At 67.3% G+C, this 57671-nt stretch carries 46 protein-coding genes (1 of these 46 running past the window's edge); 17 read left to right on the top strand and 29 right to left on the bottom strand.

Annotated elements, in window-relative coordinates; translation table 11 throughout:
* The 11 genes from ACFUTU_RS11240 to ACFUTU_RS11190 all read right to left on the bottom strand — a co-directional run.
* Positions 1-718, bottom strand: the 5' portion of a protein-coding gene (locus tag ACFUTU_RS11240; protein WP_377964190.1) for an energy-coupling factor transporter transmembrane component T family protein. 56 nt of this gene lie to the left of the window's left edge; the window shows 718 of its 774 coding nt (coding positions 1-718); the start codon lies at positions 716-718; the stop codon falls past the left edge of the window.
* Positions 719-737: 19 nt separating this feature from the next.
* On the bottom strand, positions 738-1559 hold the full coding sequence (locus tag ACFUTU_RS11235) for an ECF transporter S component (RefSeq protein ID WP_377964188.1): 822 nt from the start codon (positions 1557-1559) through the stop codon (positions 738-740).
* Between the two features lie 106 nt (positions 1560-1665).
* Complete coding sequence (locus tag ACFUTU_RS11230; protein ID WP_377964186.1) at positions 1666-2697, bottom strand: nucleoside hydrolase; 1032 nt, start codon at positions 2695-2697, stop codon at positions 1666-1668.
* Complete coding sequence (locus ACFUTU_RS11225; RefSeq protein WP_377964184.1) at positions 2697-3674, bottom strand: aldo/keto reductase; 978 nt, start codon at positions 3672-3674, stop codon at positions 2697-2699. Before ACFUTU_RS11225 ends, ACFUTU_RS11230 begins: the two co-directional genes overlap by 1 nt.
* A gap of 72 nt (positions 3675-3746) precedes the next feature.
* Positions 3747-3965: a hypothetical protein gene (locus ACFUTU_RS11220; protein WP_377964182.1), complete on the bottom strand. Its 219-nt coding sequence runs from the start codon at positions 3963-3965 to the stop codon at positions 3747-3749.
* A 64-nt stretch (positions 3966-4029) separates the two neighbouring features.
* Positions 4030-4590: a hypothetical protein gene (locus ACFUTU_RS11215; RefSeq protein ID WP_377964180.1), complete on the bottom strand. Its 561-nt coding sequence runs from the start codon at positions 4588-4590 to the stop codon at positions 4030-4032.
* Positions 4587-5147 (bottom strand): DUF402 domain-containing protein, encoded by a 561-nt coding sequence (locus ACFUTU_RS11210; RefSeq protein ID WP_377964178.1) that lies wholly within the window; start codon positions 5145-5147, stop codon positions 4587-4589. The genes ACFUTU_RS11215 and ACFUTU_RS11210 overlap by 4 nt, the downstream gene beginning before the upstream one ends.
* The gene (dxs, locus tag ACFUTU_RS11205; RefSeq protein WP_377964176.1) at positions 5144-7117 is read right to left on the bottom strand and encodes a 1-deoxy-D-xylulose-5-phosphate synthase; all 1974 of its coding nucleotides are present in this window, start codon (positions 7115-7117) and stop codon (positions 5144-5146) included. The genes ACFUTU_RS11210 and dxs overlap by 4 nt, the downstream gene beginning before the upstream one ends.
* Positions 7118-7287: 170 nt before the next feature.
* Positions 7288-10113: an aconitate hydratase gene (locus ACFUTU_RS11200; RefSeq protein ID WP_377964174.1), complete on the bottom strand. Its 2826-nt coding sequence runs from the start codon at positions 10111-10113 to the stop codon at positions 7288-7290.
* Positions 10114-10262: 149 nt separating this feature from the next.
* Positions 10263-11657, bottom strand: coding sequence for a class I SAM-dependent RNA methyltransferase (locus ACFUTU_RS11195; protein WP_377964172.1), 1395 nt, complete (start codon positions 11655-11657; stop codon positions 10263-10265).
* Complete coding sequence (locus ACFUTU_RS11190) at positions 11654-13630, bottom strand: APC family permease (protein ID WP_377964170.1); 1977 nt, start codon at positions 13628-13630, stop codon at positions 11654-11656. The genes ACFUTU_RS11195 and ACFUTU_RS11190 overlap by 4 nt, the downstream gene beginning before the upstream one ends.
* Before the next feature lie 94 nt (positions 13631-13724).
* Here ACFUTU_RS11190 and ACFUTU_RS11185 point away from each other — a divergent pair, with 94 nt between their 5' ends.
* Both ACFUTU_RS11185 and ACFUTU_RS11180 read left to right on the top strand, forming a co-directional pair.
* Entirely contained in the window at positions 13725-14396 is a 672-nt protein-coding gene (locus ACFUTU_RS11185; protein WP_377964168.1) for a potassium channel family protein, read from the top strand.
* A complete protein-coding gene (locus tag ACFUTU_RS11180) occupies positions 14397-15146 on the top strand; it encodes a potassium channel family protein (RefSeq protein ID WP_377964166.1) in 750 nt (249 codons plus the stop codon). It abuts the gene before it with no gap.
* Here ACFUTU_RS11180 and ACFUTU_RS11175 read toward each other — a convergent pair.
* The 4 genes from ACFUTU_RS11175 to dut form a co-directional block, all read right to left on the bottom strand.
* The gene (locus tag ACFUTU_RS11175; RefSeq protein WP_377964164.1) at positions 15116-15871 is read right to left on the bottom strand and encodes a DUF3159 domain-containing protein; all 756 of its coding nucleotides are present in this window, start codon (positions 15869-15871) and stop codon (positions 15116-15118) included. The two genes, ACFUTU_RS11180 and ACFUTU_RS11175, sit on opposite strands and share 31 nt — an antisense overlap.
* Positions 15868-16197: a hypothetical protein gene (locus ACFUTU_RS11170; RefSeq protein ID WP_377964162.1), complete on the bottom strand. Its 330-nt coding sequence runs from the start codon at positions 16195-16197 to the stop codon at positions 15868-15870. The genes ACFUTU_RS11175 and ACFUTU_RS11170 overlap by 4 nt, the downstream gene beginning before the upstream one ends.
* The gene (locus ACFUTU_RS11165; RefSeq protein WP_377964160.1) at positions 16190-16903 is read right to left on the bottom strand and encodes a DUF3710 domain-containing protein; all 714 of its coding nucleotides are present in this window, start codon (positions 16901-16903) and stop codon (positions 16190-16192) included. Before ACFUTU_RS11165 ends, ACFUTU_RS11170 begins: the two co-directional genes overlap by 8 nt.
* 98 nt (positions 16904-17001) lie before the next feature.
* The gene (gene dut / locus ACFUTU_RS11160) at positions 17002-17550 is read right to left on the bottom strand and encodes a dUTP diphosphatase (protein WP_377964158.1); all 549 of its coding nucleotides are present in this window, start codon (positions 17548-17550) and stop codon (positions 17002-17004) included.
* A 69-nt stretch (positions 17551-17619) separates the two neighbouring features.
* Between dut and ACFUTU_RS11155 the strand changes: the two genes are divergently transcribed.
* A complete protein-coding gene (locus tag ACFUTU_RS11155) occupies positions 17620-18111 on the top strand; it encodes a DUF3093 domain-containing protein (protein ID WP_377964156.1) in 492 nt (163 codons plus the stop codon).
* 22 nt (positions 18112-18133) lie between these two features.
* On the opposite strand, the gene ACFUTU_RS11150 is transcribed toward ACFUTU_RS11155, so the two are convergent.
* The gene (locus tag ACFUTU_RS11150; protein WP_306922384.1) at positions 18134-18433 is read right to left on the bottom strand and encodes a DUF4193 domain-containing protein; all 300 of its coding nucleotides are present in this window, start codon (positions 18431-18433) and stop codon (positions 18134-18136) included.
* A gap of 270 nt (positions 18434-18703) precedes the next feature.
* On the opposite strand from ACFUTU_RS11150, the gene sepH reads away from it, so the two are divergent.
* Positions 18704-20251, top strand: coding sequence for a septation protein SepH (sepH, locus tag ACFUTU_RS11145; protein ID WP_377964154.1), 1548 nt, complete (start codon positions 18704-18706; stop codon positions 20249-20251).
* Positions 20252-20255: 4 nt separating this feature from the next.
* On the opposite strand, the gene ACFUTU_RS11140 is transcribed toward sepH, so the two are convergent.
* From ACFUTU_RS11140 to ACFUTU_RS11125, 4 genes are read right to left on the bottom strand one after another with little or no spacing between them, the layout of a single operon-like run.
* Positions 20256-20975: a thymidine kinase gene (locus ACFUTU_RS11140; protein WP_377964152.1), complete on the bottom strand. Its 720-nt coding sequence runs from the start codon at positions 20973-20975 to the stop codon at positions 20256-20258.
* A complete protein-coding gene (locus tag ACFUTU_RS11135) occupies positions 20968-22251 on the bottom strand; it encodes an alkaline phosphatase family protein (protein ID WP_377964150.1) in 1284 nt (427 codons plus the stop codon). The genes ACFUTU_RS11140 and ACFUTU_RS11135 overlap by 8 nt, the downstream gene beginning before the upstream one ends.
* A 1-nt stretch (position 22252) precedes the next feature.
* Positions 22253-22993 (bottom strand): DUF5998 family protein, encoded by a 741-nt coding sequence (locus tag ACFUTU_RS11130; RefSeq protein ID WP_377964148.1) that lies wholly within the window; start codon positions 22991-22993, stop codon positions 22253-22255.
* 44 nt (positions 22994-23037) lie between these two features.
* On the bottom strand, positions 23038-25728 hold the full coding sequence (locus ACFUTU_RS11125) for a GNAT family N-acetyltransferase (RefSeq protein WP_377964146.1): 2691 nt from the start codon (positions 25726-25728) through the stop codon (positions 23038-23040).
* Between the two features lie 56 nt (positions 25729-25784).
* Here ACFUTU_RS11125 and ACFUTU_RS11120 point away from each other — a divergent pair, with 56 nt between their 5' ends.
* Both ACFUTU_RS11120 and ACFUTU_RS11115 read left to right on the top strand, forming a co-directional pair.
* Positions 25785-28298, top strand: a complete 2514-nt coding sequence (locus ACFUTU_RS11120) for a DNA topoisomerase (ATP-hydrolyzing) subunit A (RefSeq protein ID WP_377964144.1) — start codon at positions 25785-25787, stop codon at positions 28296-28298.
* 9 nt (positions 28299-28307) lie between these two features.
* On the top strand, positions 28308-28826 hold the full coding sequence (locus ACFUTU_RS11115) for a DinB family protein (RefSeq protein WP_377964142.1): 519 nt from the start codon (positions 28308-28310) through the stop codon (positions 28824-28826).
* Positions 28827-28861: 35 nt separating this feature from the next.
* Here the strand turns inward: ACFUTU_RS11115 and ACFUTU_RS11110 are convergent, their stop codons facing one another.
* Positions 28862-29890 carry a GNAT family N-acetyltransferase gene (locus ACFUTU_RS11110; RefSeq protein ID WP_377964140.1) on the bottom strand — a complete coding sequence of 343 codons (1029 nt, stop codon included), beginning with the start codon at positions 29888-29890 and terminating at the stop codon, positions 28862-28864.
* An 88-nt stretch (positions 29891-29978) separates the two neighbouring features.
* On the opposite strand from ACFUTU_RS11110, the gene ACFUTU_RS11105 reads away from it, so the two are divergent.
* Positions 29979-30209, top strand: coding sequence for a zinc-ribbon domain-containing protein (locus ACFUTU_RS11105; RefSeq protein WP_377964138.1), 231 nt, complete (start codon positions 29979-29981; stop codon positions 30207-30209).
* 96 nt (positions 30210-30305) lie between these two features.
* Complete coding sequence (katG, locus tag ACFUTU_RS11100) at positions 30306-32600, top strand: catalase/peroxidase HPI (RefSeq protein ID WP_377964136.1); 2295 nt, start codon at positions 30306-30308, stop codon at positions 32598-32600.
* Between the two features lie 50 nt (positions 32601-32650).
* Here the strand turns inward: katG and cydD are convergent, their stop codons facing one another.
* From cydD to ACFUTU_RS11085, 3 genes are read right to left on the bottom strand one after another with little or no spacing between them, the layout of a single operon-like run.
* A complete protein-coding gene (gene cydD, locus ACFUTU_RS11095) occupies positions 32651-36337 on the bottom strand; it encodes a thiol reductant ABC exporter subunit CydD (RefSeq protein WP_377964134.1) in 3687 nt (1228 codons plus the stop codon).
* A gap of 6 nt (positions 36338-36343) precedes the next feature.
* Entirely contained in the window at positions 36344-37393 is a 1050-nt protein-coding gene (cydB, locus tag ACFUTU_RS11090) for a cytochrome d ubiquinol oxidase subunit II (protein WP_377964132.1), read from the bottom strand.
* Positions 37394-37426: 33 nt separating this feature from the next.
* Positions 37427-39028: a cytochrome ubiquinol oxidase subunit I gene (locus ACFUTU_RS11085; protein ID WP_377964130.1), complete on the bottom strand. Its 1602-nt coding sequence runs from the start codon at positions 39026-39028 to the stop codon at positions 37427-37429.
* Between the two features lie 272 nt (positions 39029-39300).
* Here ACFUTU_RS11085 and ACFUTU_RS11080 point away from each other — a divergent pair, with 272 nt between their 5' ends.
* A complete protein-coding gene (locus ACFUTU_RS11080) occupies positions 39301-39687 on the top strand; it encodes a BlaI/MecI/CopY family transcriptional regulator (RefSeq protein ID WP_076797977.1) in 387 nt (128 codons plus the stop codon).
* A 6-nt stretch (positions 39688-39693) separates the two neighbouring features.
* Positions 39694-40698: a M56 family metallopeptidase gene (locus tag ACFUTU_RS11075; protein ID WP_377964128.1), complete on the top strand. Its 1005-nt coding sequence runs from the start codon at positions 39694-39696 to the stop codon at positions 40696-40698.
* A 52-nt stretch (positions 40699-40750) separates the two neighbouring features.
* Here ACFUTU_RS11075 and ACFUTU_RS11070 read toward each other — a convergent pair whose 3' ends face one another.
* Positions 40751-42856, bottom strand: a complete 2106-nt coding sequence (locus tag ACFUTU_RS11070) for a type IIA DNA topoisomerase subunit B (RefSeq protein WP_377964126.1) — start codon at positions 42854-42856, stop codon at positions 40751-40753.
* 226 nt (positions 42857-43082) lie between these two features.
* Between ACFUTU_RS11070 and ACFUTU_RS11065 the strand changes: the two genes are divergently transcribed.
* A complete protein-coding gene (locus tag ACFUTU_RS11065) occupies positions 43083-43304 on the top strand; it encodes a hypothetical protein (protein ID WP_111903465.1) in 222 nt (73 codons plus the stop codon).
* A gap of 429 nt (positions 43305-43733) precedes the next feature.
* A complete protein-coding gene (locus tag ACFUTU_RS11060) occupies positions 43734-45320 on the top strand; it encodes an HNH endonuclease (protein WP_377964123.1) in 1587 nt (528 codons plus the stop codon).
* A 320-nt stretch (positions 45321-45640) separates the two neighbouring features.
* Here the strand turns inward: ACFUTU_RS11060 and ACFUTU_RS11055 are convergent, their stop codons facing one another.
* From ACFUTU_RS11055 to ACFUTU_RS11040, 4 genes are all read right to left on the bottom strand, one after another.
* Positions 45641-46918, bottom strand: a complete 1278-nt coding sequence (locus ACFUTU_RS11055; RefSeq protein WP_377964121.1) for an RNA polymerase sigma factor — start codon at positions 46916-46918, stop codon at positions 45641-45643.
* A gap of 266 nt (positions 46919-47184) precedes the next feature.
* Complete coding sequence (locus ACFUTU_RS11050) at positions 47185-48750, bottom strand: DUF4192 family protein (protein ID WP_377964119.1); 1566 nt, start codon at positions 48748-48750, stop codon at positions 47185-47187.
* 83 nt (positions 48751-48833) lie between these two features.
* A complete protein-coding gene (locus tag ACFUTU_RS11045; protein WP_377964117.1) occupies positions 48834-50174 on the bottom strand; it encodes a nitrate/nitrite transporter in 1341 nt (446 codons plus the stop codon).
* Between the two features lie 93 nt (positions 50175-50267).
* A complete protein-coding gene (locus ACFUTU_RS11040; protein WP_377964115.1) occupies positions 50268-51206 on the bottom strand; it encodes a proteasome assembly chaperone family protein in 939 nt (312 codons plus the stop codon).
* 266 nt (positions 51207-51472) lie between these two features.
* On the opposite strand from ACFUTU_RS11040, the gene ACFUTU_RS11035 reads away from it, so the two are divergent.
* The 5 genes from ACFUTU_RS11035 (at position 51473) to ACFUTU_RS11015 (ending at position 57615) form a co-directional block, all read left to right on the top strand.
* Positions 51473-52990, top strand: coding sequence for a leucyl aminopeptidase (locus ACFUTU_RS11035; RefSeq protein WP_377964113.1), 1518 nt, complete (start codon positions 51473-51475; stop codon positions 52988-52990).
* Between the two features lie 260 nt (positions 52991-53250).
* Complete coding sequence (gene lpdA / locus ACFUTU_RS11030) at positions 53251-54633, top strand: dihydrolipoyl dehydrogenase (protein ID WP_377964111.1); 1383 nt, start codon at positions 53251-53253, stop codon at positions 54631-54633.
* A gap of 120 nt (positions 54634-54753) precedes the next feature.
* Complete coding sequence (sucB, locus tag ACFUTU_RS11025) at positions 54754-56514, top strand: 2-oxoglutarate dehydrogenase, E2 component, dihydrolipoamide succinyltransferase (RefSeq protein WP_377964109.1); 1761 nt, start codon at positions 54754-54756, stop codon at positions 56512-56514.
* A 131-nt stretch (positions 56515-56645) separates the two neighbouring features.
* Positions 56646-56996, top strand: a complete 351-nt coding sequence (locus ACFUTU_RS11020; RefSeq protein WP_377964107.1) for a hypothetical protein — start codon at positions 56646-56648, stop codon at positions 56994-56996.
* A gap of 190 nt (positions 56997-57186) precedes the next feature.
* The gene (locus tag ACFUTU_RS11015) at positions 57187-57615 is read left to right on the top strand and encodes an OsmC family protein (protein WP_076797990.1); all 429 of its coding nucleotides are present in this window, start codon (positions 57187-57189) and stop codon (positions 57613-57615) included.
* Positions 57616-57671 lie beyond the last annotated feature (56 nt).

The raw sequence follows: 57671 nt of genomic DNA, 5'->3' as shown, positions 1-57671 counted from the left end.
AGCCCACGGCCGCCAGGGCAAGCAGGATGGCCACCCAGCGGAAGGCCGCCTGGCCGGCCGAATCGCGGACCTCCGTGTAGCTGGTCCTCGGTCCCGGGCTCCGGAACCCCCTGGCATCAAGGGCCTGCGCCCTGCTGCCGGCATCGTGGACCAGACCGAGTACCAGCGGAACCATCTGCAGCCGGATGGCTGCGGCCCTGCTGCCAGGTCTCCGTCCCACCACAAGTCCCCGCGATTCCTGCGCCTGCCGCACCTTGTCCAGCCGCGCGGCGACCAGCGGGGCAAGCAGCAGTGTGGACGCCAGCACATACCCCACCTGCGGCGGTACACGGCGGGCAGTCAGGGCGGCCACCAGCTCGGGGACCCGGACGCTGAAGGAAAACAGCATCAGCACCAGGACGAAGGCGGCGGTGCGGAGACCCATCTCCAGCGCGAGGGCCAGCCCCTCGGCAGTGACCCGCACCGGACCCCAGCCGGCCAATACGGTGCGTCCCTCAGGAAAGAAGAAGCCATGAATGAGCAGCAGTGAAAGCCAGAAAGGCAGGACGACGGCGGCAGCCGCCACGAGGACCCGCCGCGCCGTCCCGGCAGCGCCGGCAAGCAGCACTGCCCCGGCAGCCACGGTGAGTGATACCACCCAGTTGGCGGCCGCCGTCGTCATCACCAGGACGGCGGCTGCCGCGGTGAGCGTGGTCAGCGGATTGAGGCGTGCGGCCACCTGGAGGGGGATTCCGGCGTCAGGAATTGCGCGCTGCCGGCTCCTTGCCGGCCAGGACGCGGAAGCGGCGGACGAACGGGAACTGGAACGTGGTGCGCCGGGGCAGGGCGTAGACCAGCATGGCAGCGATGGCGAAAACGATGGCCTTGTCCATGGGGTCGGAAATCAGGGCCTGCTTGGTGATCGCGGCCAGCAGGGTGTCTCCCATGGCGCGGAAGGCGCTGACGATCGCACCGGTGCCGGCGCCGGACGTGCCGCCGAAGACGAACGCGGCGATCGGTGCGGACACCACGCCGGCGATGATGCCGGTGACGAAGCCTGCCACGGGGGCCAGATAGAACCGGCGGAACAGCCCGTAGCGTGCGGCCACCCCGGCCAGGAAGCCGATCAGCGCGGCACCGGCAGCGAAGGGCAGGACTGTGGGGTTGAAGAACGACCACACAATGCTGCTCAGTGCTCCGGTGGCGGCGCCGGCGGCGGGGCCGGCGAGGACCGCGATGAGCACGGTGCCGATGGAGTCGAGGTAGAAGGGCAGCCCGCTGGTGCCCATGAGCTGTCCCAGCACGATGTTCAGGACGAGGGCCACCGGGATGAGCACCACGGTGGAGGTGGGCAGCGTGGGAAGCACGCCCACGATCAGCAGGAGGGCGCCCAGGAGGAAGCCGCCCAGCGCGACGAGCGAGGAAACGCTGCCGAGTCCGCCCGCAATGTCTGCAGGCTGGGTGAGGACCAGGAAAATGAACGTTGCGGCGATGGAGGCCGCACCGAGCAGTTCGAGGAGCCTGCGCCGGCGGGCGGTCTTCCGGTCGGCCGGAGGAAGTGTCAGGGACGGCTGTGACATGGTGGATCCTTAAGCTGAAAACGGCGGGTCCCGCACCCGTGGCGTGATGTTCCGCGTGTGCGGAAGGGGGCGCCTATGTCACCTTGGCGCGGCTACCATCCTACCGCTACGAACGTTTCCCCACCTCGGCGGCCAGCGCGCCCACCGAGGAAATCAGCTCGTCGAAGCACTGGGCGGGATTGTTGGACGTGACGATCCGGGCATTGGGCGGCTCTTTCCAGATGCCGCGGAAGTCGGCGACGGTGGTCCCCACGAGGCGGGGCGACTCCGTTTCCACGTGCACCGTGGCCGGCCGGGCGCCGTACGGGGTCCGGCCGATGGCCGCAGCGGCGGCGAAGGCATCGTGCATGTGCGCGATGTAGCCCTGGTCGTAGAGCCGGTGGAACTCCATGTAGAAGCGGATGGAATCGGACAGGCATGCCACCAGGGGGTTGTCCGAACTGCTGCGCTGCCCTTCCGGGTCTTCGGGCAGCACAAGTTCCGGTTTTGCTCCGGCCGCCTCGGCGAGCCGCCGCAGGTGCTCGGGGCGCAGCTCAATGCGTTCGGTGGTCTCAAGGGCGCACACAAGCGGAAGGTTCTCCTCCGGAAGCCCGCTGTAGGCGGCGAAGACTTCCGCGGTCGCGTGCGGGTCCACGGAAACGTTCCACTCCGCCGTCGGTGTTGTGTTGCCCTGGTAGTTGAAGCAGCCGCCCATGATGACCAGCCCCTTGAGCAGCCTGGGAAGCTCCGGCTCCGCCCGGAGCGCCAGCGCGAAGTTGGTCAGCGGCCCGGTGACAAGCCCGGTGATCTCCCCGGGATGTGCCCGGGCGGTTTCCACCCATACGTCCACCGCATGCCGGGGTGAGATCTCCTGCTCCGGCGGCGGGAGCTCGGCATAGCCGATCCCCTGTGGGCCGTGGGTTTCCTCGGTGGTCACCAGCGGAATCTGCAGCGGCACCTCCGCGCCCACCGCAACTTCGATGCCTGCCCGGCCGCAGAGTTCCAGCAGGGCGAGGTTGTTCAGAGCCACCTGGCGGGCGCCCACGTTTCCCGCGGTACAGGTGATGGCCCCGATCCGGACCTCCGGCCGGGACAGCAGATAGACCAGGGCGAGGGCGTCGTCGATCCCCGTGTCCACATCCATCAGGATGGACGGCATCAGAACAGGGCCACCTTGGGGGTCTGCGGGAAAATGGCATCCAGTTCATCGAGTTCGGCCTGGCCCGGTACCCAGGCAACCGCCCCGGCGTTCTGCCGGACCTGCTCCGGACGGGTGGCGCCTGCGATCACGCTGCTGACGGAGGGCTGGGCCGCAAGCCAGGAAAAGGCCACCTGCACTTCGGTCAGGTCGCGCGCGGCGGCGAAGGCACTGAAGGCCTTCAGCTGCTGCCAGTCGGCGTCGTGCACCAGGTTGGTGCGCGTGTGGCTGAGGCGGGACCCTTCGGGGGCCTGGTCCGGAGCGTACTTGCCGGTCAGGAGGCCGTTCGCCAGCGGGAAGTAGGGCAGCACGCCCAGCCCGTACGCCTCGGCAGCGGGGGTCACCTCCTGCTCGGCGCGGCGGTCCAGGAGGTTGTAGTGGTTCTGCGCGGAGACAAACCGCGCTCCTCCGCGGGCCCGGGCCACGAATTCGGCCTCCGCGATCTGCCAGCCGGCCCGGTTGGAATGGCCGATGTAGCGCACCTTGCCGCTGGTGACGAGATCATTCAGCGCGTCGAGGGTCTCCTCGATCGGCGTCAGGGGGTCGGGCGTGTGGAACTGGTACAGGTCGATGTAGTCGGTGCCGAGCCGGCGCAGGGAAGCTTCCGCGGCCCGGACAATGTAACGGCGAGAACCGCGGGCGCCGAAGTCCTCACCGTTGGCTCCACGCATGTCCATGCCGAACTTGGTGGCCACCACGACGTCATCGCGCCGTGCCCCCAGGGCTTTGCCCAGCATCGTTTCGCTCAGTCCCGGTTCCCGGCCGTAGGTGTCGGCGACGTCGAAGAGCGTCACGCCGGCGTCCAGGGCGGCATGCACGACGGCGTCCGTCCCCTCCTGCGATTCAGTCACCGTGTTTGCCCGGCCCAGGTTGTTGCACCCAAGCCCCACGACGGAGACGGTCAGTCCGGATTTTCCAAGACGGCGGTATTCAGTCATGGAATCACCCTATAACGGCGCACGGGCTCGTCTTTCCGGCCTGGACAGGCCAGGCCGGGCCGGAAAGCCGGTTTAGGCGGAGGCGAACTCCAGGCCGTGCTCCTCCAGCGCGTCCTGGAGCTGGGCCAGGGTCCGCGGGCAGATCCCGGGAAGCGCCGCCAGTTGGCGGCGGCCGAACTCTGCCAGCTGTTCCAGGGACTCGACGCCGGAGTGGGCAAGGATCCTGCGGTCGGGCGAGGCGAGGCCCCGGGGAAGCGGGGTGTGGCCGGGCCGGGCTGACTTCTTTGTCATGACGTTCTGCCTTCCTGGTGCTTGGACTGCGTTTGGAGGTGAAGCGTGATGTGGCGGGGCGGTGCTAGAGGGTGAAGCCCGTCACCTGCTTGGGTGAGTGCTTGAGCTTGAGGGCTGAGGGGTCGCTGAACGGGGCGGCGCCGATGCTGAGCTTGGTGAAGTCCAGGTCCTCGCCGCGGATGCAGACCTTGATCGCGTTCACGGCCTTGTTCACGTCCGGGCAGAGGCAGAAGATGTTCAGTTTGGCGTCACTGAATTCTGAGCGGTCCACGACGCCCAGGCCGCGCCACGCCAGATGGCCGGCAAGCGCGTCCTTCGCCTTTTCCTCCAGGTAGCGGTCCCGGCTGGTGCCCTCCCTGGTCTTAAGCGCGTACTGCGCCACCACCCAGTACTGCTCCTCGTCCGGGATCTCTGCGTAGCCGTCCTCGGTGCAGGCCATTTCGAACGCGTCCATCAGGCGTTCGGCGGCCTCGGCGTCCGGCACGTCGGTCTCCTGGGTCTTGCTCTGGTGGCCGACGGCGCCGTGGTTCATGACGAACTGGCTGTAGTCCTCGTCGTACCAGGCTTCGCGAAAGAGGAGCGTTCCCTCATCGTCGCGCTTGTAGACCCGGATAATTCCGCTCATGCCCGTCCTTTCGTGAACCAGGTGGTGTCGGTGCCGTCGAAGGGGGCTTCCTGGCCCTTGACGGCAAGGAACAGGGCGTCGCACTCCGCCTGCATGGAGCGCACCAGCGTCTCAGGGTACTCCATGCGAAGCCGGTGCTCGGCGAACTCGTCCTCGTCGTCGACGAACACGCCGCGGGTCACCGAGCGGATCACGTCGAGGTCCATGTCGATGACGTGGAATTCAGTGACGCCCGGCCTGATCCTGCGCCATTCATGGCCGGTGGCGAGGTCGACGTACACGCGGAAGTCCCCCGGGTAGGTGTCGTCGTAGAAGGTGACCACGTACTCGCCGGTCCGCGGAACGAGGAGCACGGCGTCGGATGCGGTGTAGAAGGCGGCCCCGGGACGCGAGCAGAACTCGTTGGCCGGCTGGAAGACCCACCAGCCGTGCCGGTCCTCGCCAAGGTACCTCCCGGGCACCACCCAGTGTGCGGTGCCGTCCCATTTGCGGTTCCGGGACACCACCAGTTCACCGGGTTGCAGGGATACAGGCGGCAGGGAATCGGGCTCCCTCACAGCTTGGGCAGGCTTCCGGTTGTGGGATGCTCTTGGCCGGGCAGCGGACGCGCGAAGGGGACCTTGGTTCCAAGGACCTGGGCCACGACGTCGTGGGTGATCTGCTGGGCAGTGAGGCCCACCCGCTCCAGTACCTGGCTGCGGCTGCCGTGGTCCAGGAATTCCACCGGCAGACCCACCTCGTTAAGGGCGGTGTCCACTCCGGCGGCACGCATCTCCTGGCGGATCCTGGAGCCGACTCCCCCGGCCCGGACGCCGTCCTCGATGCAGATGACGAGGCGGTGCCGTGCCGCCAGGGCGATGATCGACTTCCGGACCGGGAGCACCCACCGGGGATCAACAACAGTGGAGCTGATGCCCTGGGCGCCCAGCCGGTTGGCGACGTTCAACGCGAGTTCGGACATGGCGCCCACGCTGACGATCAGCACATCGTTCTCGGTGGATCCGGAGGGGCGGCGGGACAGCACGTCAACGCCGTCATCAAGCCGTTCAATGGCCTCAACCTCGGCGCCTACGGTTCCCTTGGAATAGCGGATGACCGTGGGCGCGTCCTCGATGGCCACGGCCTCGCGGAGTTCCTCACGCAGCCTGGTGGCGTCGCGCGGCGCGGCGAGGTGCAGCCCGGGGACGATCTGGACCATGGCCATGTCCCACATCCCGTGGTGGCTCGCGCCGTCGGGACCGGTGACGCCGGCACGGTCCAGGACAACGGTGACGCCCGCCTTGTGCAGGGCAACGTCCATGAGGAGCTGGTCGAAGGCGCGGTTGAGGAAGGTGGCGTAGACGGCGACCACGGGGTGCAGCCCGCCGAAAGCCATGCCCGCCGCGGAGGTGAGGGCATGCTGTTCGGCGATGCCGACGTCGAACACGCGTTCCGGGTAGCGGGCCGCAAACTTGTGCAGCCCAACGGGGATGAGCATGGCACCGGTGATGCCGACAATATCCTTGCGCTCGTCCGCGATGTCGGCGATTTCATCGGCGAAGACCGACGTCCACGACTTCGCCCCGCCGGCATCCGCCGGCTCGCCCGTCTCGGGATCGATGATTCCCACGGCGTGGAACTGGTCCGCTTCATGCGCACGGGCCGGGGCGTACCCGTGGCCCTTCTCGGTCATGGCGTGCACGATCACGGGGCCGGCAAAGTTCTTGGCCGTGGCCAGCGCGTGCTCCATTGCCTGGAGGTTGTGCCCGTCCACGGGACCGATGTATTTCATGCCGAGGTCCTCGAACATGCCCTGCGGGGCCCACCAGTCCTTGATGCCCTTCTTCATGGCGTGCAGGCTCTTGTAGGTGAACTGGCCCATGGGGCCGCCGTTCTGCAGCTTCTTCTTCCACCAGTCCAGGGCAACCTCGTAGGCGGGCGCGGTGCGGAGGGAGTCGATGGTGGGGCGCAGGGACGCCAGGTAGTCGGCAAAGCCGCCGACGGTGGGGGCGTAGGAGCGGCCGTTGTCGTTCACGACAATGACGACGCGCCGCTTCTTGTCCGCCGCGATGTTGTTGATGGCTTCCCAGGCCATGCCGCCGGTAAGTGCACCGTCACCGGCGATGGCGACGACGTACCGGTCACCGTCACCGGTCAGCTGCCGCGCCCGGGAAATGCCGTCCGCCCAGGAGAGCGAGGATGACGCGTGCGAGCTTTCGACGATGTCGTGCTCGGACTCGGCACGGTCGGGGTAGCCGGACAGGCCGCCCTGCTGGCGCAGGGTGCTGAAGTCCTGCCGCCCGGTGAGGAGCTTGTGCACGTATGACTGGTGGCCGGTGTCGAAGACGATGCTGTCGCGCGGCGAATCGAAGATCCGGTGCACCGCCATGGTCAGTTCAACGACGCCGAGGTTGGGACCCAGGTGCCCTCCGGTCTGGGAGACGTTGCCGATCAGGAACTCCCTGATCTCGGCGGCCAGCTGGTCCAGCTGCGCCGCGGACAACTTGCTCAGGTCCTGCGGATTCCGGATGGTCTCCAAGATTCCCAACGGCCCCTCCTTCGGCTGGTAGACATGCCCATTAACTCTAACGCCTCTGCGCGGATACCCCGGCAGCGCCGGCGATCAGGGCCGCCAGCAATGCAGGAAGCCCCGGCCGGTCAGATGACCGGCCGGGGCTTCCCCGCGCTGCCTGCCGGGGTCAGCCCGGCATGAACCCGCTAGTTAGCGGAGATCTGGCGCAGAACGTACTGCAGGATGCCGCCGTTGCGGTAGTAGTCCGCTTCACCCGGGGTGTCGATGCGGAGCACTGCGTCGAAGGACTTGGCGGAGCCGTCCTCTGCCGTGGCGGTGACCTTGAGGGTCTTGGGCGTGGTGCCTTCGTTCAGGGCGGTGACGCCCTCCACAGCGAAGGTTTCGGTGCCCGTCAGGCCCAGCGTGGCAGCGGACTCGCCGGCCGGGAACTGCAGCGGAAGAACGCCCATGCCGATCAGGTTCGAGCGGTGGATGCGCTCGTAGCTCTCGGCGATGACGGCCTTGACGCCCAGCAGTGCCGTGCCCTTGGCGGCCCAGTCACGGGACGAACCGGAGCCGTACTCCTTGCCTGCCAGGACCACCAGCGGGGTGCCGGCTGCCTGATAGTTCTGGGCGGCGTCGTAGACGTAGGCCTGCGGGCCGTCGGCCTGGGTGAAGTCGCGGGTGAAGCCGCCCTCCACGCCGTCCAGGAGCTGGTTCTTGATGCGGATGTTCGCGAACGTGCCGCGGATCATGACCTCGTGGTTGCCACGGCGCGAGCCGTAGGAGTTGAAGTCCTTGCGCTCCACGCCGTTGGCCAGCAGGTACTGGCCGGCCGGGGTGTCCGACTTGAACGAACCGGCCGGGGAGATGTGGTCGGTGGTGACGGAGTCGCCGAGCTTGAGCAGCACGCGGGCACCGGTGATGTCCTGGACCGGTTCCGGCTGGGTCTTCATGCCCTCGAAGTACGGGGGCTTCCGGACGTACGTGGACTTCTCATCCCAGGCGAAGGTGTCGCCGGCCGGGGTGTCGAGCGCCTTCCAGCGGTCGTCGCCCTCGAAGACGCCCTCGTAGCCCTTGGCGAACATCTCCTTGTCAATGGAGGAGTCGATGACTTCCTGGACCTCGACCGGATTGGGCCAGATGTCCTTCAGGAAGACGTCGTTGCCTGCTTCGTCCTTGCCCAGGGCATCGGTGTCGAAGTCGAAGTCCATGGAACCGGCCAGGGCGTACGCGATGACCAGCGGCGGGGAGGCCAGGTAGTTCATCTTGACGTCCGGGTTGATACGGCCTTCGAAGTTGCGGTTACCGGAAAGCACCGCACTGACAGCGAGGTCGTTGGCCTGGATGGCCTCGGAAATCTCGGCTTCCAGCGGGCCGGAGTTGCCGATGCAGGTGGCGCAGCCGTAGCCCACGATGTAGAAGCCCAGCTTCTCCAGGTACGGGGTGAGGCCCGACTTTTCGTAGTAGTCGGTGACCACCTTGGAGCCGGGGGCGACGGAGGTCTTGACCCACGGCTTGGCGGTGAGGCCCTTGTTCACGGCGTTGCGGGCCAGCACGGCGGCGGCGAGCATGACCGAGGGGTTGGACGTGTTGGTGCACGAGGTGATCGAGGCGATGGTCACTGCACCGTGGTCGAGGTCGAACTCGCGGCCGTCTTCCATCTTCACGGAGACGGGGCTGGAGATGCGGCCTTCGGCGCCGTGCGCGGCCGAGTACTTTGGCGGCACGCGGTCGGTGTCGGTCACGTGGGTGCCGCCGGTGGTGAAGGAGGGCGGGTCGGAAGCCGGGAAGGATTCCTCCAGCGACTCGTCCAGCGTGCCGGCGTCAGCGTCGTGGGTGACGTAGTTCTTGAGGTCGTGGCGGAACTCGTCCTTGGCGTCGGTCAGCTCGATCCGGTCCTGCGGACGCTTCGGGCCGGCAATCGACGGAACCACGGTGGAGAGGTCCAGCTCGAGGTACTCGGAGAAGCGCAGCTCGCGGGACGGATCGTGCCAGAGGCCCTGTTCCTTGGCGTAGGCCTCAACCAGTGCAACGTTCTCCTCGGGACGGCCAGTGAGGCGCAGGTAGTCGAGGGTGACGTCGTCGATCGGGAACATGGCGGCCGTGGAGCCGAACTCCGGGCTCATGTTGCCGATGGTGGCGCGGTTGGCCAGCGGAACCTCGGCAACGCCTTCGCCGTAGAACTCCACGAACTTGCCGACGACGCCGTGCTTGCGCAGCATCTCGGTGATGGTGAGGACGACGTCGGTGGCGGTGGCACCGGCAGGGATGCTGCCGCTGAGCTTGAAGCCGACGACGCGCGGGATCAGCATGGAGACCGGCTGGCCCAGCATGGCAGCCTCGGCTTCGATGCCGCCGACGCCCCAGCCGAGCACGCCCAGGCCGTTGACCATGGTGGTGTGGGAGTCGGTGCCGACGCAGGTGTCGGGGTAGGCGCGCAGGGAGCCGTTGACTTCGCGGGTCATGACGGTGCGGGCCAGGTATTCGATGTTGACCTGGTGCACGATGCCGGTTCCCGGCGGGACGACCTTGAAGTCGTCGAACGCGGTCTGGCCCCAGCGCAGGAACTGGTAGCGCTCACCGTTGCGCTGGTATTCGATCTCCATGTTGCGCTCCAGTGCGCCGGAGTTGCCGAAAACGTCGATCTGGACGGAGTGGTCGATGACCATCTCGGCCGGAGCAAGCGGGTTCACCCTCTTTGGATCGCCGCCGAGCTCCTTGACTGCCTCGCGCATGGTGGCAAGGTCAACCACGCAGGGGACACCAGTGAAGTCCTGCATGATCACGCGGGCGGGCGTGAACTGGATTTCGGTGTCGGGCTGGGCATTCGGGTCCCATCCTGCCAGTGCGCGAACGTGATCGGCGGTGATGTTCGCGCCGTCCTCGGTCCTCAGCAGGTTTTCAAGCAGTACCTTAAGGCTGAACGGAAGGGTTTCTGAACCTTCAACGGAGTTCAACCGGAAAATTTCGTATTCGGTTCCGGCAACATCAAGTTTGCCTTTTGAACCGAAGCTGTCCACAGTGCTCATCGCAGGACTCCTCTCGCAACAGTTTCATCTTTGTCGCGCGGTAGACCGCTTGCTAGTTAGGGCACCCTAATTAGTGCCTGTCGCAACAAACTGCATGATCAGCCGGGAACACGGGCGCGACGGGGACTACACGGCCCATAGTAGTGGCATCAGCCGCGGGGAGTCAGCAGTGCCACCGTCTCGAGGTGGTGGGTGTGCGGGTACAGGTCGAAAGCCCGGAGCCCGGACAGCTGCCAGCCGCCCTGCTGGAAGTAACCGATGTCACGTGCGAACGACGACGGATCGCAGGAAACGTAGGCGATGGCACGGGGGTTGGAGTCGATCAGCTGGCTGACCACGGCCTTGCCCGCGCCGGCACGCGGCGGGTCCAGCACCAGGGCGTCGAACTGGCGGGGCCGCTGCCGGAGCACGCGTTCCACCTTGCCCTGCACGATCTCCACCTGCGGTGCGCCGTGCAGGTTTTTCCGGGCATCCCGGCTGGTTCCCGGGGCCCCCTCCACCGACAGCACCGACCCGGTCTCCCCCACCGCGTCAGCCAGCGGGGCGGTGAACAGGCCCGCACCGGCGTAGAGGTCGGCGACCGCAGCGCCGGGTTCCAGGAACCCGCCGTCGTGCAGGAATTCCGTGACGGCCCCCACCAGGGTCTCCGGAGCGTCCCGGTGGATCTGCCAGAAGCCCGCGCCCGTGACCCGGTAGTCGTGGCCGGCCGCCGATTCCTGCACCCAGGTCCGGCCGCGGAGCTGCAGGGTTTCATTCTTGAGGGGGTCGTAGCTGGCAACGGACACGTCCGCCGGGAGCTGGGACAGGATGGCGTTCAGCCGTTTGGCGCGTGTCCCGTCCGCGGGCGCGAGCAGTACCAGCGGCCGCGAGCCGTTGGCCGGCGCGGCCACCTCCACCCGCTCGATGCCCTGCAGGTCCACATCCCAAAGACGCAGTGAGTTGATCGCGTCGATGGCCAGCGGCATCTCCCGGACGGGAATCACCTGGTCGGAGCGGTGGGCGTGCATGCCCAGCCGGCCGCTGCCGGTGACGCCGAAGCTGGCGCGCGTGCGCCACCCAAGCCCCGTCCCGCCGTCGTTCGTTCCGGCACTTTCCCGGGTTCCGGCACTGTCCTGGGTTCCGGCTTTCGCCTCCCCTACCGCTTCCACTTCCGGAGAGAGTTCGACGGCGGCCAGCCGCCGCAGCTGCTCGGCCAGCACCTCGGACTTAAGGCTCCGCTGGCGCTGCAGCGATATGTGGCCCAGTTCGGCGCCCCCCACCGGCGGGCGGCCGTGCGCCCAGGACCCGGCGGAATCGGCGGTCCGCCAGAAGTGCGGCACGCGGTCGGGCGAGGCATCCAGCACCTCCACCACGTCCCCGCGCCAGAACTTGGCCTTCTCTTCGGCGTCGGTGAGCCGGACACGCACCCGCTCCCCCGGGATGCCATGGCGCACGAAGACCACGCGCCCCTCGTGGCGGGCAACGCAGTGCCCGCCGTGGGCCACAGGGCCGATGTCGACCACGAGTTCGAGTCCGGTGGAAGTGGTCTGGGTGTCCGGGCTCATTGAATGTCCTGCAGTCTCTTGGCTTCTTCGGATGATTTGAGCTGCCAGGGAACGCTGGCAACCATGACGCCCGGCTCGAAGTGGAGCCGGGTCTTGATGCGGAGGGCTGTCTGGTTGTGGACCAGCTGTTCCCACCATTTGCCCACCACGTACTCGGGGATGTACACCACGATCAGGTCCCGGGGCGAGTCCCGGCGCATGTTCTTGATGTAGTCCATGATGGGCGTGACCGTCTCGCGGTAGGGGCTGGCGAGGATGGTCAGCGGAACCGGGATCTGGAGTTTCTCCCAGTCAGCAAGAGTGTGGGCCGTGTCCTCGGCGTTGATGTCCACCGTGATGGCATCCAGCCGGGACGGACGGGAAGCCCGCGCATAGGCCAGCGCGCGGAGCACCGGCTTGCGGACGTGGGACACCAGCAGCACGGCGTGCACGCGGGTGGGAAGGGCGCGCGGCGAGGAATCCTCGTCCACTGCAAGTTCCTTGGCCACGTTGTCGTAGTGGGCGCGGATGCTCCACATGATGAGGAACAGGACGAACATGGCCAGCAGGGCGATCCAGGCGCCCTGCTCAAACTTGGTGATCAGCACGATCACCAGCACCAGGGCGGTCATGCCGAAGCCCGTCATGTTGATGGTGCGTGACTTGATGATCCGGCGCCGGACCGCCTTGTCCTTGGCCAGCTTGAGCTCGCGGCCCCAGTGCCGGACCATGCCCAGCTGGCTGGCCGTGAAGGAGATGAAAACACCCACGATGTACAGCTGGATGAGTTTGGTCACATCCGCGTTGAAGGACAGGATGAGCACCAGCGCGCCGGCTGCCAGGGCCAGCACACCGTTGCTGAAGGCGAGCCTGTCGCCGCGGGTGCGCAGCTGCCGGGGCAGGTAGCCGTCCTGGGCGAGGATGGAGCCCAGCACCGGAAAGCCGTTGAAGGCGGTGTTCGAGGCAAACACCAGGATGACGCCGGTGGCCGCCACCACGATGTAGAACGGTATGGATCCGGCGCCGAAGATGGTCTGCGCAATCTGGCTGATGGCCGGATTCTGGATGTAGCCCTCCGGCAGCGGCTGTCCGTTGAGCAGAAACTCGGTGGCCGGGTCCAGGACGATGTGGACCTTGGTGGCGTTGGCCAGGTAGATGATGCCGGCCAGCATGGCCGAGGCGATGATGCCCAGCAGCAGCAGCGTGGTGGCGGCGTTCTTGCTCTTCGGCTTCTGGAAGTTCGGCACCCCGTTGCTGATCGCTTCCACACCGGTCAGCGCGGCGGCGCCGGAGGAAAAGGCGCGCAGCAGCAGGAACGCGCCGGCGAGGCCCACGAGGCCCTCGTCGAAGTCCGGCGTGGGGATGATGGTGAAGGCGGCCGACGGCGCCTGGCCCAGCTGGCCGGTGGCCGCCTGGAAGATGCCGACGGCGGTCATGCCCAGGATGGACGCCATGAAGATGTACGTCGGAACCGCGAAGACGGTGCCGGCTTCCTTGATGCCGCGCAGGTTGACGAGAGCCAGGATGATGACGCCGATCGTGGCGATCATGGCCTGCTGTCCGTGCAGCGACGGAATAGCGGTGGTGAGGTACGTGGCCGCCGATGACATGGACACGGCAACGGTCAGGACGTAGTCCACGAGCAGCGCCGACGCCACGGTCAGGCCCGCATACTTGCCCAGGTTCTCATTGGCGATCTCGTAGTCGCCGCCGCCGGACGGGTAAGCGTGGACGTTCTGCCGGTAGGACGCCACCACCGTGAGCAGGACCACCATGACGGCGAGCCCCACGAGCGGGGAAATGGCCACCGCGCTCACGCCGGCCAGGGCCAGCGTGAGGAGAATTTCATCCGGGGCGTAAGCGACCGAGGACAGTGCATCCGATGCGAAGATGGGCAGCGCGATCCTCTTCGGCAGGAGCGTGTGGGCCATCCTGTCGTTCCGGAAAGGCCTTCCCACCAGCACGCGCTTCACGGCATTCAGAATTGTCAGCACCACACAAAGCTAGTCTGATTCGCACGCGATGTCATGGCAGGTTTCGGCGGTAGAGTCTTACGGAGCAGTCGGCAAGAGTTGAGGAGAGAAACGCGTGGCGCACTTCGTGATCATGGGTTGTGGACGCGTTGGGGCCACCTTGGCGCACACGCTCGAAGATGCGGGCCATTCGGTAGCCATCATCGACCAGGACGACCGCGCTTTCCGCCGCCTCCGTACGGGCTTCACCGGCCGGAAAGTCACCGGCGTCGGCTTCGACCGCGACACCCTGAAGCAGGCAGGCGTCGCGGAGGCCTATGCCTTTGCGGCGGTCTCCAGCGGCGACAACTCCAACATCCTGGCCACGAGGGTGGCACGCGAGACATTCCACGTTCCGCACGTGGTGGCGCGCATCTATGATCCCGGCCGCGCCGAAATCTACCAGCGCCTCGGCATTCCCACCGTGGCCGCAGTGCGCTGGAGCGCGGACCAGGTCCTGCGCCGGATCCTTCCCGAGCAGCACCTTGCCGGGGACTTCCGCGACCCTTCCGGCCGCCTCGTGCTGGCCGAACTCGACCTGCACCCGGATTGGGTGGGCCACCCGGTGTCCTCCATTGAGAAGGTGGCCGACGTCCGGGTCGCCTACCTGACCCGGTTCGGCGAAGGGATGCTGCCCTCGGCGGGCACGTCCTACCAGGACGGCGACACGGTACACGCCATGCTGCGGGTGGACCGTACCTCCGAAGTGGCCCATATCCTCGCCAAAGCACCCGCCAAGGAGTCCTGAGTGAAAGTCGTCATCGTCGGGGCCGGAAGCGTTGGCTCCTCGATTGCCCGTGAACTGCTGTCCCACAAACACGAGATCCTGCTCATCGACCTCAAGCCCGAAGTCATCGGCCGCAGCGGCCTGCGTGGGGCGCACTGGCTGGTCGGCGACGCGTGCGAACTGAGCACCCTCCAGGACGCGAATCTCGAGGACGCGGACGTGGTGGTTTCCGCTACAGGTGACGACAAGGTGAACCTGGTGGTCTCCCTGCTGGCGAAGACCGAATTCGGCATCGGGCGGACCGTGGGACGCGTCAACAACCCGAAGAACGACTGGATGTTCAACGATGCGTGGGGCGTGGACGTTGCCGTGAATACGCCGCAGCTCATGACGGCCCTGGTGGAAGAAGCCGTGGAGATCGGCGACCTCGTCAGGCTGCTGACCCTGCAGACGGGCGTCTCATCCCTCGTCGAGTTCACGGTGCCTCATGACTCGCACGCCATCGGGCTCACCGTAGGCGACATTGATTGGCCGGAGGACTCCACGCTGGTGGCCATCCTGCGGGACCAGGCACCCATTACGCCAAGCCGGGACGACGTCATCGATGGCGGCGACGAACTGTTTTTCGTCACCACTATCGCGGCCGAAAACCAGCTCCGCGAACTGCTGTCACCCCGTGTTGGTGGGGGGCAGGAGTCCGTTGCGGCACCGGCAGCGGGAGACCAGCCCGGCCAGTCAGATCAGCTGGACGACGACGGCTTCGACGGCTGACCCTCTGGCGTCGCTGCGGGCCGGGTGATGAGCCAGGCGAGCCACACGCCGAGGATATACAGCGGTGCACCCATGATGAGCCTGGTGGTTGCCAGGGCCGCCAGCCCGTCCGGCCCCATCAGGTACAGGGGAACCTGCACGAGCAGGCGCAGTGCCAGCACACCGACAATGATCCAGGTGCCCAGCCGGTAGGCGCGGACGCGGTCCGGGTCCTTGCGCCAGTCCAGGCCCTCATTCCGGATAAACCCGAACAGCAGGCCCGCGATCGGCCAGCGGACAGCGATGGAAATGACCATCGCCACAATGTAGGCCGCGTTCGTCAGGAATCCGGGCAGGTAAAAGTCCTCAGCCTTGCCTGTGGTGTTGGCAAACCACGCCGAGATGCCCACACCTACGACGCCGGCCAGCGCCTGCGTCAGCGGCCGGCGCTGCACGAGCCGGATCACGGTAAAGACGGCGGCCGCGCCCAGGGCAGCAATGAGCGACGCCGTCAAGGCGCCGGTGGCGGTGAAGGCGACCAGGAAGACCAGGCCGGGCAGGATGCTTTCGGCGATGCCCTGGTAACCGCCCGCGCTTTTCAGGACATCGATGCGTCCGTCATGCGTACGGTGGAGCCCGGCCTTGGAAGCGTAGTCTTCGGCCAGCCCGGCAAAACCGGGGTTCTCCGGCGCGGGCTTGGATTCTTCGCGGCCCGGTCCCGAGTCGGGGTTTTCAGGCAAAGTCATTGGTTCTCCTGGCGGGACAGTATCTCGTAGCGGGGGTTGAACATGGTGGGCATCCCGTCCTTGACGGTCAGCATGCCTTCGAGTTTGAGTTCGGCCCCGGCTTCGATTCCCGGAATCCGGCGGCGGCCCAGCCAGATGACGCGCAGCCGCCCGCGCTGTTCAGCAGGAAGGGTGTCGTGGTCGGAGACGATCACCGTGAAGGCCGCCACCTGTGACGGGGGCGCGAAGGTCACCGACTCGATAGATCCGTGGCACAGGACGCGCCCGCGCTCCGGCAGCCCGCGGATGGGTACCGCCTGGTCCTGCGGGCCGCCGGTGTCAACCAATCTGGGTGATCTCCGGCCCGCGCTCGGGCTGCTGGAAGTCCGGTGCCGCAGGCGGCACGGGTCCGGCAGCATCCTTGGGCAGGCGCAGCTGCAGCAGGTCGCGGGGCGGCATGGGGTTCTCACCCCGGATGACCACGATCTTCCGGAACAGTTCCTCGAGGCCGGCGGCCGCTTCACGGTCCAGTGCGGCCTCGCCGCCGAAAACGCCGCGAAGGAACCAGCGGGGACCGTCGACGCCGACGAAGCGGGCCACCCGGTATCCCTGGCTGCCGTCCGGGGCGCCCGCCGGCAGCTTGGCAATGAGTTCAACGCCGTAGTCGCCCGGGATCTCCTCGACCTGGCCGCCCTGGCCGCCGACGGACTGCCCGATCTGCTCCCGGATCTCGTCCCAGAGCCCCTCGGAGCGCGGCGCGGCAAAGGCCTGCAGCTGCAGGCTTGAACCTTCCAGGTCCATGGTCACGGCGACGACGCGCTGGGTTGCTTCCTCGACTTCAAGGCGGAGCTGGAGTCCGTCGCGCGGGGCAATGAGCAGGGCGCCGAGGTCCACGTAGCCGTCGCGGCTGCTGATCTCGGAGACGTCAAAGGGGCCGTTGGCCCTGCGGTCGTCCGCAGCATTCTCAGCCGGATCCTGCGTGGCGTCCTCCTGGACGTCCTCCGGTTCCGCCGCTTCCTGCTTCCTGGCTTTCCTGCCCCGCCCAAAAACCATGCGTTGTCTCCTTAGTCGTGATCGTGTCGCGCGCCCCGATTGCGGGTGTGCAGCTCAACCGGTACCCCCGGTGGGGTTGTGCAGCTACGTACCCGGAGCTAGGTGCCCGGAACGGCAAACCCGCCCGTGGAGCCGAACCCGCCGGCACCGCGGACAGAGTCATTCAGCTCCCCCACGGCGACGAACTGCGCGTGCTCCACGCGCTGGATCACCATCTGTGCAATTCTATCGCCGCGCCGCAGTTCTATCGCGTGCTCGCGGTCGGTGTTGAGCAGCGTCACGGCAATCTCCCCGCGGTAGCCGGCATCAACGGTTCCGGGCGCGTTCACCACGGTGAGCCCGTGCTTGGTGGCGAGGCCCGAGCGGGGGTGGATAAGGGCAACAAAACCATCCGGCAGGGCGATGGCCACACCGGTAGGGACAAGCCGCCGCTCTCCCGGCGCGAGCACCACATCCTCACGGGCACGCAGGTCCGCACCGGCGTCGCCGGGGTGGGCGTACGACGGCGCTTCCAGGCCGTCGTCGAGCATTTTCAGCTGGACCTGCACCGTGGGTGCTCCGAACTCCGCCCGGGGCGGCTGCACTGGAGTCTCTTGCACTGGAGCCTGCTGCGCGAGGGATGTCATGGCGGTAGATTCGTCAGTCACAGTCCTCCACTCTATCGCGGAGTACCGCTACGACTCCCACCACTCCTGCCGGCTACTAAGCTTGAGGGCATGCCCGAATCAAGCGCTGCCGTTCCTGCCCGCAACCCGTCTTCACCGGATGAAACCGTAATCTTCTCCGAAAAGCTGTGGCCGGGCGCGTGGATCTGGGTGGTTGCCGCAGGCATTGCATCAGCCGGCATCCTTGTCTTCGCGCCCATCAGCATGGCAGCCGGTTTCACCGCGGCCGCCGTGCTGTTCGCCATCGAAGCGGTGCTGCTGGTCCTGTCCACGCCTTCACTGGCCGTGACCACACGCACACTGCAGGTGGGCCGGGCGAGCATCGAACGCAGCCTGGTGGGCGCGGTTGAGGCGTACCGTGGCACGGAAGCGACGGCGGAACGCGGCACACGCCTGAACGGCCTGGCTTACCTCTGCATCCGGGGCTGGATCGACCCTGTGGTCAAAATCGAGATCACTGACCCGTCGGACCCCACCCCGTACTGGCTGACGTCCACCCGGCGCCCCGAGGAACTGGCAGCAGCGCTGAAGGGCAAGCAGTAAAGGCCGGCTTTCGCAGCCGGGGCTAGCCTTCACAGTCGCGGCAGTACAGCAGCCCGTTCTTTTCACGCGCGATCTGGGAGCGGTGCCGGACCAGGAAGCATGAGGCACAGGTGAACTCGTCGGCCTGGGCCGGCAGGACACGGACCAGCAGTTCCTCGCCGGACAGGTCGGCTCCGGGCAGCTCGTAGCCCTCGGCGAGGTCCGACTCGTCCTCTTCCACCACCGCCGTCGGTTTTTCTGCGCGGCGGGTCTTCAGCTCCTCAATCGAGTCCTCATTGAGGTCCTCTTCGGACTTCCGCGGCGCATCATAATCAGTCGCCATGGCCTGCTGCTCACACTCCGTCGAATCGGTTAAGTGATTCATCCGTCACAACGCCGGGGAAACGCGGTTTGTGCCCGGTCACGCGCATATTTTTCCCCAGGCGGCGCGGAAACGCCATAGCCACGGACCAATGTTCCCCCCGGCCGCCGGGCACGGCTGTTGGCCGGCCAAAACACCCGGAATTTCGCGGCGCGCCCGATGCCCTAACACGAAAAGACTGTGCGGGGTGGCAGAGTTTCGAATGATAGTAATGCCAGGGTGGAGGATTGTATGCAGGATCTACGGCTTGTAGGCGTCCACGACGACGGGGAGCACCTCCTCTTAAGCGGCACCGCCGGCGCAATGTTCCGGCTGCCCATCAACGAGGCTCTCAGGCTGGCTGCCAGCCGGCCCGCAGCACGTCCGTCGTCCGCGGCGGCCCCCGTGGCGATGTCCCCCCGCGATATCCAGGCGAAAATCCGCAGCGGCTCCACTGCTGCCGAGGTTGCGGCGGCGTCCGGAATGCCGCAGGAAAAGGTCGAGCGGTACGAAGGCCCGGTCCTGGCCGAGCGCGCGTACATCGCCCAGCAGGCCCAGAAGGTTGAGGTCGCTTCCCCGGCCCCCGGGCACGACGTCTACCGTTCCGCCTTCGGTGACACCCCAGCCACGCTCGGGGACATGGTGGCCCACCGGCTCAGCGCGCACGGCATCCAGTCCACCACCCTGGAGTGGGATTCATGGCGCCGGCCGGACGGCACCTGGACCGTGGTGGCCAAGTTTGAGCCCGCTCCCGGTGGCCACGTGAGCATTGGCGAGGAACCCCCCGCCATGTGGACGTTCAACCCCACCCGGAAGTCCCTCCAGAACGCGAACCGCTGGGCCCAGCAGCTCAGCGAACTGGAGCCCCTGGACGGTCCGGTGCCCGCCCGCAGGCTCTCCGCAGTGTCCGACAGGCCCTTCGACTTCGAAACCGATGCGGAGGCCGCAGCGCGCAGCGGCGCCGGGGCCGGCCCCGGCAGCACCGGCACGGGCAACAGCGCAGAACAGCAGAGGGACCCGGACGGCCTGCTGGACATGCTGCGGTCGCGCCGCGGCCAGCGGCTTGGCGTGGATGAGGACAGCGACGACGCCCTGGCGCTGCTGCTGGCTAACGGCGTCCCGGCCGCGCACCCCCGTGCGGAAGAAGCAGACGGCGCTGCTGCCCCGCCGGCGGACACTTGGCCGGGCGGAACGTCGCTGCAGTCAGAAGATTCAGCGCAGTCAGAGGATTCAGCGCTGTCAGAAGATTCAGCGCAGTCAGAGGATTCAACGCCGACAGGAGATTCGGAGCAGGCAGCTGCTGCCGGCCATGATTCAGAGCAGGAGCCGGACTCCGGCCAGGACGACGACGCTGCCGCCGAGGCCCCGGCGGCTGAGTTCAGCCTGGCGCGGCGCCGCGACGGCCGGCCTTCGATGGTCTCGCGCCTCAACCTGGTACCCCGGCAAGAGGACGCCGACGACGAGTCGCTGAAGCTCCACGACGGCGTCAGCACACAGACGCGGGAAATCACCATAGTGCCCGGTAACCCCGGCCGGCCGGCAGCGCCTCAGGATCCCGCTGCCCACGCGCCCGGCAGCCAGGTTGGCGGCCGTCCGGCGCCTGCGAACCCGGGACTGGATGAACTCCTGGGCCGCGGCGGCAATGCCAGGCGACGCCTGGATGGGACACGGCCGCAGCCCGGCCAGGGCGCCTCCCGCACCGACCAGGACCGCGACGAACCGGAACGCCAGCCGTCCCGGCCAAAGCGCTCGAGCGTTCCGAGCTGGGACGAAATCGTCTTCGGCACCCGCGGCGACTAAGCAACTAACCCCCGGCGCCGTGCCACAGGCAGGCGTCCACTTCGAACGGGAGCAACTGCTCCTGCTGGGCGATGATGCTGGCACCATGCGCAGTGACCCGGCGCATGAAGTGCCGCCGGCACAGCGTCTCGTAACCCACCACCGGAACATGGCCCGCGTCGCCGTCGGAATTGCCCGCCGCAGCGTCAACGGCCATGTCCACGTCGCCGACCACCACCTGGGCACCCTCGGTGACCATCACGCCGTCGACCGTCCTGGCGTTGTGGGTGGCACGCCGGCCGCACCAGCACAGCGCTTCAACCTGCAGGACCTGCACCCGGTCCGCGAGTTCAATCAGGCGCTGCGAACCCGGGAAGAGACGGGTCCGGAAGTCCGCGGTGATGCCGAAGGCAAAGACGTCCACCTCGATCTCGTCCACCACGCGTGCCAGCTGCTCCACCTGGACGGCTGAATAAAACTGCGCCTCGTCGCAGATGAGGTAGTCCACACGGATGCCCTGGGTGCGCCGGAGCACCACCTCGTCCCAGAAGTCCGTGGAGTCGGTCACTTCCACCGCCTCGGCCTGCAACCCCAGGCGGCTGGAAATACGGGAGTCACCGGCACGGTCGTTGCGGCTGAACCGCACCCCGCCACGGCCGCGGGCGCGGTGGTTGTAGTCCATCTGCAGGGCCAGGGTGGACTTGCCGGAGTCCATGGTTCCCGAGAAAAAGACGAGTTCAGCCACGGGTTCCCCGGCGGCCGGCTGCCCTTCCTGAGGCTGTTTTGCCTGGGACTGTCTTGCCGGAGGCCCGGAAACTGAGCAGCGGCACTTCGCGTTCGGCCTTGGTCAGGGAACCGTGCTGGCCCACAACCTCCATCGCGGTCGGACGTACCCGGCGCGTGTCGTAGAACGCCACTGCGTCCCGGGCCGCCACCATCACATCCCCCACCCGTCCCGCGACCTCGGGCCGTACGGTTCCAAACAGGCCGGCAGCCACGGCCTCCTCCCGGGTGAATGCCCAGATCCTGTCGCCGAAGCGGGCACGCCAGGCTGCCAGGAGCCGGTCCCGGGCGCCGGCGCCGGCGTCATCCTCCAGGTACAGGTGCACCATGCGGGGTTCCCCGCCGGTGTGCCGCACACCGTCCACCAGGGCGGGGTCGGCGGAATAATCGAGGCGCTGGGACTCCGGGACGTCCAGCATCCCGTGGTCGGCCGTGACCAGCACCGTGGTTCCGGCCGGAAGGGTTGCATCAAGGCGCTTGACCGTGGCGTCCAGCTCCTCGAGCTGGTGTTCCCACTGCGGGGACTGCGCGCCGTGCCGGTGGCCGGCCTTGTCCAGGTCGTTGACGTAGAAGTACATGAGGGCCGGCCCGGCATCAGCCATCACCTCGGCGGCAGCCGCGGTGCGGGCGTGAGAGGTGGTGCCGGAGACGAAGGTGCCGCCGCGCAACGCCGCCTGGGTCATGGGCGAGCCGCCGAACTGCGGCAGGCTGACCGTGGTGACCGCAACGTGTTCGGAGGCACGCTCAAAGACAGTGGGGAACGGCTGCCACAGCTGCGGGTCCACGGCGGCATCCCAGTTGCCCAGCATGTTGACCACCTTGTCCTGGGCGGGATCAAGGACGTCGTATCCCACCAGTCCGTGCTGGCCGGGAGCGAGTCCCGTGCCCAGGCTGGCGAGGGAGGCTGCCGTTGTGGACGGGAAGGCCGCATCCAGCCATACCGGCACAGCTCCCTGGCCCTGCTGAACAACACCTCGGAGGAAGGGCGTGTGCGCCATCTTCTGCTTGAGCAGGCCGCGTCCCAGCCCGTCGGCCAGGACCACGCACACGCGCGCGGCCTGCGGCAGGTCCAGTGCGTTCCGGAACCCCGGTACTCCGATACTGGCGGCGGCACTTCCCAGCACTTCGGCAACGGAGCGGCGGCCGTAGGCCGGTGCGGCCGGGAGCCCGCTTATGGCAGGGCCGGATTCCGCGGTCTGTGTCGCGGAGCCTGAAGAACTGTTGTCCTGATCCCGCATATCAGCGCTTGTGCCCGCGGCTGAGCCGGCTGGCAAAAACGCCCATGCGGGGACGCGGGTGGGTGGCCGAGGGCGTGTGCCGCACCGGCGTGGGGGATCCGGTGTTCACCGCGCGCAGGGCACGGGCAAAAAGCTTGGCGTCCTGGACCGCCTGCAGGCCGTCGGCCTCGGCGCTGATCCGCAGGACGATGTCCTCCTGGGCAATGGTTCCGCTGTAACCGTGGTCGGCCTCGCACTGCGGATCGCCGCAGCTCGCCGGACCCATGTCCAGGCGCTGGCCGCCGGACCAGGCGATGGACAGGGTAACCTCGCGGACCGGGTCGGAAGGCTTGTAGTTCTGCGGCTGGGCGTACATGTAGCTCAGCACCACCGAACGGATCTGCGCCACCGGGACGGACTCCGTGGAAATCTGCGCCACGATCTGTTCGCCTGCCTCGTCGAGCTGCTGGTCATCCACGTGGGTAATCACCAGCATGTCCTCGGTGAGGACCAGGACCGTGATGTGCCGGCGGACCTCGGCCCGGTCGAAGTGCGTCTCCAGGTGGACCAGGTGTGCCAGGCAGTCGCGGCCGTCCAGGGCGTCATCCACCACGTCGGCCACCAGCAGCGGGTAGAAGCCGGCCTGCTGGAGTGCGGCGTCGAGGCTCTGGCCCTGCAAGCTGTGATTGTGTGAGCTGTGCTGTACAGCCTGCGGGCTGTGGTCGGGCGCTTGAGGCTTCGAGGCGGGGGGCTGGGAGGTCATTTCCCCATTTTCACAGATCACTGTGGCACATGCTAACCAAGAGGCTAGCTCCGCATCGCCCGGCGGGCGCTGTCGGTGCGCTGTGCAGCGTTGCCGATCCGGACGTCCGCAGCCAGGATAAATGCCCCCTGCGGCGTGGCCAGGACCGGATTGAACTCGACGAGAGCGATCTCCGGATGCGCGTCCTTGAGCCGGGCCAGCCGCGCGGCCACGTCCTCCAGAGCGGCAACATCGACGGCGGGCAGGCCCTGGTAGCCGAACAGCTTCCGGGACGCGCGCGGGCTCCGGATGAGGTCGCGGAGGTCGGCACCGGACAGCGGCGGAGCCCGGTGCGCCCAGTCGTCCAGCAGGTTGACGGCGTCGCCGGCCAGCCCGAAGGACACCACGGGGCCCAGCAGCGGGTCCTCGATGGCGCGCAGCGTGCAGGCCTGTCCCACGGGGGCCATGGTCTGGACCTCCAGGGACGCCGGCCCGTAGGGTTCCAGCGCCCGGCGCATCTGCAGGATGTTCAGCCGGAGGGAGTCCGCGTCCTGGATATCCAGCCGCACTCCGCCGAGGTCCAGGCGGTGGCGCAGCGTGGGATCGGTGGTCTTCAGCGCCACCGGCCAGCCCAGCCTGCCGGCCGCTTCCACGGCTTCCTCCTCGGTGGTGAAGCCCTCCGACGGCATGACCCTGATCCCGTAACGCGCCAGCAGCCGTGCGGCGTCGGCGGGGTGGAGTTTCTTGAGCTGCTCGCCGCCGACATCGGACAGCAGGTTCTCGAGGTCGGCGTGCGCGGCGTCAGGATCGCAACCGTCGGGCTCGACGAAGAGGCCCTGGTCGCGTTCAGCCCATTCGGCATAGCGGACCACGGCAGCCAGCGCCGCCACCGCCGCCCCCGGATTGGAGTAGCACGGGACCGGCGGCGCGCCGGAGTCCTCCCCCACCATGCCCTCCACGTACACCGACGGATCGAGGATGCCGGTAAAGGCCGCCACCACCGGCTTTCCGGCTTCGGCCGATGTTTCTGCGAGCGCCCCGGCAATCTTTTCCACGGTCAGCCCGCGGGCGGGAAGGAAGGCGACCACTGCCGCATGGACTTCGTCCCGGGCCAGGACGTCCCGGAGCCTTTCCCGCAGCGCGGGCAGGGCACGGGACATCCCCGCATCCAGGTCAAGGTCCACCGCCAGCGCCTCCACGCCCAGGCCGTGGGAGGCTGCGCTGTCCGCCACCACTTTCCCCAGCGCACCGGAATTGCTGAAGACAGCCACTCCCGCACCCTTGGGAAGCGGCTGGCCGGACACGATCTGCGCCACGTCCATGAGCTGTTCGATGGTTTCCACGCGGATTACGCCGGACTGGCGCATCATCGAGTCCACGGCATCGGCGGGTGCCTGTGTGGTGCGGACCGCATGGCCGGGCGGCAGCTGCAGGCCCATGGAAGCGGACTTGGCCACGATCACGGGCTTGGTCCGTGCGAGCCGCCGGGCCAGGCGGGAGAACTTCCTCGGGTTGCCGATCGACTCCAGGTACAGTCCCACGGCGGTGGTGTCGGCGTCGTCCTCCCAGAACTGCATCATGTCGTTGCCGGACACATCGGCCCGGTTTCCTGCCGAGAGGAACGTCGAGATGCCGGCACGGCGCCGGCTGGAGGCCGCGTACAGCGCCACCCCAATGGCCGCAGACTGGCTGAACAGCCCCAGTCCCCCGCCGCGGGCCAGGCTGGGCGCCATGGAGGCGTTCAGCCGGACGGCAGGGTTGGTGTTCACAATCCCGAGCGAGGCCGGCCCGATGACCCGCATTCCGTTGGCCCGCGCCTGCCGCACCAGCTCCCGCTGCCGCGCGAGGCCGCGTTCCCCGTCCTCGGTGAACCCCGCGGAGGCTACCAGGACCCCCTTCACCCCGGCGGCGGCGCACTCGTCCACCACCTTGGGGACTTCCTCGTAGGGCACTGCGACTATGGCCAGCTGCACCGGGCCGGGAACCTCGGAAAGCTTGCCGAAGGACAGCATGCCGGCCAGCTCAAACGCCTCGGGGTTGATGGCGTACACGGGACCGGTAAAGCCGCCTTCGATAATGTGCTCCAGGAGCTGGTAGCCCACGGTCCCCCACCGCCGGCTGGCCCCGATGACCGCCACCGACGACGGCGCCAGCAGGTCCTGCACGCTCCTCGCCTCCGCGCGGTGTTCGCGGGCTTCCATCACCGCACGCGATTTGTCCGTGGGATCGATGTTGAACTCCAGGCTCACCACGCCGTCGTCGAAATGGCGTTTGACGTCGTAGCCGGCGTCGGAGAAGACCATGAGCATCTTGCGGTTCTCAGGCAGGACCTCGGCGCTGAAGCGCCGGATCCCGTTTTCGCGCGCCGCGGCTGCGAGGTGCTCCAGCAGGATCGAACCGATGCCGCGGCCCTGGTGCGCGTCGGCGATGTTGAAGGCGACCTCGGCCTCCGCCGGGTCGTCCAGCCGGTCGTACCGGCCGATGCCGATGATGTCGCCGCCGATGGTGATCACGAAAGCCACCCGGTCCCGGTAGTCCACCTCGGTGAAGCGCTTGAGTTCCCTGCTGGAAAGCCGCTCCTTGAAGGCGAAGAACCGCATGTAGATGGAGTTCTGCGACTGCCGCGTGTGGAAGGTCTGGACGGCGTCAGCATCGGTGGGATGGATGGGGCGCAAATGCGCTGTTCCGCCGTCCCGCAGGACGACATCGGCCTCCCAATATTCCGGATATTCGCCGTCCCCGGGCTGATCCACCATAGGCTTAGCCTAGCTAAACCTCCCGAAGTGCACCCCAAAAAGGATCCACCAGCCCCATGGCACGCCGCCAAACCCGCACCCCCGCAGGGGAAACAGTCCAGGACTACACCGAAAACATCGTCGACATCGACGTGACTTCCGAGATGGAAGGCTCCTTCCTGGAGTACGCGTACTCGGTCATCTATTCCCGGGCATTGCCCGACGCCCGCGACGGCCTGAAGCCCGTCCAGCGGCGCATCCTCTACATGATGAGCGACATGGGGCTCCGTCCGGACCGCGGCCACGTCAAGAGCGCCCGCGTCGTGGGTGAGGTGATGGGAAAGCTGCACCCGCACGGCGACACTGCCATCTACGACGCCATGGTGCGCATGGCCCAGGACTTCTCGCTCCGGCTCCCCCTGATCGACGGCCACGGTAACTTCGGTTCGCTCGACGACGGTCCGGCAGCACCGCGGTACACCGAGGCCCGCCTGGCGGCGGCAGCGCTGACCATGACGGACCACCTCGACGAGAACGTGGTGGACTTCGTCCCCAACTACGACAACCAGCTCACCCAGCCCGAGGTCCTGCCCGCAGCCTTCCCCAACCTGCTGGTCAACGGCACCACCGGCATCGCCGTCGGCATGGCCACCAACATGGCCCCGCACAACCTCGTGGAAGTCATTTCCGCCGCACGGCACCTCATCGCCAACCCCGACGCAACGCTCGAGGACATCATGCGCTTCGTCCCCGGCCCCGACCTGCCCACCGGCGGCCGCATCGTGGGCCTGGACGGCATCCGTGACGCGTACGCCACCGGCCGCGGCTCCTTCAAGACCCGCGCCAAGGTGGAGGTGGAGCAGCTCTCCGCCCGGCGGACCGGCCTGGTGGTGACCGAACTGCCCTACATGGTGGGTCCGGAGAAGGTGATCGAGAAGATCAAGGACGCCGTCAACAGCAAAAAGCTGGCCGGCATCAGCGACGTGGTGGACCTGACCGACCGCAAACACGGCCTGCGTCTGGTCATCGAGCTGAAGAACGGCTTCAACCCGAACGCCGTCCTCCAGCAGCTCTACCGCTACTCGCCGATGGAGGATTCCTTCGGCATCAACAACGTCACCCTGGTGGACGGGCAGCCCCAGACGCTGGGCCTGCTGCAGCTGCTCACCGTCTACGTGGACCACCGGATCTCCGTGGTCCGGCGCCGGACGGTGTTCCGGCTGGGCAAGAAGAAGGACCGCCTCCACCTGGTGGAGGGCCTCCTCATCGCCATCGTCGACATCGACGAGGTCATCCAGATCATCCGTTCCTCGGACGAAGCCTCAGCGGCGCGGGAACGGCTGATGTCCATCTACGACCTCTCCGAGATCCAGGCGAACTACATCCTCGAGCTCCGGCTCCGCCAGCTGACCAAGTACAGCAGGATCGAGCTGGAGAAGGAACAGGACGAGCTCCGCAAGGAAATTGCCGCCCTCGAAGCCATCCTCGAGTCCGATCAGCTGCTGCGCGCGCTGGTCTCTGACGAGCTGGGGGAGGTCGCGGAGAAGTACGGTACGCCGAGGCGCACGGTGCTCCTGGAGTCCGAGGCTGTGTCCCCCACCGTCGCCAGTGCCGGCGGGGACCAGGGCAAGGCCGTCAAGGGCAAGCCCGCCCCCCTCGCCCTGGAGATCGCGGACGATCCCTGCTGGGCGATCCTCACGGCCTCCGGCCAGATTGCCAGGACCGCCAACCGGGACAGCCTCGCCGAAACCGGGCCGCGGTCCAAGCACGATGTGTTCCGCTCAGTGGTCAAGACGTCGGCCCGCGGCGAGATCGCTGCGGTCACGTCCCAGGGCCGCATGCTGCGCATCCAGGTGATGGACATGCCTGTCCTGCCGCCCGTCTCCGGGCTGCCCAACCTCGCCGGCGGCGTTCCCGCCAAGGACTTCATCACTCTCCTGAAGGGTGAGTCCCTCGTGGCGTTCGCTCCGCTCGATGAGGTGCTGGCCCTCGGCACCGCACAGGGAGTGGTGAAGCGGGTGCAGCCGGACTACCCCCTAAACCGTGAGGACTGGGAGGTGATCACGCTGAAGGACAAGGACAGCGTGGTCGGTGTGGCGCCGGCGGGGTCTGACGACGCCGACCTCGTCTTCCTGACGCGGCAGGCACAGCTGCTGCGGTTCACGGCCGCCAATGTCCGCCCGCAGGGCAGGACAGCCGGCGGCATGGCCGGCATCAAGCTCGCCGCCGGCGACCAGGTGGTGTTCTTCGGTGCCGTAGCCCCCGGAGACGAGGCCGCCGTCGTCGTTACCATTTCCGGCACCGAAGGTGCCCTGCCGGGAACCGCCCCCGGTGCTGCCAAGGTGACGGCCTTCGCCGAATACCCGGCCAAGGGGCGCGCCACCGCCGGAGTCCGGGCGCACCGGTTCCTAAAGGGCGAAGACATCCTGCTGCTGGCGTGGGCCGGCCACGGCCCGGCGAAGGCATCGTCGGCGGCCGGGGTGGCCCGGTCCTTGCCGCAGGAGCATGGCCGGCGCGACGGTTCGGGCATCCCGCTCTCGCAGGCGGTGGATGTGATCGGCCCCAGCATGGCCTGGCCGGAATCCGCCTAGACTACTGCCATGCCTATCGTCCCGGATGAAAAAGACTGGACCTGGGTCCTGTCCCGCCCCTGCACGCAGTGCGGCTTCGACGCGTCCACCGTCACGCCGTCGACAGTTCCCGGCAGCGTCGAAAGCATGCTGCCGCGCTGGCGGGCCGTGCTCCGGCGGCCGGACGCCGCCGAGCGTCCGGACGAAAGCACCTGGTCCGCGCTGGAGTACGCCTGCCACGTCCGGGACGTGTTCAGCCTGTTCGACCGCCGCCTGAACCTGATGCTCACCGTGGACGACGCCCGGTTCGAGAACTGGGACCAGGACCAGACGGCGCTGGAGAGCGACTACGCACACGCCGACCCCGCCGTGGTGAGCACCGAGCTCACCGCGGAGGGCGAGCAGGTGGCGGCCTCCTTCGCCCGGGTCCAGGAGTCGCAGTGGAGCCGGACGGGGCTGCGCAGCAACGGTTCGGAGTTCACTGTCCTGACACTCGCGCAGTATTTCCTGCACGACGTCGTCCATCACCTCGCGGACGTGGACGGCTAGCCCCGCTCCTCCCGCCAGGGCCGATATGAGCCGGGCTAAAGCACCTTGTCCCAGGCAAGGCTCGTGTTGACCGGAACGTACCCCATCTTGCGGTACAGCGCCATGGCGCCGGTCGGGTTGTCCGAGTCGACGTCCAGCGATGCCTTGTCCATGCCCGCCGCCGCAAAGCGGCGCACCGCATCTGCCAGCAGGGCCTGCGCGATGCCGCGCCCGCGGAACTCCTTCCGGACCCCGAGCAGGTCCGTGTAGCCTTCGGTGAATCCACGCGTCACCGCGGTCTCCGGGTCGTGGCTGGCCAGCTGGTAACCGACAACGTCGCCCGTGCTGCTCTCGAGGGCCACGGCGCTGAGGTCGGGCCGGGCCAGGGGGTCGTTGACCACGAAGCCCCACGCCTCCTCGTCCCGCGGTTCGCTGCCCCAGTGGTCGGCGAACACCTGGTTGTGGGCCAGGCGCACGGCTTCGCTCAGTCCGGGCTCCATCGGCACGAGTTCCAGGCCGTGGGCCAAGGGCGCCTCGGGCAGCGGAGCCGACAGTGGCCGGTGCATCTCGTTGTAGTAGCGGACCACCTCATAGCCGGATTCCTCCAGGAGCGCGACCTGGTGCTGCTGCTTCTGTTCGATGAAAATCCGGAGCCGCGGCGGCACGGGTTGTTTGTTTCCCGCGCCGCCGTCCTTCACTGCACCGGCATCTTCTGCGAACCGCTGCCGCGTCCGGGCCTCCAGCCACTGCAGCAGGGCTGAGCCGACGCCGCGGCGCTGCCACTGCGGATCGACGGCGCAGAATCCGTGGGCCTTGGCCCCGTCCTGGTTCTTCGTCAGGCGGGCGTAGGCCCGGGGAACACCGTCAGCGTCGAAACCCAGAACGGAGTTTTGCCCGACCGGATTGTTTTTGGATTCAACGATCTGTGCCAGGTCCGCCCGCCGCTCGAACCAGACCGGCCGCTCGACTGCTGCGGTCCTTGCGATCAGGGCCGCCCAGGAGTCAAGGTCGCTTGCCGAGACGGGCCGCCACTGGAGGTTCGGGAAGCTGACCTGGGGCGCATCCGGGGCGTGGTTCTGCGTCATGGGAACAGGCTAGCCGCAAGGAAGGGCGGCAGGAAGCCGTAGGCTGGGGCCACGGCCGGGAGCGTTTCCTGGCCCGGAAAGGCACCTGATGCTTATTCTCTTCGGATTCAAGACGGTTCGGAAGCTGCTGCCGGGCCGCGCGGCGTCCTGCCGGCACTGCGGCGTGTTCGCCCATCAGCATCTGGAGGAGCGGGCCACCAAATTCACGCTGTTCTTCATTCCCGTCTTCACGACCTCCCGCTCCTACCGGATCACGTGCTCGAACTGCGGGGCCACATCGGTGGTGAATAACCGCCAAAAGAGGTCGCTGGTGGGCTAGGCAGCTCTTCCCTGGCCGTCCGTTCATGGACAGAATGGGTGGGTTAGACCGGCTGTCCGGGTCCGACCGCGGCCTCGGCCATAGGGAAGGAAGCAGATGAGCGATCACCAGGAACATCCCCCAGTCCCCACCCCGGGAAGCGCCCAGGGCCTGGACCGGAAGGTTGCCGACGGGTGCCCGGTCGACCACGGCAGCGTGACCTCGCACGGCAGCGAGAGCGAGAACCCGGCCATCGACTCGCCCCAGCCCAAGGCGCACCGGCCGCGGACCGTCACGGACTGGTGGCCGAACCAGCTCGACCTCTCCGTGCTCCACGCCAACCACCCGGCGGGCAACCCGCTCGGTCCCGGCTTCAGCTACCGCGAGGAGTTCCAGAAGCTCGACGTCGAAGCCCTCAAGCAGGACGTCATCCAGGTGCTGACCACGTCCCAGGACTGGTGGCCCGCGGACTTCGGCCACTATGGCGGCCTGATGATCCGGTTGAGCTGGCACGCTGCCGGGACCTACCGGGTCCACGACGGCCGCGGCGGCGCGGGCGACGGCAGCCAGCGGTTCGCGCCGCTTAACAGCTGGCCGGACAACGCGAACCTCGACAAGGCCCGGCGGCTGCTGTGGCCGGTCAAGCAGAAGTACGGCCAAAAGCTTTCCTGGGCCGACCTGCTGGTCCTCGCCGGCAACGTCGCCCTCGAATCGATGGGCTTCAAGACGTTCGGCTTCGCGTTCGGCCGCGAGGACGTCTGGGAGCCCGAAGAGATTTTCTGGGGTCCGGAAGACACCTGGCTCGGCGATGAGCGCTATATCGGCGAGGGCAAAATGGCCGAGGACGTAGGCTCCACCGAGATGGGCCTGATCTACGTCAACCCGGAAGGCCCCATGGGCAACCCGGATCCCAAACTCGCCGCGGCCTTCATCCGCGAGACCTTCAAGCGCATGGCAATGAATGACGAGGAAACCGTTGCCCTGATCGCAGGCGGCCACACGTTCGGCAAGACCCACGGCGCCAGTGATGCCGATGCCCACGTCGGTCCTGAGCCGGAAGCCGCGGACCTCGAGGCCCAGGGCCTGGGCTGGCTGAGCACCTACGGAAGCGGCAAGGGTCCGGACACCATCACCTCGGGCCTTGAAGTCACCTGGACGGACCGGCCAACGGAGTGGAGCAACCGCTTCTTCGAAATCCTGTTCGAGCACGAGTGGGAGCTCGTCAAGAGTCCGGCCGGCGCACACCAGTGGGTCGCCAAGGATGCACCCAAAATCATTCCGGACGCCCACGACACGGAGAAGAAGCACCGGCCCACGATGCTCACCACGGATCTCTCGCTGCGCTTCGACCCCGCATATGAGCGGATTTCGCGGCGCTTCCTGGAGAATCCGGATGAGTTCGCCCTGGCTTTCGCCAAGGCCTGGTACAAACTGCTGCACCGCGACATGGGCCCCGTGGGCCCCCACCTGCTCGGACCCTGGGTCCCGGAGCCGCAGCTCTGGCAGGATCCCGTCCCCGCAGCAGACCACGAGCTCATCGGCGAACAGGACATCGCCTCGCTCAAGGAACAGCTCCTGGGTTCCGGCCTGTCCGTCGCCCAGCTCGCCACCACGGCATGGGCGGCGGCGTCCACGTTCCGCAAGACCGACAAGCGCGGCGGCGCCAACGGCGCACGCATCAGGCTGGAACCCCAGCGCGGGTGGGAGGTCAACGAGCCCGGGAAACTTGGCGATGCACTGCAGGCACTGGAGCGGGTGCAGGAGAAGTTCAACTCAGCCCAGAACGGGGGGAGGAAGGTCTCCCTGGCCGATTTGATCGTCCTCGGCGGCTGCGCGGCCGTGGAAAAGGCGGCCAACGCCGCCGGCTTCGCCATCACGGTGCCGTTCCGGCCCGGCCGCACCGATGCTACCCAGGACCAGACCGACGTCGAATCGATCCAGTACCTGCAGCCCAGGGCGGACGGGTTCCGCAACTACGTGCGCCCGGGCGAGAAGCTTCAGCCGGAGACCCTCCTGCTCGACAAGGCCTACCTGCTGGACCTCTCCGCGCCGGAGATGACTGCGCTCATCGGCGGCCTGCGTGCCCTGGGCGCGAACTTCGGCGGCGCTGCCCACGGTGTCCTCACCGACCAGCCCCAGGTCCTGACGAATGACTTCTTCGTCAACCTGCTCTCCCCCGGCGTCCAGTGGAAGGCGTCAGCGGAGGAGGAGAACGTCTACGAGATCACCGACGTCGCCACCGGTGAGCGGAAGTGGACTGCCACGCCCGTCGACCTGGTCTTCGGATCCAACTCCCAGCTCCGGGCGTTGGCCGAGGTCTACGCCAGCGACGACGCCAAGGAGAAGTTCGTCAACGACTTCGTGGCGGCCTGGGTGAAGGTCATGGAGCTCGACCGCTTCGACCTGCGCTAGCCGGGGTCCCCAACCAACCGGGCCGGCTGCCGCTGCGGCCGGCCCGGCCGTTACACCTGCTGCCCGGAAACCGCCATGGCTTCTGCCGGGAGCCGGTGCTTCGGGCGGAGATCCAGGAGCGCGTCGTCGGGGCTGATGTCCGCGGGGTTGTGCGTAACCAAAACCACCGTGCGCGACACCAGCCCGGCACGCAGGTCCGCAATCAGCGCCCGGCCGGATTCAGCGTCGAGGTGCGCCGTGGGCTCGTCCAGAAGGATGACGTCCGCCTGCGTCATCAGGGTGCGGGCGACTGCCAGCCGTTGCCGCTCGCCGCCGCTAAGGAATGCTCCGCCCGGCCCGATGCGGGTATCCAGGCCGTCTTCCAGCCGCGCCAGGAGCGGAGCCAGGCCCACCGCCCGCAGGGCCTCCAGCATCGCCTTTTCGGTCTGCGCCCCCGACCCCGTAGCGGAACCTGCACCGGGCTCCTGCCGCGGACTGCCGAGCAGCAGGTTCCCGCGGACGGTGGAGTCGAAGAGGTGGGCCTCCTGCGGGCACCACGCCGCGGTGCCCGTCACCGCGATGCGGCCCTGCCGGGCAGGGAGAAAGCCGAGAATGACCGCCAACAGCGTGGATTTGCCCGCGCCCGAGGGGCCGGTCACCGCCAGCCAGCGGCCCGGCTCTGCGACGGCGGTAAGGCCCTTGAAGACACTTTCACCCCCGGGCCACGCCGCGGACAGCCCGTCCAGTTCCACACCCGGCCGGCTGAGCCCACGGGGCTGAACCCCGGCAGGTCCGCCGGCCGCTGTGCCAGTGCTGCCCGGCGCAGCTACCTCCGGGGCACCTGCTGCCGGGGCACCTGCTTCCGGGGCACCTGCTTCCGGGGCACCGAGGACGCCGGACGCACTGATGCGGCGCAGGACCGCACGCAACGCCGGGAACTGCCGCACCGCCGTCGTCATGGCCCCAAATGGTTCGGCGAGCGCCAGTTGCAGCAGGACCACGACGCCGACGGTGGTCGCCGGCAGTGAGCCGGCCAGAACCTGCGGGGCTGCCAGCACCGCGCTGCACAGCGCGCCCGCACCGCAGGCAGCCACGGTGAGCGCCTGGCCGAGTCCTTCTGCCCAGGCCGAACGCCGTGCCGCACCGGTGGCATCCCGGTCCAGCGCACGGATGCCGTCCAGAACCGGCTGCTTCACGCCATTCGCGTGCAGTTCGGCGCGGGCATCCAACGCGGCGGCGACCCCCCGGAGCACCCCGGAGCGGAGCCGCTGCCCTGCCTTGGCCGACATCCGGTCGGCGAGCAGCGCCGCCGCGGGCGCGGCCACCAGGCTCACCAGCGCTGCGGCCAGAGCTGCCGGCAGGGCTGCGGGAAGCACGCAGGCCACCGTCCCGGCAGCAGCTGCCGCCACCGCCAAGGCGGTAACCGGCGGCAGCACGACCCGCGGGAGCAGGTCCCGGACAGTATCGACGTCCTCGATGACAGCACCCAGCACATTGCCGCCCTGCAGCAGCCGGCGAAGAGACAGCGCCCGCTGGCTGAGGGACGCCCAGAGGCTGCCGCGCAGCTTCGTCAGCGAGGCAAACACGGCCTCGTGCAGGAGGAGCCGTTCGCAGTAGCGCAGCACGGCCCGGCCGATGCCGAAGAAGCGGACACCCACGATGGCTGTCAGCAGGTACATAATGGGCGGCTGCTCACTGGCACGCAGAATGAGCCATCCCGACAGTCCGGAAAGCGCGACGGCGAACAGGGCGGCGAGCGCCCCGACGATTCCGGAGGCCGCGAACCGGCCGCGGACCGGCGCGAGCAGCCGGGCCAGCATTCCGAAGGTGGAGCCGGCGCGATGGACGCCCTCCGGGGCTGGCGGGCTCACAGTACCCGCTGCCGCCGTCGGGACGCCCGCACGTTCCGCGGCATCGGGAACGGCGGCGCCGGCGGAGACCGGGGCTGAGGCCGGAGCAGGAGCAGGGGCAGCCGCGTTGTCTGTGACGGCAGCTGACTCCGCGGCTGTGGCGGCAGTAGCGCTGGCTCCCGCAGCCCCGCGGCCGGACAGCGGCACGATCTGGTCGGCAAGTTCCCTCGTCTGGCGGTCATGCGCCACCAGGATGACGGTGGCGCGGCCGCGGAGCGCGCGAATCGCGCCGTGGACCCGGTCCGCCGATTCCCGGTCCAGGTGGGCGGTGGGCTCATCGAGCAGCAATACCGGGGCGCCCGCCTCGACGCGGGCCAGGCCGCGGGCAAGTGCCACACGGCGCAGCTCGCCCGGGCTCAGTTCGGCCGGGTGCTTGTCCGCCAGGTGGTCCGCGCCCACGGCCGCCAGGCAGCGCAGCACTCCCCCGCCGCCGGCGTCCCGCTTGTTGGCGTCCCGGTTGTTGGCGTCCCCGCCGGCAACTGCGGTGCCGGCCGTCAGGTACAGCAGCACTTCCGCCTCCACGGTGTCCGCAACCATCACCGGATGCTGCGGCACCCACGCGACATCGTCCGCGGCAAACCCGCCGATGGTTCCGGTCACCGCGGTTGCAGAGGTACTGCCGCCGCCGCTGCTTCCCACCGTTCCCGCCAGCACACCGAGCACGGTGCTCTTGCCCGCCCCGCTGGGACCGTCCAGCGCAGTGACCAGGCCGGCCGGGGCAGAAAAGCTGAGGGGCCCGACGGCGGGACCCTGCCGACCGGGATAGCTGACGGTCAGGTCCCGTACAGTGATGTCGCGGACAGTGACGTCCCGGACGGTACCCGCCGGCCCTGTTACGTCCGCGCGGGGCGCGGCCAAACCGCCGGTCGTCCGGTTATCCGGCCCAGCCGGCGTGTCCGGGACAAGCCGCCTGGGCTCGGGTGCGTCCAGCACTGCGGTTGTTTCGGCCAGGGCGGCCCGGCCGTCGTCGCTCGCGTGGTGTGCGGTCCCCAGCTCACGCAGCGGAAGGTAGCAGTCGGGGGCGAGGATAAGCGCCAGCAGTCCGGCCTCCAGCGCCATGTCGCCGTGGACCAGCCGGACGCCGATGAACACGGCCACCACCGCAACGGAGATGGTGGCAATCAGCTCCAGGGCGAGCGCCGAGAGGAACGCCGTCCGCAGGGTCCCCATGGTCCGGTTCCGGTAGTCCTCGGAAATGTCCTCGAGGGCGCGGCGCTGGGCGGCGGCCCGGCCGAGCCCCACCAGCACAGGCAGTCCCTTGGCGAGTTCGAGCATGTGCCCGGACAGCCGGGAGAGGGCGGCCTGGGCGTCCCGCACCTTGTCCTCCGTGTAGCGGCCGATCAGCACCATGAACACCGGGACAAGGGGCACCGTCAGCACGATCACCACGGCGCTGACCCAGTCGGCGAAGAGGATCCGGGCGCCGAGCAGCAGCGGGATCGCCGCACAGTTCACCAGTGCCGGCAGGTACTGCGTGTAGTAGCTGTCCAGGGCATCCAGGCCGCGGGTCGCAAGCACCGCCAGGCCGCCGTCGGAAGGTCCTGCGGTCCTGACGCCGTTGCGCAGTGCCGTCTCCAGGAGTTGTGCACGCAGTTCCTCCTTGACGCCGAGGGCGGCGCGCCGGGCGCCGACGCCCTGCGCCCAGACCGTGAGGGACCGCAGCACCACGCCGGCCGCTCCCCAGCCCAGCTGGCCGGCCCACGCGGGGTCCTGAGTCATGAGGCCGGTGAGGACGGAGGCGACGGCCTGCCCCATGAGCACCAGGGACAGGGCCTTCAGCGCAGCCAGCACGCCCAGCGCGTAGAGGGCGCGGCGCGTGGAAGGTCCGGACGGGAACTGCGGTTTCACTGCGGGTCAGTCTTTCCTGATGAGTGCCTTCGCGGCGACCGCGGGCAGGAAGCTGTGCGCCTCCGGGATGTGGGCGGCGCTGACGCGGCGGCGGAACACCCAATAGGTCCAGGCCTGGTAGGCGATCACCAGCGGCAGGCCGACGCACGCCACGATGCTCATCAGGCCGAGGGTGTAGTCGGAGGAAGATGCGTTGGCGATAGTGAGGTTGAAGGCGGGGTCGATAGTTGAGGGCAGGACCACCGGGAAGACCGCGCCGAAGATGGAGGCGGAGCCGCCCAGCAGGAACACACCGGTTGCCAGGAAGGCCCTGCCCTCGTTGCCCTTCCGGGCCTGGGCCCAGGCCACAGCGGCGGCAAGAACGGCCACCGCGAGGACAACCAGGGTCCACGCTTCACCGCTGAGGACCTGCACCCCGATGGCCCAGCCTGCCATCGGCAGGAGCAGGACGGGAAGCAGCCGCACAAACCACTGCCGCGCGCGGTGCCGGACGTCGCCGTCGGTCTTCAGTGCCAGGAAGGCCAGGGCGTGCAGCAGGGCGAAAGCAGCCACGGCCAGTCCGCCCAGAACGGCGTACCAGCTGAACCAGGCGAACGGCCCGCCGTCGCGGTCGCCGTTGGCGTCCAGCGGCAGTCCGGTGGTGGTCAGGCCCAGGGCTGCACCCACGCCGAACGCTGCAACAAAAGATCCGACGGCGATCGCCCAGTCCCAGGTGTTCCGCCACCGGTCGGTGTCCACCTTGCCGCGGTATTCAAAGGCGACGGCCCGGAAAATCAGGGCGACGAGGACCAGCAGCAGCGGCAGGTACAGGGCGGAGAACAGGGAGGCGTACCAGAACGGAAAGGCTGCGAAGGTTGCGCCGCCTGCGGTCAGGAGCCAGACTTCGTTTCCGTCCCAGACCGGGCCGATCGTGTTCAGGAGCACACGGCGTTCAGTGTTGTTGCGGGCAAAGAGCTTCATCAGCATCCCCACGCCCAGGTCGAAGCCCTCCAGGAAGAGGTACCCGGTCCACAGGACGGCGATGGCGATGAACCAGATGGTTGGCAGCAGTTCCATGCTTTGAATCCTCGGTCTTATCAGGCTCGGGTTTTAGTAGGCGAAGGCCAGGACGTCGTCGGACGTTCCGGGCTTGCCCGGCCCGCCGTCACGGGGTGTCGCGTCCTCGTTTTCATCGACCGGCGCGTGCGCCAGTTCAGGCATGGCCGAGACCACGCCGCCGCGGATGTACTTCACCAGGAGCTTCACTTCCACCACCAGCAGCACTGCGTAGATCAGGGTAAGGACGATGAGGGAGGTCAGGATCTCGCCGGCGGACACACCCGGGGAAACGGCTGCGGCGGTGAACATAAACACCGGGTCGATCCCGTTGAGGTCCGGGTTGGGGGCCACGACGAACGGCTGCCGGCCCATTTCCGTGAAGATCCAGCCCGCGGCGTTGGCACCGAACGGGGCCAGGATGCCGAACACGGCCAGCCGCATCAGCCAGCGCGACTCGGGAACGGTCCCCTTGCGGGCCAGCCAGAGTGCCACGAGGGCGGCGAGGGCGGCCAGGCCGCCGAATCCGATCATGGCCCGGAAGCCCCAGTACGTGACCTCCATGACGGGGACGTACTGGATCTCCTGTCCTGCGCGGTCACCGTAGATGGGGTTGTCCGGCACGTGCGTGCCGTAGTCCGCCTTGTACTGCTCGATGAGGCTGTTAACACCCTTCACCTCAGTGGTGAAGTCGCCCTTGGCGAGGTAGGAAAGGATGCCCGGAATCTCGATCACGGCCTTGATGTCGTCACAGTTGCGTGAGCCAACGTTGCCCACGCTCAGCACGGAGAAGCCCGTACCGTCGTGGCAGGCTGCTTCGGCGGCGGCCATCTTCATGGGCTGCTGCTGGAACATCAGTTTGCCCTGCAGGTCGCCGGTGAGGGCGGTTCCGGCAAAGGAAATCATGGCGACGACGGCACCGATCCGCAGCGACTTGAGCCAGACTGAGTGGTCGGCACGGTCGCGTCCCGGGATGTCGGCAGAACCGACGATGACCTTGCCGTCGGGACCGATGGTGTCGATCCCGTCCCGGCGCCGGCGCCAGAGGTGGTACCAGGCGATGCCCAACAGGAATCCGCCGGCCACGGCAAGGGCGCCGAAGAGGGTGTGCGGCACGGCCACCAGGGCCGTGTTGTTGGTGAAGACGGCCCAGGCGTCGGTCATGACCGGCCGGCCGTCAATCATCTTGACGCCGACGGGGTGCTGCATCCAGCTGTTGGCCACGATGATGAAGTAGGCGGAGAAGAACGAGCCGACCACCGCAATCCAGAGGCATGCGAGGTGGACGCCCTTCTTCAGCTGCTTCCACCCGAAGATCCACAGGCCGAGGAACGTCGACTCGACGAAGAAGGCGAGGAGTGCTTCAAGGGCCAGCGGGGCTCCGAACACGTCGCCAACGAACCGGCTGTATTCGCTCCAGGCCATGCCGAACTGGAACTCCTGCACGATGCCAGTGGCCACCCCCATGATGAAGTTGATGAGGAAGAGCTTTCCCCAGAACTTGGTCATTCGCAGGTACGCCGGATTGCCAGTGCGGTACCAGACGGTCTGCATTACGGCGACCACCAGGCCGAGGCCGATGGTGAGCGGCACCATCATGAAGTGGTAGACGGTGGTGATTCCAAATTGCCAGCGTGCGATTTCCAAGGCGTCCAAGGCGGTCCCTACTTACTGTTGGGTCTAGCTCTCCAGCGCTGTTTTCTACAGAATGTAGAACTTCAACTTCTACAGAGTGTAGAACACAGCTCGAACACTGTAAACACGGTTGCACGCCCTCGGGACGAACGCAATTATCCGCGACGCGCCGAGCCTTCTACCTCATGTAGAAACGCGGCGCCAAACGCGATAGATTTGAAATTGCAGTATTGGAATCACAGCACGGGCCGGTCAGCCGGCCCTGGGCAGTGCGTTGTCAGAAGGATGTACAGATGGCAAGTCTTGGGGAACTGGAACGGGCAGTCATGGACCTGCTCTGGGCTGGCCACGAAGCAGCCACGGCCAACACGCTGCGGGACATGCTCGCGCAGAGCACGGCGGCGCAGGGCGGGGCAGCAGGCCACGAGGGCAAGGACCTGGCGGTCACCACCGTCCTGACGGTTCTGTCCCGCCTCGAAAAGAAGGGCCTCGTGGAACGCGAACGCGGCACGCGGCCGCACCGCTACCAGGCCGTATCCAGCCGTGAAGACCACACCGCCGAGCTCATGCATGAGGTGCTGGGGTCTGCCCCGGACCGTGAGGCCGTGCTGGCCAGGTTCATCGGTTCGGTGACGGAAAGTGAAGCCGAGACGCTGCGCAAACTGCTTGGTCACAGCTAGCACCTGATGTTCTGGACCTCATATTTCCTGGCGGTCCTGGCGATAGTACTGGCCTGGCCGGTGCCTATCCTTCTTTCGCGCGCCCACTGGCCGGCGCGCGACCCTTTTACAGCCATGGTGCTGTGGCAGGCCATCGGCCTGGCCGGTGGCCTGTCCATGATCGGCGCCATGCTGGTCTACGGCCTGGAACCTGTTGGCGACAATCTGGTTGCCGGGCTGCGCGCGCTGGCGGACATGGTGCTCTTCGCGGCTCCCACCACCGCGCTGGGATTCTGGCATGTCTTCGCGCTCTCCGCGGCGGCCCTGCTGACAGCGCACCTCGTCTTCACGCTGCTGCTGACCTATTACAAGATCGAGCGGCAGCGCCGGCGCCACCGTGAACTCCTGGCCCTATTGGCATCACCGTCTGACGACGGTCCCGGCACCGTGGTCATCAGCCATGATTCGCCGGTGGCCTACTGCCTGCCCGGCGGCGCCCGGTCAGTGACAGTCCTATCCGACGGACTAATGGCCGCCCTCGAACCTGCCGAGCTGCGGGCCGTCCTGATTCACGAAAACGCGCACCTGACCCAGCGCCACCACCTGCTGCTCTGGGCGTTCGCCGCCTGGCGGCAGGCATTGCCGTGGCTGCCAACCACGCGCCTTGCCCAGGAAGCCGTCAACTCACTCATCGAAATGCTGGCCGACGACGTTGCTCTCAAGACGGAAAGCAAGGCGACGCTGATCAAGGCGATTGCCATCGTCGCCAGCGGGTCGGCAGGCCCCCAGGGGGCCGCCGTCGTGGAACCCGCAGGTCTTGCCGGAACAGGCCTTACCGGGGCGGGCAGTCTTCAGCTGCCGGACGGCGCCGGCGGTTCCGGCCCGGCGAGCACGACGGCGTCGCGCGTCAGCCGCCTCCTCTCCCCCAAGCCTCCACTCGCGGGCGGCCTCCGGGCAGCCGTGCTCGCAGTGTGCACGCTGCTGCTGGCGATGCCCACCGCCCTGCTGATCGTTCCCGGCCTGCTGGGCTGAGCCCGCGGGGCTGGACTCCACAACGACGCCCCGCCAGGCCAATTTCCGCCCGCTATGCGTCGATGCGTTCCCGGTCCAGGCTGGACGCACCGGCGATGATGAAATCCTTGCGCGGCGCAACATCCGATCCCATAAGCAGGTCGAAGATCTGCTCCGCCTGCTGCGCGTTCTCGATGTTGACCTTCCGGAGCATGCGGTGCCGGGGGTCCATGGTGGTTTCGGCCAGCTGTTCGGCGTCCATCTCGCCCAGGCCCTTGTACCGCTGGATGGGTTCCTTGTACTTCCGGCCTTCCGCGGCGAGCTTGGCCAGCAGCGTGTGCAGTTCAGCCTCGGAGTAGGTGTAGATCATCTCGTTGGCCTTCTGGCCGGGATTGATCACTTCCACCCGGTGCAGCGGCGGGACCGCAGCGAACACCCGGCCCTCCTCGACCATGGGCCGCATGTAGCGGAAGAACAGCGTGAGCAGCAGCGTCCGGATGTGGGCGCCGTCGACGTCGGCGTCCGTCATCAGGATGACCTTCCCGTAACGGGCCGCCTCGATCGCGAAGCTGCGTCCCGAACCTGCCCCGACCACCTGGATCAGCGCAGCGCACTCGGCGTTGGAGAGCATGTCGCCCACGGACGCCTTCTGGACGTTGAGGATCTTGCCCCGGATCGGCAGCAGCGCCTGGAAGTCAGAGGAACGCGCCAGCTTCGCGGTGCCGAGCGCCGAGTCACCTTCCACGATGAACAGTTCGGACCGGGCGACGTCATCCGTGCGGCAGTCGGCCAGCTTGGTGGGCATCGACGAGGACTCCAGCGCCGTCTTCCGGCGCTGGGTCTCCTTGTGGACGCGCGCGGAGATGCGCGACTTCATCTCGCTGACGATTTTTTCCAGCAGCAGCGCCGACTGCGCCTTGTCGTTCCGGTTGGAGGAGTTGAGCTTGGCCGCTATCTCCTTCTCCACCACGCGCGCCACGATGGCCTTGACCGCTGACGTCCCCAGGATTTCCTTCGTCTGGCCCTCGAACTGCGGCTCGGCGAGCCTCACCGTCAGGACGGCGGTGAGGCCGGCGAAGATGTCGTCTTTCTCGATCTTGTCATTGCCGGCCTTGAGCTTCCGGGCGTTGGCTTCCACCGTCTTCCGGAACGTCTTCACGAGGGCCTGCTCGAAGCCGGCCTGGTGGGTGCCGCCCTTTGGAGTGGAGATGATGTTGACGAAGCTGCGGACCGTGGTGTCGTAACCGATGCCCCAGCGCAGTGCGACGTCCACCTCGCAGTCGCGTTCCACTTCGGCGATCTTGCTGTGGCCCCGCTCGTCGAGCACGGGGACGGTTTCCTTGAACTTGCCGGCGCCGTGCAGGCGCCAGACGTCCGTGACGGCGGAGTCGGCGGCGAGGAAGTCCACGAACTCGGAGATGCCGCCGTCGTGGTGGAACACTTCCTCGTGCACGCCCAGTTCACCGGGCGTGCCGGGGAGCTTGCGCTCGTCCCGGACCGTAATTTTCAGGCCCGGCACCAGGAAGGACGTCTGCCGGGCCCGTGCGGTGAGTTCCTCATAGGAAAACCTGGCGTCCGGCGTGAAGATCTGGGTATCTGCCCAGTAGCGGATGCGCGTGCCGGTGACGCCGCGCTTGGCCTTGCCGACGACGTCGAGGACGGAATCCTCGACGAACGGCGCGAAGGCTGCGGCCGGGTTTGGCCTGCCGTTGTCGTCGAAGCGGCCGGGCTCACCCCGGCGGAAGGACATCCTGTAGGTCTTGCCTCCCCGGTCGACCTCGGCGTCGAGCCGTGCCGAGAGCGCGTTGACGACCGAGGCGCCGACGCCGTGCAGGCCGCCGGAGGCGGTGTACGAGCCTCCGCCGAACTTGCCGCCGGCGTGCAGCTTGGTGAAGACAACTTCGACGCCGGTGAGCCCCGTCTTGGGTTCCACGTCCACGGGAATGCCGCGGCCGTCGTCGTGAATCTCTACGGAGTTGTCCGCGTGCAGGATGATCTTGATGTCATGGCCGAAGCCCGCCAGTGCCTCGTCGACGGAGTTGTCGATGATCTCCCAGAGGCAGTGCATCAGGCCGCGGGAGTCCGTGGATCCGATGTACATGCCGGGGCGTTTGCGCACGGCCTCCAGCCCCTCCAGCACCGAAAGGTGGCGGGCGGTGTAATCAGAACTCGGTGCCACAGGTAGTGAACTCCTTTGGGAAAACGGGCCGGATCGGCATTAAAAGACTCCCTCTAGCCTAGTCCCGCCGCCGTCAAAGACCCGACTGCCACTCCCGACACGGGTCCCAACTCCCGGCGTTCGTTACGCACACGTGATACGCGGACAGCGAAAGTGACCCATCCTTGCCATGGTTTGACTGCGAATGCTGGTTATATAGATGTACAGATCTACTAAGGAGGCCGACATGACAACAGCAGTTGCCGACCGCACGCTAACCGCAGCTGACCGGTGTGACCGTTGCGGAGCGCAGGCATACGTCCGGGTTGTACTCGAGTCCTCCGGAGGTGAGCTGCTTTTCTGCGCCCACCATTCACGCGCCGTCGAAGCGACCCTCAGGCCGCTCAGCTCCGACTGGCACGATGAGACGGACCGGCTGCACGAGAAGGCTCCGGTTCCGGTCGACTAGACAACAAAGCTCAAAGCCAGGATCCCCACCCGGGGGTCCTGGCTTTTTTCTGTTCACACTCCTTTCCCAGGTTTCCGGACGCTAAATTGTCAGTGCCCCTTGGCAGACTGTGGTCATGGAGGTTCTCGGGAATCCAGCAGCGGAGGCGGAGACGCCGCACGGCGTCACTGCGCTTGCTGCCGCGGTTCCCGTCGGCGGGTTCTCCGGCGGGGGTTTCCACTTCGACGGCTTCCTTGATGACGATTTCCCTATGGCGCTGATCCGGAGTCCGCGTATCCGGAGGACCCCTTCCCCGGCGGAGAGCATGACGACGGCGACCTCCCGGAAGACCCGTTTCCCGAAGCGCTGTTTTACGAGGCCTCGTTCACCGGTGGTGATCACTCGGGCGGCGAGGCACCCGCGCTAGAGCTCGACAACCGGGTCGGGGCCGTGAAGACGCTTTTGCGGGCCGATCTCACCGCCGACGGTCCCGGGCTGATCGACCAGATACACGCGTGGCAGAACATCAAGAGTTTTGCCGCCGGCCAGCAGGCCCGGCTCGCCGTTGAGTTCGAAGCCAGACAGCGGCAGGAACAAGCCGAATTCGCGACTGTGAACGGTCCGGCGCAGGCCGCTTCCGGGCTGGCCACCAGCAGCACCCTGTCGGCCGAGGATCGGGGCAAGAAACGCCGCAAAGAACCGAGCCTGGGTGTGGCTGAGCAGATCGCCCTGGCCCGGGGCGAGTCACCGCACCGCGGCGGCCGGCTGCTGGGCATGGCCAAAGCCCTCGTCATCGAAATGCCCCACACCCTCACCGCCCTGGATACCGGCCAGCTCAGCGAAGAAAAGGCCATGCACGTGGTGAAGGAAACAGCCTGCCTGGCTGTCCAAGACCGGGCCGCGGTCGATGAGGAGCTCGCCGCCGACACCGGGACCTTCGACGGGGTGGGGACCCGCGGCGTCATCGCCGCGGTCAAGGCCGCCGCGATCCGGCGGGACCCGCGCTCGGTCACCCAGCGGGCCAGCCACGCAGCGTCCGAGCGGGGTGTGAGCCTGCGCCCGGCTCCGGACTGCATGACCTACCTCACCGCGCTGCTGCCCGCCCACGAAGGCGTCGCCGTCTACACAGCACTGACCCGGCAGGCCGACACCCTCCGCTCCGCCGGCGACCCGCGCTCCAAAAACCAGGCCATGGCCGACACCCTCGTCGAATCCATCACCGGCACCCCCGGCGGGATCAGCGGGATCGACATCAACCTCGTCATGACCGACCGCACCCTCCTCCAATCCGACTCCGAACCAGCCCGCCTTACCGGCTACGGCACCGTCCCCGCCGCATGGGCCCGCGAACTCCTCCACCCGGAACACGCACCGGAACATGGAGGACGAGGACGTGCACGGGGGCAGGGCCATCCGGAGGGCTCGGGCACGTCCGGGACAAACTCACCGGAATCAAGCACCAGCCAGACAGACGCACCTGCGGAACTCAAGATCTGGCTCCGCCGCCTCTACACCGCCCCGGACACCGGCGACCTCGTCGCGATGGACTCCAAACGAAGGCTCTTCCCACCACCACTGCGCCGCTTCATCCAAGTCCGCGACGACACCTGCCGCACCCCCTACTGCGACGCACCCATCCGCCACCACGACCACATCATCCCCTGGCACAACAACGGCCCAACAACCCTCGACAACGGCGCCGGACTCTGCGAAGCCTGCAACCACACCAAAGAACTCCCCGGCTGGAAAACCCACCCCAGACCAGGACCAAGACACACCATCGAAATCACCACCCCCACCGGCCACACGTACCAATCCACCGCACCACCGCTACCGGGAACAACACTGTCCGGAACCAGGATACGAGCATCCGGGCTGGGCGAATCTGGGCCGGGCGAATCTGGACTGGGTGAAAGCGGACCGCCGGGAGCCCGCCCGAAAACGGTCAACGAAGTGGCCAGGGCCCGCCCCATGACGAGTCAGCCAGCGGTGAGTAAGCCAACAGTGAGTAAGCAACAGTGCGTAAGCCATCAGTGAGTAAGCACCGTGCATTGTGTGCGCCACCGCGCAGTGAGCAGGCTACCGCGCAACGCGGAAGGCGGCGGCGGAAATTCCACCGCCGCCAACTTGGGCTAATAGGAGCCCGGCGCTTCCAGGGCGCAGCCCTATGGGCCGACCTCCCTATGAACTGACCTCCGCGACCTGCGCTGCCAGGGTCGTCAGTTCCACAGCATCCGGGCGGCCGCAAAGCACGTGCACCTTGATTGAAGCTTTAGAAGGTACGACAAAGGCCAGGCCTGCCGCCGTGTTATGGGTAGCAGGCCTGGCCTTTGTAGACGCTTCTGGTTCAGGGTCTCCTAGTCCAGGTAGTCGCGCAGCACCTGCGACCGGGACGGGTGGCGGAGCTTGGACATGGTCTTGGATTCGATCTGACGGATGCGCTCACGCGTAACGCCGTAGACCTTGCCGATTTCGTCTAAAGTCTTCGGCTGTCCGTCCGTGAGGCCGAACCGCATGGCAACGACGCCCGCCTCGCGCTCTGACAGGGTATCCAGGACGGAGTGCAGCTGTTCCTGCAGCAGCGTGAAGCTCACCGCATCCGCCGGAACCACGGCTTCGGAGTCCTCGATGAGGTCACCGAATTCGGAGTCGCCGTCCTCGCCAAGCGGGGTGTGCAGCGAGATGGGTTCGCGGCCGTACTTCTGGACCTCGACGACCTTCTCGGGGGTCATGTCCAGCTCAAGAGCCAGTTCTTCGGGCGTGGGTTCGCGGCCCAGGTCCTGCAGCATCTGGCGCTGGACACGGGCCAGCTTGTTGATGACTTCCACCATGTGCACCGGGATACGGATGGTGCGGGCCTGGTCCGCCATGGCACGGGTGATGGCCTGGCGGATCCACCACGTTGCGTAGGTGGAGAACTTGAAGCCCTTGGTGTAGTCGAACTTCTCGACGGCACGGATGAGGCCGAGGTTGCCTTCCTGGATGAGGTCCAGGAACAGCATGCCGCGGCCGGTGTAGCGCTTGGCCAGCGAAACCACCAGGCGGAGGTTGGCCTCGAGCAGGTGGTTCTTGGCGCGCTTGCCGTCATGGATGATGAATTCAAGCTCGCGCTTGTACTTCGGGTCCATGGAGCCGTCGTCGGCGGCGATCTTTTCTTCGGCGAACAGGCCGGCCTCGATGCGGAGCGCGAGGTCGACTTCCTGTTCGGCGTTGAGGAGGGCTACCTTGCCGATCTGCTTCAGGTAGTCCTTAACGGGGTCGGCAGTGGCGCCGGCGGACATGACCTGCTGCACAGGTGCGTCGTCGTCATCGGCGTCAGAGTAAACGAATCCCGAACCGGTAGGCGCTGCGGCTTCCTTGCCGGCCTCGTCGGGTTCATCGACCAGATCGGCGGTGTCGGGCTGCGCGTCGTCGAGGTCCTCCTCGACTTCCAGGTCGGCATCGTCATCGGTGGTTGAGCGGCTTCCGGCAGCTTCGGCTGCAGCCTTGGCACCGGGCTTGGGTCCGCGCTTCTTGGGCTCGGGCTTCCCAGCGGCACGGGTGGCTGCACGCTTGGCGCTGGATGCCGCCGGCTTCTCCTCGGCAGTATCAACGGCCAGGGCGGCGGGTTCCTTCTTCGCGGAAGACGGGGTCACAGAAAACCTTTCTAGCGGCGGTCTGTGGAGTCACCTTCGGGCAACACCACTATGACCCTGTCAAGTCCGTGATTGACATCAGATGCAACCGAACGACAGAGCCACTAAGTAGAACTGCCGGGGCGGCCGCAATGTTCCCGTTTGGGAGCACTGCAAAGCACTGATTCACGGACCCAACCGGGTCTCGGCCTCCATTATCTCATGATTTTCCGTGCCAGGGGCCGAACGGGCCGTAATACGCCCTGCTGAAGGGCGGCGTACTACAGCTAGGCCGCATCCGAGCCGAATCTCTGCCAGGCAGCCTCGCGGCGTCCGGCCCAGCCGCAGATCGTTCCACGCCGCACAACTTCAGACAGGAGCTCGGCAAGCCGGTATCCCGGGCGGGCTTCGAGAGCCCGGGTCAGTGACGCGTGGGCAAACGAACCCCTCCCCCGGCACCATTCGATCCAGCCGGTCGCCGTGAGGGCAGCCGCCTGCGCTTCACCGCCGCCGCAGGACGACAGCTGCTGCATCAGGTTCTCAAGGCGCTTCAGCGCGTCCCAATCAGGCACGGCAGGGCTCAGGCCCAGCAGGACTTCGCCATAACCGGGCAGGGCCTCTGTTCCAAGGGTCACTGCCTCAAGCGCCTCTGTCTCCGGTGCCGCCGCTTCCGCCTCCGGGATTCCCTCCGGACCGCAGTTTGTCCGGCCCGGGGACCCGCTGGACAGCTGCGGTGCAGGCAGCGGCGGGCTGGAAACCGGCGCTCCGGTGCCAGCAGAGAAGATCCCGAAGGCTTCTGCACCTGCGGCGGCTGCGGCGCGCCCCGCTGCCGCCATGACCAGAACCGCATCGCGCCAGGCCGGAACACGCAGGGAAGCGCGCAGGAATCCGGCGAATTCCGGTTCAAGGGCGCCATGGCGACCGGCGGCGAGCGGATGCTCTGCGACTGGACCGGTAAGCGGTTCGGCGGCCGGGATTCCCTCGTCCAGCGGCCCAGCACCCGGTGACCCAGCACCCAGTGGCCCGGCGACTGGTGGCCCGGCATCCAGTTGCCCGACGACTGGTGGCCCTGCATCCAAGGGCCCGTCCAGAGGCGGCCCGCCCTCACATGAACCGGCCCCGCGTGAACCGGCCCCGCGTGAACCAGCCGCAGGCGGAACGCCTGCAGTCGGTGCGGGAGCAGATGCCACGGCTTGCAGCGCAGCTGACCACGCATCGAGGACAGCCTCGAACTGGGCCCGCAGCGTCCCCTTCCCCCTGAGAGCCTGATGCCAGTCGCGCTCGGCGGCCATGACCGCAGGATCGTCCGCCGCCGGCGCGCCCGCCCCCTCGGGCGGTGTGGCCCCTGGCGGCGCGCCGACACTGCTGCCGAGGTACACCATCTCCGCGTTGAGCCGGCTGTCCCGGATCTCGGCGACGGGGCGCCCCGGCAGCGGGCAGCAACTGTCGGTGCAGTACACGTTGCGCCAGTACTCTTCGCCGACGAGCCAGGCATCACGCACCGGCATGCCGGCCAGTCCGAGTGCGCATTCGAGATCGGCCAACAGGAGCCGAAAGGCGGGCGGTGCCCCTTCCCGGCCGGGTTCGTCAAAGCCGTGAGCGGCAAAGAAGGCCAGCAGGGTACCGTCGGCCTCCTTGTCCGCCAGCAGGTAGTCGGCTACAGTCCTGGCGAATGCTTCCCTTCCGCGGCGGCCGCCGCCCTCGGGGAGATCCACACGGAGCGTGGCTCCGAGCCGTTTGCCCTGCATGGTCATGGCCACGAGGCTCTGCGACGGCCAGTAGCCCAGACTGTGTGGGATATAGCCAAGGATGTCTTCGGGACCGCTGATGGTGAGATGCTCCGGTGCTGTCATGGGAACAGCTTCCGACGGCGGTCAGGGCAGGCACCACGGCCAGTTTCCGTATGTGGACAAGCCCGCCTGTTACGGAGCAGTCGCTAATCGCGCGACGGTGTCTTCCGGCGGGCAATCCGGTCCCGGCGCTGCTGGGCCATGGCCTGCAGCAGCGGGGGCACCACGATGCCCTGGGCAGCCATCTGCCGGCGGACCTTGCGGCGGACCACCAGCATGGCAACGGAGCCCACGCCGAGGAGCAGGAAGTGCACGCAAAGCGCAATGCGGAACGGCTCCAGGCCATAGAGTTCCCCGCGGGAAAAGCCGGTGGAGTTGAGGATGTCCAGCACGGCGCCGATCAGGTAGATGGCCATGAGCGCTGCGAAGAAGCCGCCTACGTTGACAATGCCGGTGGCAGTGCCGATCCGGTGCGCCGGATTGAAGGTGCGGGCGAAGTCGAAGCCGATCATGGAACCCGGGCCGCCGATCGCCAGCACCACAATCAGGAGAGCCAGCAGCCACAGCGGCGAGCGGCCGGGATACAGCAGCACAGCCGCCCACGCCGCAGCGGTGGCTCCGACGAGGATCAGCACCATGGTGGAGCGCCGCAGGGGGTGCCGGGCAACAAAACGCCCGATCAGCGGCCCCGCCCCGATGGCGCCGGCCACGTAGAGGGACATGAGTGAGGCGACGGTTGCGGCGTTCAGCCCCTGGGCCGAAATCAGGAACGGATAACCCCAGGTCATGGCGAATACCGTGCCGCTGAACTGGATGGTGAAGTGGCTCCACATACCCAGCCGCGTTCCCGGCTGCTTCCAGGCCCGGGACAGGGAGACGCCGGTGGCGCGCAGCCCCTTGGCCGCCTCCTGCCTGGGGGTGCCGGGCGGCATGTCCTGCAGCATCAGGACCACCAGCACGACGGCGACTCCGGAGAATCCGGCCAGCGCGAGGAATGCGGGGGTCCAGCCGGCCGTGTGAAGGATGAAAGCGAACGGCACCACGCTCAGCAGCTGGCCAAGCTGGCCGGACATGCCGGTCAGCTGGGTCAGCAGCGGAACGCGGGCGGGGGCAAACCACAGCGGGATGAGCCGGATGACGGAGATGAAGGTCATGGCGTCGCCGGCCCCCACCAGCACGCGGCCCAGCACACCCGCCGGAACGCTGTCCGCAAAGGCCAGCTGCAGCTGGCCCAGGCCCATCAGCAGGGCGCCCCCGGCGATCATGGCCCGGGAACCGAAGCGGTCCACCAGCACGCCCACCGGAATCTGCAGGCCGGCGTACACCAGCAGCTGCAGCACCGTAAAGAAGGAGATGGCCGAGGCGCTCGCGTGGAACCGCTCAGTGGCTTCGAGGCCAACCACACCGAACGACGTACGCTGCGTCACGGCCACCAGATACGAAAAGATACCGATGGACCAAATGAGCCAGGCGCGGGGTGCAGTCACCCTTCAATTATCCCCAGCCGCGGCAAAAATACTATTTATTTTGGCCATTTTTGGCCCGGCAGTGACGAGTCTCAAGCACCCCCGTGACGGGGCTTACGGGGCCGGGTTCTCCCGGGCGAGGTAGGCCTCAACAGCGGCGCCCAGGGCGTCGCCGTCGGGCAGTTCATCGTTCTCGTTGGCCAGCAGGGACCGGCGCACCGTGTTCTCGGCTTTTTCGTCGTACCGCGCCTCGAGCCGCGCCACCACCTGCTGGACTTCCTCCGACGCCTCGATCTGCTCGGCAATCTGCCGGCCCACCTCGCGCCCGGACTCGCGGAGCCGGTCGGTCGGCAGCATCAGCGAGGTGGCGGCACCGAGGTACTCCAAACCGGCCACCGCCGCGGTGGGGTACTCCGCCTCCGCGAGGTAGTGCGGCACGTGAATGACGTACCCCGCAACATTGCGGCCGGCGTCGGTCAGGCGGAGTTCCAGGACATGCCCGACGGCGGCCGGCACTTCCACTGTCGGCTTCCAGGAGGAGATACCTTCAATGAGCTCGGGACGGTTGCCGTGCACGGTCACGCCGACCGGACGGGTATGCGGCACGGGCATGGGAATCGAGTGGATCCAGGTCACCAGGTTGACGTCGAGGGCTTCGACAATCTGCACCACGGCGCGGGCAAAGCGTTCCCACTGCAGGTCCGGCTCGAAACCGGCCAGGAACAGGAAAGGCTTGCCCAGCCCGTCGACCAGCCGGTACAGAGCCAGGGTGGGCGGCTGGTAGTCCTGCAGATGGTCCTCGACGAACGTCACATGCGGGCGCCGGGAGCGGTAGTCCATCAGCTGGTCGGCGTCGAATACCGCCACGCGTTCGGAATCGAGCGTGTCCAGCAGCTCATCAGTGATCTGCCGGACCACGTGGCCGGCGTCGGCGAAGCCGGTGAAGCCCATCACCAGGTTCAGGCCGCGGAGCTCGGGGTTATGGAACAGCCCGATGTTCTTGGCGTAGAGCGCGTCGGGGTCCAGCAGCGAGCCGGAAATCCTTTCAAACACGGCGAGTTCCTTTCGTGGTCGGGGTTACTGGTAATAACGCCGGGGAGAGCGGCCTCATTCCTCGGTCGGCTGTGGCGCCGCTCTCAACCGGGCTGGCGGACCCGCCCCCTGGAGCCAGCCCATGGCCGGCGCCCGCTACGGCACCGCCGCCACTAAGCGCGCCCCGGAGGAACACGGACAGCCAACCGTGCCCGGGAGCACCGAGAGACTACGATCGGAAGTGGCTTCCTGCCCGAACAATCACAGAGAATTGAGGACCGATCCTCGTGGTCAAGAATACTGAAATCAACCTTAGTGCCATTGCAAGGGACCTGAAGAAGGCGGCAAGTGACGCAGTGGTCATCGGCGTTGGACAGGGCACGGACGGCCCGTTCCTGCTGGAGAACCCGCTGACTGCGAAGTCGGTTGAGGCCCTGGCGGAGTCCCTGAAGGTCCTGGGCATTACGGGCGCCGCAGACCAGGCAGTCCGGCTCCCCGGCCTTCCCGAGACGGGCTCCGGAATCCTGGTGCTGGCCGGCGTGGGCAAGGTCGACGCCGGAGGAAGGGTATCGGGCGAGGCACTGCGCCGCGCTGCCGGCTCTGCCGTCCGCCAGCTCGCCGGACTGTCCTCTGTGACGCTGGCATTTCCGACGGCGACTGTCGCCGATGTTGCAGCCGTCGCCGAGGGCGCGGCTTTGGGGGCGTACTCCTTCACCGAATTCCGTTCCTCCAGGGACGGCCTCAAGGATCCCGTGGCCGACGTCGCGATCTTCACCGACCTGGCCGGGGGCAAGGACGTTGACGCGGCCCTTGACCGCGCCCGCCTGCTGGGCAAGTCCGTCAACGCCACGCGTTCCCTGGTGAACCAGCCGCCGAGCCACCTCTACCCCGAAACCTTCGCCGATGCGGCCAAGGAGCTGTCGAAGGGGCTGCCCGTCAAGGTCACAGTCTGGGACGAGAAGCGCCTTGAAAAGGAAGGCTTCGGCGGCATCATGGGCGTCGGCAAGGGCTCGGCCCGGCAGCCCCGACTGGTCAAGGTGGAGTATTCCCCCGCCAAAGCCACGAAGAAAATCGCACTGGTCGGCAAGGGCATCACCTTCGATACGGGCGGCATCTCCATTAAGCCGGCACTCGGCATGGGTGACATGAAGAGCGACATGGCGGGCGCCGCCGTCGTACTTAATACGGTGCTGGCCATCGCGGGCCTGGGCCTGCCTGTCAAGGCAACCGCATGGCTGTGCATCGCCGAAAACATGCCTTCCGGCGCAGCCTCCCGGCCGGCCGACGTTCTCACCATGTTCGGCGGGAAGACCGTGGAGGTCCTGAACACCGACGCGGAAGGCCGTCTGGTCATGGCCGACGGCATCGTGGCGGCAAGCCAGGAGTACCCGGACGCCATCATCGACGTCGCCACCCTGACCGGCGCCCAGCTGATCGCGCTCGGCAACCGCACCGCCGGCATCATGGGCGCGGACAGCGTGACGGGCCCCCTGAAGGCGGCTGCCGACCGGGCCGGCGAGCTCGTCTGGCCCATGCCGCTGCCCGAGGAACTGCGGCCCAGCCTCGATTCCCAGGTGGCGGACATCGCCAACATTGGTGAGCGCCACGGCGGCATGATGACGGCGGCCGTATTCCTGCGGGAGTTCGTGGGCAAGGACAGGAACGGGCAGACCATCCCGTGGGCGCACATCGACATCGCCGGCCCCTCCTTCAACAACGGCGCGCCCTACGGCTACACGCCGAAGCAGGGCACGGGGTGCACGGTGCGCACACTGGTGGCCTACGTCGAGGATCTCCTGGCCTAGGTCTGTCCACCACACAGGCCAGTCCGTCACGCGGCTGTGCCGGCGGCATGATCCGCTCGCCACACAGCCGCGTGACACTCGACACAAGCGCTCCACAAAAGCACCGGCAAGGTGGAGCATGGATAAGTGGTTCGCTAAGGTGAACCACGGTAGTCACAAATGAAAGGGAAAAAGCCTGCTGGCATAATCACGGCAGAGCAAATTTCCAAGACCAGATGATGCGTACTCTCGTGTCATCGTTCACGCGAGGGAGCGTCTAAGTGGCCGATCAGGCAACTGCGCAAGAATTCGACATCCTGGTACTCGGTGGTGGCAGCGGCGGGTACGCCACGGCTCTCCGGGCCGTTCAGCTTGGCTTCACCGTTGGCCTCGTGGAGAAGGGCAAGCTCGGCGGAACCTGCCTCCACAACGGCTGCATCCCCACCAAGGCGCTGCTGCACTCAGCCGAACTGGCAGACCACGCCCGCGACTCCGCCAAGTACGGCGTGAACGTGACGCTCGACAGCATCGACATCAACGCTGTCAACGCCTACAAGGACGGCATCATTGCCGGCAAGTTCAAGGGCCTGCAGGGCCTCATCAAGTCCAAGGGCATCACCGTCATCGAGGGTGAAGGCAAGCTGCAGGGCACCGACACCGTCGTCGTGAACGGCACCGCCTACAAGGGCAAGAACATCGTCCTGGCCACCGGTTCCTACTCCCGCACGCTGCCGGGCCTGGAAATCGGCGGCAAGGTCATCACCTCCGATGAAGCCCTTACCATGGACTACATCCCCAAGAGCGCCATCATCCTCGGCGGCGGCGTCATCGGCGTCGAGTTCGCTTCCGTCTGGAAGTCCTTCGGCGTCGACGTCACGATCGTTGAAGGCCTGCCCTCCCTCGTTCCGAACGAGGACGCCACCATCGTGAAGAACTTCGAGCGCGCCTTCAAGAAGCGCGGTATCAAGTTCTCCACCGGCGTCTTCTTCCAGGGCGTGGAACAGAACAACGACGGCGTCAAGGTCACCCTCGTTGACGGCAAGACCTTTGAAGCCGACCTTCTGCTCGTGGCCGTGGGCCGCGGCCCGGTCACCGCCAACCTCGGCTACGAAGAGGCCGGCCTCACCATCGACCGCGGGTTCGTGATCACCAACGAGCGCCTGCACACCGGCGTCGGCAACATCTACGCCGTCGGCGACATCGTCCCCGGCGTGCAGCTGGCGCACCGCGGCTACCAGCAGGGCATCTTCGTCGCCGAAGAAATCGCCGGCCTCAAGCCCGTCATCGTCGAAGACGTCAACATCCCCAAGGTCACGTACTCCGAGCCGGAAATTGCGACCGTCGGCTACACCGAGAAGGCCGCCAAGGCCAAGTTCGGCGACGACCAGATCCAGACCCAGGAATACAACCTCGCCGGCAACGGCAAGAGCTCCATCCTGGGCACCAGCGGCATCGTCAAGCTGGTCCGCCAGAAGGACGGCCCCGTCGTCGGCGTCCACATGATCGGCGCCCGCATGGGCGAGCAGATCGGCGAAGCCCAGCTGATCGTGAACTGGGAAGCCTACCCCGAGGACGTGGCCCAGCTGGTCCACGCCCACCCGACCCAGAACGAATCCCTGGGCGAGGCGCACCTGGCGCTGGCCGGCAAGCCCCTCCACGGCTAATTCGTTTCCGCAAGACAACAAGGGCCCGGTGCACCCGGCTCGAACAGCAGGTGCACCGGGCCCGAGCAATGCAGCAATTCATCCGCACTTTTTCAGATCAATAAGGAGAACGGGGACGACATGTCTGAATCCGTTAACTTGCCCGCCCTCGGTGAGAGCGTCACCGAAGGAACTGTCACCCGCTGGCTCAAGCAGGTAGGTGACCGGGTAGAGGTGGACGAACCGCTGCTCGAGGTTTCCACCGACAAAGTAGACACTGAAATCCCCTCTCCGATCGCCGGCGTCATCGAGGAAATCCTCGTCGCCGAAGATGAGACCGCTGAAGTCGGCGCCCCGCTGGTCCGCATCGGTGACGGCTCCGGTGGCGGCGCCGCCGAAGAGGCCCCCGCCCAGGAAGCACCCGCAGCCGCACCGGCACCCGCCGAAGCGGCCCCGGCAGCTCCTGCCGAAGAAGCACCGGCCCAGGAAGCACCCGCAGCCAAGGCAGCGCCCGCGTCCTCCGGCGAAGGCCACGAAGTGACCCTCCCGGCCCTTGGCGAAAGCGTCACCGAAGGCACCGTCACCCGCTGGCTGAAGGCTGTTGGCGATACCGTTGAGGTTGACGAGCCGCTGCTCGAGGTCTCCACCGACAAGGTGGACACCGAAATCCCGTCCCCCGTGGCCGGCACGCTGCAGGAAATCCGCGTCAACGAGGACGAGACCGCCGAGGTTGGTTCCGTCCTCGCCGTGATCGGCTCCGGCGCCGCTGCTCCTGCTGCCGAGAAGCCCGCCGAGGCCCCCGCCGCCCCCGCTGCGGAACAGCCGGCACCGGCAGCTGAGAAGCCCGCCCCTGCCCCGGAGGCAGCCCCCGCGCCTGCTCCCCAGGCTGCACCGGCTCCCCAGGCTGCACCGGCTCCCCAGGCAGCTCCGGCTCCCCAGGCTGCACCGGCACCGCAGGCCGCTCCGGCAGCCGGCGCCGAGTCCGGCTACGTCACTCCGCTGGTCCGCAAGCTCGCCAACCAGCACGGTGTGGACATCGCCTCCGTCTCCGGCACCGGCGTCGGCGGCCGCATCCGCAAGCAGGACGTCCTGGCCGCCGCTGAATCCAAGGCTGCTCCGGCCGCAGCGCAGGCAGCACCTGCCGCAGCGTCCGCCGCTCCGTCTGCTGCAGCGTCCTCGCTGCGCGGCACCGTGCAGAAGGCACCGCGCATCCGCCAGGTCATCGCCCGCCGCATGCGCGAGTCCCTCGAGGTGTCCACCCAGCTCACGCAGGTGCACGAGGTCGACATGACCAAGATCGCCAAGCTGCGCCTCAAGGCCAAGAACTCGTTCCAGGCCCAGAACGGCACCAAGCTGACCTTCCTGCCGTTCATCGCCAAGGCGGTGGCCGAGGCCCTGAAGCAGCACCCGAAGCTGAATGCCGCGTACGACGAGGACAAGCAGGAGATCACCTACCACAACGCCGAGCACCTGGCGATTGCGGTGGACACCGACAAGGGCCTCCTGGTTCCGGTCATCTCCGACGCCGGCAACCTCAACCTTGCCGGCCTGGCCGGCAAGATCGCTGACGTCGCCGGCCGCACCCGCGACGGCAAGATCGGCCCGGACGAGCTGTCCGGCGGCACGTTCAGCATCACCAACATCGGTTCGGTCGGCGCCCTGTTCGACACCCCGATCATCAACCAGCCGCAGGTCGGCATCCTGGGCACCGGTGCGATCGTCAAGCGCCCCGTGGTCGTCCAGGACGAGAACGGCGACGACTCGATCGCCATCCGCTCCATGATGTACCTGTCCCTCACCTACGACCACCGCCTGGTGGACGGTGCCGATGCGGGACGCTTCCTGCAGACGCTGAAGGCACGCCTTGAAGAGGGCGCGTTCGAAGCAGACCTGGGACTGTAGGCTCCAGCCTTTCGACGGCGGCCGTCCGGCTCCCGGTGGGAAACCACCGGAGTACCGGGCGGCCGCTGCTGCTTTTGCAAGCCGCTGTGTCTTTACTACGGCCTGTAGAAGCATCTGGCTAGACTGGTGCCATGAACATCGTCTATAACGTCATGGTCTTCCTGCACATCGTCGGCGCCGCCATGATCGTCGGCATCTGGATCGGCAACATGAAGAAGCCGACCGTCCACCCCCGGCAGTTCGACGGCGCAGCGCTCCAGCTCCTCACCGGCATCGTGATGATGGGTCTGATCCCCGCGCTCGACATGGACGCCAACTATGCCAAGCTGGGTATCAAGTTCGCCGTCGCGCTGGTGGTTGGCGTGCTGGCCTTCATCGGCCGCCGCAAGTACAAGAAGGGCGAGCCGATCTCCACCGGCCTGGCCCACAGCGTCGGCGGGCTGGCACTGCTCAACGTGGCGATCGCCACGCTCTGGCAGTAACCGCCAACCAGGCAAACAGCGACGGCGGCGCCCCCTCCGGCGGGGGGGCCGCCGTCGTCGTTTTAACCTGTCCGGTCATAATCCTCTGACAGCGGACAACCCGTGCAGCGGACGTGCCGAATCCATAGGATTGGTAGCGGCGGGGCTCGGCAGGTGCCGGCCCCGGATCGAATCAACGTTGAGGAGTGACATGGCTACAACACGCAACGCGCACACTGTATGGACCGGAAGCCTGGTGGAGGGCTCGGGCAACACCACGCTGGACAGCTCCGGCCTCGGCACGTTTGATGTCACCTGGAAGGCCCGCACCGAAGCGGCCGAGGGCAAGACCAGCCCTGAGGAACTCATCGCCGCGGCACACTCCGCCTGCTTCTCCATGGCGTTCAGCCACGAGCTGAGCCAGGCCGGTTTCACCCCGGACGAGGTCAACACCAAGGCAGAGGTTGGCTTCCAGCCCGGCACCGGCATCACCGGCAGCCACCTGACCCTGAACGCCCGCATCCCCGGCATCTCCGAGGAGGACTTCCAGCGCATCGCGGAATCCGCCAAGAAGGGCTGCCCGGTTTCCCAGGCCCTGACCGGCATCGAGATCACGCTGGACGCCACGCTCGCCTCCTGAGCCCAAAACCCTGGTCCCTGAGGACCGGAAAAGGCCCTGTTCCCCCTGGTGAATCC

This window comes from Arthrobacter sp. NPDC057388 (genome assembly GCF_042668165.1).
Lineage (GTDB): Bacteria > Actinomycetota > Actinomycetes > Actinomycetales > Micrococcaceae > Arthrobacter.
This window is presented reverse-complemented; position numbering and strand designations above follow the sequence as displayed.

Coding starts and splice junctions, on each gene's coding strand:
- ACFUTU_RS11235 (WP_377964188.1), bottom strand. CDS start 1,559: ATGTCACAGCCGTCCCTGACACTTCCTCCGGCCGACCGGAAGACCGCC.
- ACFUTU_RS11230 (WP_377964186.1), bottom strand. CDS start 2,697: ATGCCGTCCATCCTGATGGATGTGGACACGGGGATCGACGACGCCCTC.
- ACFUTU_RS11225 (WP_377964184.1), bottom strand. CDS start 3,674: ATGACTGAATACCGCCGTCTTGGAAAATCCGGACTGACCGTCTCCGTC.
- ACFUTU_RS11220 (WP_377964182.1), bottom strand. CDS start 3,965: ATGACAAAGAAGTCAGCCCGGCCCGGCCACACCCCGCTTCCCCGGGGC.
- ACFUTU_RS11215 (WP_377964180.1), bottom strand. CDS start 4,590: ATGAGCGGAATTATCCGGGTCTACAAGCGCGACGATGAGGGAACGCTC.
- ACFUTU_RS11200 (WP_377964174.1), bottom strand. CDS start 10,113: ATGAGCACTGTGGACAGCTTCGGTTCAAAAGGCAAACTTGATGTTGCC.
- ACFUTU_RS11195 (WP_377964172.1), bottom strand. CDS start 11,657: ATGAGCCCGGACACCCAGACCACTTCCACCGGACTCGAACTCGTGGTC.
- ACFUTU_RS11175 (WP_377964164.1), bottom strand. CDS start 15,871: ATGACTTTGCCTGAAAACCCCGACTCGGGACCGGGCCGCGAAGAATCC.
- ACFUTU_RS11165 (WP_377964160.1), bottom strand. CDS start 16,903: ATGGTTTTTGGGCGGGGCAGGAAAGCCAGGAAGCAGGAAGCGGCGGAA.
- ACFUTU_RS11155 (WP_377964156.1), top strand. CDS start 17,620: ATGCCCGAATCAAGCGCTGCCGTTCCTGCCCGCAACCCGTCTTCACCG.
- ACFUTU_RS11150 (WP_306922384.1), bottom strand. CDS start 18,433: ATGGCGACTGATTATGATGCGCCGCGGAAGTCCGAAGAGGACCTCAAT.
- sepH (WP_377964154.1), top strand. CDS start 18,704: ATGCAGGATCTACGGCTTGTAGGCGTCCACGACGACGGGGAGCACCTC.
- ACFUTU_RS11135 (WP_377964150.1), bottom strand. CDS start 22,251: ATGCGGGATCAGGACAACAGTTCTTCAGGCTCCGCGACACAGACCGCG.
- ACFUTU_RS11130 (WP_377964148.1), bottom strand. CDS start 22,993: ATGACCTCCCAGCCCCCCGCCTCGAAGCCTCAAGCGCCCGACCACAGC.
- ACFUTU_RS11125 (WP_377964146.1), bottom strand. CDS start 25,728: ATGGTGGATCAGCCCGGGGACGGCGAATATCCGGAATATTGGGAGGCC.
- ACFUTU_RS11120 (WP_377964144.1), top strand. CDS start 25,785: ATGGCACGCCGCCAAACCCGCACCCCCGCAGGGGAAACAGTCCAGGAC.
- ACFUTU_RS11115 (WP_377964142.1), top strand. CDS start 28,308: ATGCCTATCGTCCCGGATGAAAAAGACTGGACCTGGGTCCTGTCCCGC.
- ACFUTU_RS11110 (WP_377964140.1), bottom strand. CDS start 29,890: ATGACGCAGAACCACGCCCCGGATGCGCCCCAGGTCAGCTTCCCGAAC.
- ACFUTU_RS11105 (WP_377964138.1), top strand. CDS start 29,979: ATGCTTATTCTCTTCGGATTCAAGACGGTTCGGAAGCTGCTGCCGGGC.
- katG (WP_377964136.1), top strand. CDS start 30,306: ATGAGCGATCACCAGGAACATCCCCCAGTCCCCACCCCGGGAAGCGCC.
- cydB (WP_377964132.1), bottom strand. CDS start 37,393: ATGGAACTGCTGCCAACCATCTGGTTCATCGCCATCGCCGTCCTGTGG.
- ACFUTU_RS11080 (WP_076797977.1), top strand. CDS start 39,301: ATGGCAAGTCTTGGGGAACTGGAACGGGCAGTCATGGACCTGCTCTGG.
- ACFUTU_RS11075 (WP_377964128.1), top strand. CDS start 39,694: ATGTTCTGGACCTCATATTTCCTGGCGGTCCTGGCGATAGTACTGGCC.
- ACFUTU_RS11065 (WP_111903465.1), top strand. CDS start 43,083: ATGACAACAGCAGTTGCCGACCGCACGCTAACCGCAGCTGACCGGTGT.
- ACFUTU_RS11050 (WP_377964119.1), bottom strand. CDS start 48,750: ATGACAGCACCGGAGCATCTCACCATCAGCGGTCCCGAAGACATCCTT.
- sucB (WP_377964109.1), top strand. CDS start 54,754: ATGTCTGAATCCGTTAACTTGCCCGCCCTCGGTGAGAGCGTCACCGAA.
- ACFUTU_RS11020 (WP_377964107.1), top strand. CDS start 56,646: ATGAACATCGTCTATAACGTCATGGTCTTCCTGCACATCGTCGGCGCC.
- ACFUTU_RS11015 (WP_076797990.1), top strand. CDS start 57,187: ATGGCTACAACACGCAACGCGCACACTGTATGGACCGGAAGCCTGGTG.